The sequence below is a fragment of the Mesorhizobium neociceri genome (assembly GCF_013520985.1).
In the GTDB taxonomy this organism is placed as follows: Bacteria; Pseudomonadota; Alphaproteobacteria; order Rhizobiales; family Rhizobiaceae; genus Mesorhizobium; species Mesorhizobium neociceri.
The window spans coordinates 1-45,433 of the sequence record NZ_JACDTY010000035.1; the positions used below are offsets into that span (position 1 = coordinate 1).

The 45,433-nt window shown below is 60.0% G+C and carries 33 protein-coding genes, 1 tRNA gene and 3 pseudogenes; 19 read left to right on the forward strand and 18 right to left on the reverse strand.

Annotated features, from left to right (window positions below; all coding sequences use genetic code 11):
* On the reverse strand, window positions 1-1,459 hold a 1,459-nt coding region (locus H0241_RS33740), incomplete at its 3' end, for a calcium-binding protein (RefSeq protein ID WP_268926463.1).
* A 601-nt stretch (window positions 1,460-2,060) separates the two neighbouring features.
* Between H0241_RS33740 and H0241_RS33745 the strand changes: the two genes are divergently transcribed.
* Both H0241_RS33745 and H0241_RS33750 read left to right on the forward strand, forming a co-directional pair.
* Window positions 2,061-3,209 (forward strand): helix-turn-helix transcriptional regulator, encoded by a 1,149-nt coding sequence (locus H0241_RS33745; RefSeq protein ID WP_181062042.1) that lies wholly within the window; start codon window positions 2,061-2,063, stop codon window positions 3,207-3,209.
* A gap of 133 nt (window positions 3,210-3,342) precedes the next feature.
* Window positions 3,343-7,911, forward strand: coding sequence for an nSTAND1 domain-containing NTPase (locus tag H0241_RS33750; protein ID WP_235984611.1), 4,569 nt, complete (start codon window positions 3,343-3,345; stop codon window positions 7,909-7,911).
* 327 nt (window positions 7,912-8,238) lie between these two features.
* Here the strand turns inward: H0241_RS33750 and gloA2 are convergent, their stop codons facing one another.
* Complete coding sequence (gene gloA2 / locus H0241_RS33755; protein ID WP_235984612.1) at window positions 8,239-8,775, reverse strand: SMU1112c/YaeR family gloxylase I-like metalloprotein; 537 nt, start codon at window positions 8,773-8,775, stop codon at window positions 8,239-8,241.
* A gap of 39 nt (window positions 8,776-8,814) precedes the next feature.
* The gene (locus tag H0241_RS33760) at window positions 8,815-9,432 is read right to left on the reverse strand and encodes a tyrosine-type recombinase/integrase (RefSeq protein ID WP_181062044.1); all 618 of its coding nucleotides are present in this window, start codon (window positions 9,430-9,432) and stop codon (window positions 8,815-8,817) included.
* Window positions 9,433-9,651: 219 nt separating this feature from the next.
* Between H0241_RS33760 and H0241_RS33765 the strand changes: the two genes are divergently transcribed.
* The gene (locus H0241_RS33765; RefSeq protein ID WP_181062045.1) at window positions 9,652-11,376 is read left to right on the forward strand and encodes an adenylate/guanylate cyclase domain-containing protein; all 1,725 of its coding nucleotides are present in this window, start codon (window positions 9,652-9,654) and stop codon (window positions 11,374-11,376) included.
* Window positions 11,377-11,928: 552 nt separating this feature from the next.
* On the opposite strand, the gene H0241_RS33770 is transcribed toward H0241_RS33765, so the two are convergent.
* From H0241_RS33770 to H0241_RS33790, 5 genes and pseudogenes are all read right to left on the reverse strand, one after another.
* The gene (locus tag H0241_RS33770; RefSeq protein WP_181062046.1) at window positions 11,929-12,672 is read right to left on the reverse strand and encodes an ETC complex I subunit; all 744 of its coding nucleotides are present in this window, start codon (window positions 12,670-12,672) and stop codon (window positions 11,929-11,931) included.
* Between the two features lie 79 nt (window positions 12,673-12,751).
* A pseudogene (locus H0241_RS33775) lies at window positions 12,752-13,260 on the reverse strand (Hsp20/alpha crystallin family protein).
* Window positions 13,261-13,750: 490 nt separating this feature from the next.
* Window positions 13,751-14,029 (reverse strand): annotated as a pseudogene (locus H0241_RS33780) (hypothetical protein); the annotation flags it as partial.
* Window positions 14,030-14,070: 41 nt separating this feature from the next.
* On the reverse strand, window positions 14,071-14,889 hold the full coding sequence (locus H0241_RS33785; RefSeq protein WP_181062048.1) for an SDR family NAD(P)-dependent oxidoreductase: 819 nt from the start codon (window positions 14,887-14,889) through the stop codon (window positions 14,071-14,073).
* Between the two features lie 316 nt (window positions 14,890-15,205).
* A complete protein-coding gene (locus tag H0241_RS33790) occupies window positions 15,206-15,526 on the reverse strand; it encodes a LysR substrate-binding domain-containing protein (protein WP_181062049.1) in 321 nt (106 codons plus the stop codon).
* Window positions 15,527-15,636: 110 nt separating this feature from the next.
* Here H0241_RS33790 and H0241_RS33795 point away from each other — a divergent pair, with 110 nt between their 5' ends.
* The 6 genes from H0241_RS33795 (at window position 15,637) to H0241_RS33820 (ending at window position 21,945) form a co-directional block, all read left to right on the forward strand.
* Window positions 15,637-16,542: a LysR family transcriptional regulator gene (locus H0241_RS33795; RefSeq protein ID WP_181062050.1), complete on the forward strand. Its 906-nt coding sequence runs from the start codon at window positions 15,637-15,639 to the stop codon at window positions 16,540-16,542.
* Window positions 16,543-16,714: 172 nt separating this feature from the next.
* Window positions 16,715-17,740, forward strand: coding sequence for an L-glyceraldehyde 3-phosphate reductase (mgrA, locus tag H0241_RS33800; protein ID WP_181062051.1), 1,026 nt, complete (start codon window positions 16,715-16,717; stop codon window positions 17,738-17,740).
* A gap of 212 nt (window positions 17,741-17,952) precedes the next feature.
* Window positions 17,953-18,984 carry an aldo/keto reductase gene (locus H0241_RS33805; protein WP_181062052.1) on the forward strand — a complete coding sequence of 344 codons (1,032 nt, stop codon included), beginning with the start codon at window positions 17,953-17,955 and terminating at the stop codon, window positions 18,982-18,984.
* A 48-nt stretch (window positions 18,985-19,032) separates the two neighbouring features.
* Entirely contained in the window at window positions 19,033-19,938 is a 906-nt protein-coding gene (locus H0241_RS33810; protein WP_181062053.1) for an NAD-dependent epimerase/dehydratase family protein, read from the forward strand.
* A gap of 252 nt (window positions 19,939-20,190) precedes the next feature.
* Window positions 20,191-21,075, forward strand: coding sequence for an NAD(P)-dependent oxidoreductase (locus tag H0241_RS33815; RefSeq protein WP_181062054.1), 885 nt, complete (start codon window positions 20,191-20,193; stop codon window positions 21,073-21,075).
* A 318-nt stretch (window positions 21,076-21,393) separates the two neighbouring features.
* Window positions 21,394-21,945, forward strand: coding sequence for a cytochrome b (locus tag H0241_RS33820; protein WP_181062055.1), 552 nt, complete (start codon window positions 21,394-21,396; stop codon window positions 21,943-21,945).
* A 63-nt stretch (window positions 21,946-22,008) separates the two neighbouring features.
* Here the strand turns inward: H0241_RS33820 and H0241_RS33825 are convergent.
* Window positions 22,009-22,266: pseudogene (locus H0241_RS33825) on the reverse strand (MFS transporter); the annotation flags it as partial.
* Between the two features lie 835 nt (window positions 22,267-23,101).
* A complete protein-coding gene (locus tag H0241_RS33830; RefSeq protein WP_181062056.1) occupies window positions 23,102-23,620 on the reverse strand; it encodes a GNAT family N-acetyltransferase in 519 nt (172 codons plus the stop codon).
* Between the two features lie 456 nt (window positions 23,621-24,076).
* On the opposite strand from H0241_RS33830, the gene H0241_RS33835 reads away from it, so the two are divergent.
* Window positions 24,077-24,919: an MBL fold metallo-hydrolase gene (locus tag H0241_RS33835; RefSeq protein WP_181062057.1), complete on the forward strand. Its 843-nt coding sequence runs from the start codon at window positions 24,077-24,079 to the stop codon at window positions 24,917-24,919.
* A gap of 333 nt (window positions 24,920-25,252) precedes the next feature.
* Here H0241_RS33835 and H0241_RS33840 read toward each other — a convergent pair whose 3' ends face one another.
* Together H0241_RS33840 and H0241_RS33845 are read right to left on the reverse strand one after the other, a co-directional pair.
* The gene (locus tag H0241_RS33840; protein WP_181062058.1) at window positions 25,253-26,230 is read right to left on the reverse strand and encodes a carbon-nitrogen hydrolase family protein; all 978 of its coding nucleotides are present in this window, start codon (window positions 26,228-26,230) and stop codon (window positions 25,253-25,255) included.
* A gap of 12 nt (window positions 26,231-26,242) precedes the next feature.
* Entirely contained in the window at window positions 26,243-27,415 is a 1,173-nt protein-coding gene (locus H0241_RS33845) for an acyl-CoA dehydrogenase family protein (protein ID WP_181062059.1), read from the reverse strand.
* Between the two features lie 136 nt (window positions 27,416-27,551).
* Between H0241_RS33845 and H0241_RS33850 the strand changes: the two genes are divergently transcribed.
* Window positions 27,552-28,244 carry a winged helix-turn-helix transcriptional regulator gene (locus H0241_RS33850; RefSeq protein WP_181062060.1) on the forward strand — a complete coding sequence of 231 codons (693 nt, stop codon included), beginning with the start codon at window positions 27,552-27,554 and terminating at the stop codon, window positions 28,242-28,244.
* 249 nt (window positions 28,245-28,493) lie between these two features.
* Here H0241_RS33850 and H0241_RS36540 read toward each other — a convergent pair whose 3' ends face one another.
* Window positions 28,494-28,610: a zinc-binding dehydrogenase gene (locus tag H0241_RS36540; protein ID WP_181062061.1), complete on the reverse strand. Its 117-nt coding sequence runs from the start codon at window positions 28,608-28,610 to the stop codon at window positions 28,494-28,496.
* A gap of 23 nt (window positions 28,611-28,633) precedes the next feature.
* Between H0241_RS36540 and H0241_RS33860 the strand changes: the two genes are divergently transcribed.
* From H0241_RS33860 to H0241_RS33875, 4 genes are all read left to right on the forward strand, one after another.
* Window positions 28,634-28,912, forward strand: a complete 279-nt coding sequence (locus tag H0241_RS33860; protein ID WP_181062062.1) for a hypothetical protein — start codon at window positions 28,634-28,636, stop codon at window positions 28,910-28,912.
* 1,570 nt (window positions 28,913-30,482) lie between these two features.
* Window positions 30,483-31,358 carry a transglutaminase family protein gene (locus H0241_RS33865; RefSeq protein WP_181062063.1) on the forward strand — a complete coding sequence of 292 codons (876 nt, stop codon included), beginning with the start codon at window positions 30,483-30,485 and terminating at the stop codon, window positions 31,356-31,358.
* 70 nt (window positions 31,359-31,428) lie between these two features.
* Complete coding sequence (locus H0241_RS33870; RefSeq protein WP_181062064.1) at window positions 31,429-32,283, forward strand: transglutaminase-like domain-containing protein; 855 nt, start codon at window positions 31,429-31,431, stop codon at window positions 32,281-32,283.
* A gap of 601 nt (window positions 32,284-32,884) precedes the next feature.
* Window positions 32,885-35,533, forward strand: coding sequence for a bifunctional diguanylate cyclase/phosphodiesterase (locus H0241_RS33875; protein WP_181062073.1), 2,649 nt, complete (start codon window positions 32,885-32,887; stop codon window positions 35,531-35,533).
* Window positions 35,534-35,655: 122 nt separating this feature from the next.
* Here the strand turns inward: H0241_RS33875 and H0241_RS33880 are convergent, their stop codons facing one another.
* Window positions 35,656-37,440, reverse strand: coding sequence for a hypothetical protein (locus H0241_RS33880; RefSeq protein ID WP_181062065.1), 1,785 nt, complete (start codon window positions 37,438-37,440; stop codon window positions 35,656-35,658).
* Window positions 37,441-38,359: 919 nt separating this feature from the next.
* On the opposite strand from H0241_RS33880, the gene H0241_RS33885 reads away from it, so the two are divergent.
* A complete protein-coding gene (locus H0241_RS33885) occupies window positions 38,360-40,078 on the forward strand; it encodes an adenylate/guanylate cyclase domain-containing protein (RefSeq protein WP_181062066.1) in 1,719 nt (572 codons plus the stop codon).
* 238 nt (window positions 40,079-40,316) lie between these two features.
* Here H0241_RS33885 and H0241_RS33890 read toward each other — a convergent pair whose 3' ends face one another.
* On the reverse strand, window positions 40,317-40,679 hold the full coding sequence (locus H0241_RS33890; RefSeq protein ID WP_235984613.1) for a hypothetical protein: 363 nt from the start codon (window positions 40,677-40,679) through the stop codon (window positions 40,317-40,319).
* Window positions 40,680-40,906: 227 nt separating this feature from the next.
* Window positions 40,907-40,991 (reverse strand) — tRNA-Leu (locus tag H0241_RS33895).
* A gap of 387 nt (window positions 40,992-41,378) precedes the next feature.
* Between H0241_RS33895 and H0241_RS33900 the strand changes: the two genes are divergently transcribed.
* Entirely contained in the window at window positions 41,379-41,963 is a 585-nt protein-coding gene (locus H0241_RS33900) for a YqaA family protein (RefSeq protein ID WP_181062068.1), read from the forward strand.
* 92 nt (window positions 41,964-42,055) lie between these two features.
* Complete coding sequence (locus tag H0241_RS33905; RefSeq protein WP_181062069.1) at window positions 42,056-42,574, forward strand: disulfide bond formation protein B; 519 nt, start codon at window positions 42,056-42,058, stop codon at window positions 42,572-42,574.
* A gap of 403 nt (window positions 42,575-42,977) precedes the next feature.
* Here the strand turns inward: H0241_RS33905 and H0241_RS33910 are convergent, their stop codons facing one another.
* Complete coding sequence (locus H0241_RS33910; protein WP_008874122.1) at window positions 42,978-43,535, reverse strand: HNH endonuclease; 558 nt, start codon at window positions 43,533-43,535, stop codon at window positions 42,978-42,980.
* A gap of 128 nt (window positions 43,536-43,663) precedes the next feature.
* Window positions 43,664-44,305, reverse strand: coding sequence for a DNA-3-methyladenine glycosylase family protein (locus H0241_RS33915; RefSeq protein ID WP_181062070.1), 642 nt, complete (start codon window positions 44,303-44,305; stop codon window positions 43,664-43,666).
* Between the two features lie 74 nt (window positions 44,306-44,379).
* Here H0241_RS33915 and gluQRS point away from each other — a divergent pair, with 74 nt between their 5' ends.
* Window positions 44,380-45,255, forward strand: a complete 876-nt coding sequence (gene gluQRS / locus H0241_RS33920; protein ID WP_181062071.1) for a tRNA glutamyl-Q(34) synthetase GluQRS — start codon at window positions 44,380-44,382, stop codon at window positions 45,253-45,255.
* The last annotated feature ends 178 nt before the right edge of the window (window positions 45,256-45,433 follow it).

The following is a 45,433-nucleotide window of genomic DNA, read 5'->3' on the forward strand; positions in this document are numbered from 1 at the left end:
TGCCGCGCACCTTGTTGATGTTGACCAGCGTATCGGTGTCGCCGAATCCGTCGGTCGCGCTGTTCGCCGCTTGGCCTCCTTGCGCTTCATCCGAAAGGTTCACGGTGACGCCGCTGCTGCCGCCGTGGCCGGCATCTGAATTGTAGTAGACCCACGAATCGCCCGAACCGCCGACGATAGTGTCGTTACCGCCCATTCCCCGGAAGCCCTCATAACCTTCGCCAGAGTTCTTTCCTATGAGGGTGTCGTCCTGATCGTTGCCCCAAACATCCGAAATCGAGACCAGCGTGTCGACGTCGCCATAGGTGTCTGTGGCCGTTCCCTCGGCCAGGTTCACTGTAACGGCACCGCCACCTCCTTCGTCGATGTAGGCGGCGGCATCACCGTCTTGTCCGCCTCCGATCAGCAAATCGTTGCCGCTTCCGCCGATCAGCCAGTCGCTTCCACCGCCACCATCGAGTACGTCATCGCCGGCCCTCCCATCGAGAAGGTCGTCTCCGCCGTCGCCCCCGAGTTCGTTCTCTCCAGCATCGCCGGTAAGAATGTCGCCAAACATGGTGCCGCGAACGTCTTCAATACCTGTCAACGTGTCGGTGTCGCCGAATCCGTCGACAGCGCTGCCTGTGCCCAGATCGACGGTTACCCCCTGGTTGCCGCCGTACCGCGCGTCTTGGCTGTAATCCGCCATGTCGCGGCCGCCGCCGCCATCGATCAAATCGTCGCCAGCAATACCCCGGATTCTGTTGTCCCCGTCGTCGCCAGTGAGTGAATCGTCACCGAGGCTTCCTCGGATCCGCTCAATACCGATGAGTGTGTCGGTGGACGTGCCATCCCCATAGACCTCCACCGCCGTGCCGGCGGCCAGGTTCACAGTCACAGAGATGAGATTCTGGTCATTGGTATAGTGCGCTTCGTCGCTGCCGCCGCGTCCGTCGACGATGTCGTCGCCGCGGAAGGAACGGATAATGTTGTCTTCGTCATCGCCCAGAAGCGTGTCCGCGAGATCGGAGCCGGCGATGCCGGAAATGCTGGTCAGCGTATCGGCGTCACCGAAGGTGTCCGTCGCGGTCCCGGCAGCCAGATCGACGGCAACCCCCAGCAGGCCACCCTCACCAGCATACCAGACGTCGTCGAAATCGCCTTGGCCGTCAAAAGTGTCATTGCCTGCCCCGCCGTGGAACACGTCCGAACCATCGCCGCCGTGCATCGTGTCATCGCCGGCGCCGCCGTAAAGTTCGTCTTCGCCGTCGCCGCCCTCGATTGTGTCGCTGCCGTCGCCACCAGTCAGCGTGTCGTTGCCGCCAAGCCCAAGGATGGTGTCGTTGCCACCTTCCCCATTTATCTCGTCGTCACCGGTCTCGAGCGCCGGGTCCCCGCCATCGGGGCCGCCAGAGATGAAATCGTCGTCCGCCGTACCGTTGATGATATCGTTGCCATTCGTTCCGAACTTGTCGGCCATTTCACCCTCCTCAGAACGCAGTCAGAAATCGTTCATGGGAACCTACGCGTGCAACGACCGAAGCGCGCTTTGCCCAAAAAGGGCAGGATCGCTTCCGCTTCTCTTCAGTCCGGGTGAAGGCGATCCCAAGCCGCCTGAAGCCGGTGTACAGAGTGTGCTGACGCTGGAGATGCTCATCCCGATGCTCAGAACTGGCATTCGCCATTGTTGTCCGGCCAAATTGCCGTTTGAATCGGCATATTCCGGCTCTCAGCTGTGCTACGAAACCCCCATTTGGGTGGAGTCGGCCTAGTTCACAGTTGTTCTCGGCGATTGCAGGCGGGATCTTGAAACTTCGCAGCTAAGTCTTTGGCTGGATGTGGGACGCGTCGCGACCTTCAGCACCGCATCGAATCTCGCATTTAGACCAGCAAGCCAAAGTCTGCTGTTAAACGAACGGCGCTCTTTCCTTGCCGGATTCCCTCGTGGGTTTGTGCTCGGCTGAAAAAGTCCGGCTATACAACTTTCGTATATTAGAATATGCTCATCTAGGGGATTTGTACGTGCGGTTTTGGGGAGGCGTGCCCATGGGAAAGGGTCGCCCAGCGTTTGGGTCGGGAGAATGGATGGCGTCTATGATGAGAAACGTGTTGCCTCAATAAGTAGCACGGTTGCGGAAGCAATTGATGCCGCCGCGTTCGGGGTGGTTTCCTGGGATGAGGTGCCGCGCGCAATGGGGGAAGCATTTCCCGGATCGTTGTGCTCGCTGCTGAATCACAATGTTGCCGAGAACAAACTAAATTTTCAGGCCGTCCACAACATAGACCCCGAGTATCTGAAATCGTATGCAGATCACTATGCCCGGTTAAATCCGTGGATACCGTTGTGGCAGGCCGTCGAGAGCGGAACGGTTCTGGTCGCCGAAGAAGATTGCCCGGCGCGTTTGTTCGCTGATACCGAATTCTACAATGACTGGCTCCGTCCGCAGAAAGACATCGAGGCAGCAGTCGGCATAAAAATAGATGGCGGACCACGGGAAGTCATTCATCTCCCCATGCACTATCCGCTCTCCAAGGCCGGCTCTTACGACTTGGCTGCGGCTGAAGTTCTCAGGCGGATACGAAGCAATCTGCGAAGATCGATCGATCTTGGACATTTGCTTAGGAAGCGAACTGAGCATGCTATGGCGGGAGCCGCCTTGGTCGAACGCGCCTGCTGCGCGGCATTGGTGATAGACAGCGACAGACGTCTCCGCGATGCGAACCAGCAGGCTGTCGACATGCTTTCCACAGGTTCAGTGGCTGCAGTCCGCCACGGCGGCGTGTGCCTCTCCAATCCCCGCGCAGACCATCTTTTCCGCAACGGAATTGCCGCGCTCTCCAAAGGATTGCCCATGAATTTGGGCCAAATTCCTTTCTGTATCGATGGCCGCTGGCAAGTTTCGCTCGCGCCGCTTCCCGCATCGGCAGCTGTAAGCGGCATTCTGCCCCTTTTTCTCACCAGACCAATGGTTCTTGTCCTTATCCGCGATCTCGATGCTCGTCGCCGAGGCCCTGGGGACTTCTCGGCACTTGGCCTCCAGTACGGCCTGACCCGCTCCGAAATCATGTTTTGCGAGCGGTTGGCCAAAGGGGATTCCCTAGCGGAGACAGCCGGCATTCTCGGCATAAAACTTGAAACCGCTCGCGACCGGGTGAAATCGATATTCCACAAGACCGGAACGCATCGACAAGGCCAGCTTGTGGCGATGCTGAGCGTAGTCTTCATGTGAGACTGAATGTCAGAAAAGCCATTTGTTGACGGCCCGCGCACCAACGGTGCCTCTCTCCTCTTTTGGCGCCATTTCCATTAGGATGCTGCGAGATCGCCGGAAGGTAATGACCCAGGATCGCGTTCATCGCAGAATGGCTACCATCCTCGCTGCCGACGCAGTTGGCTACAGCCGACTGGCAAGCAGAGACGAGGAAGGGACGCTTGCGACCCTGCGGGCCCATCGTCAAATCATCGACCGGCTGATCGAGCAACATGAGGGGCGGGTATTCGGGAGCGCTGGAGACAGCGTCATCGCCGAGTTTGCGAGCCCAGTCCAAGCGGTTCGGTGCGCTACCGAAATCCAACTCGAAGTCGACAAACAGAATGCTGAGCTTTCCGAGGCGAGCCGGCTGCGCTTTCGCATAGGCATAAATCTCGGCGACGTCGTTGTAGAGGGCGACAATCTCATGGGCGACGGCGTGAACGTTGCTGCCCGTCTGGAAGCGCTGTCACAACCGGGTGGAATGATCATTTCGGAAGCGGTCTACGCACAGGCCCGTGACAGGCTCTCGCTGGAATTCGTCGATCTTGGCGAGCACAAGGTGAAGAACATCGCCCGGCCTGTACACGCTTATCGCGTGCCGCTCGTCTCGGAGGAGCAGGTCACGTCGCCCTTTCGAGGCCTCAAGCCCTTCGAGTTCGAAAACGCTGACCTTTTCTTCGGCCGAACCCACGCGATTGCCGACTGCATTGAGCGCCTTGAGCAGCAGGCTGCCAAAGGCAAGGCATTCCTGCTCATTTATGGCATGAGTGGCTCCGGCAAGTCCTCGCTCCTCCGAGCAGGGCTGCTGCCTTTCATCACTCGGCCGGGCGCAGTGGCAGGCATCGATTTTTGGCGCCGCTGTCTGGTTCGCCCGTCGGAGGGTCCTGATCCGGTCACATCACTGACTGCGGGGCTACTAGCCGAAGGCGCCTTCCCTGAGCTTGCGTGTGAACCGGCAGCGTTGGCTCAACTCTGTCGGAGTTCGCCTGATCGAGCTCTGGCGCTCATACGCCAGGCCCACGCCAAAGCTGCTGCCGCAGCGGGTTCGGTCCCTACTAAGCTGCGTCTGATAGTTGCCCTCGATCAGATGGAGGAGTTGTTCACGACGGAAAAGGACCCGCCGTCGCGCGAAGTGCTGGTGCGGCTCCTCGCGGCACTCGCTGGCAGTGGACTGGCTTGGGTGATTGCGACGATCCGATCGGATTTCTTTCACCGTTGCGGCGAAGTCCCCGGTTTCTCGGGGCTGAAGGATGGGCTCGGCAGCTACGAGCTCTTGCCGCCATCCGGCCCTGAGATCGCCGAGATTATCCGCGAGCCGGCCCGCGCAGCCGGGCTCCGCTTTGGCGAGAGTGCCGATCGAGGACGGCTCGACGATGTGTTGCAGGATGCGGCAGCAGCCGATCCCGGATCCTTGCCGCTTCTCGAATTTGTGCTCGACGCTCTGTACGAGGCGGGGCGAGAGCGCCGGGTCCTCACTTTTGCTGCGTATCGGGCCCTAGGCGGTCTCGAAGGGGCGATCGCGCGCCGTGCCGACGAAGTCGTCGACGCGCTCCCGCCGGACATCCAGGAGGAGCTGCCAGTCGTGTTGCGTGCCCTTACCACGGTGCGCCCGGGTGATGGAGCAGTTGCAGCACGTCCGGCCTTGCGCGCCCAAGTCACAGGCACACCTCAACGATTGGTTCTCATTGAGGCGTTGATTGCAGCTCGCCTGCTCGTCAGCGACGAGGATGCCGCAGGCCACGTCTTTACTCGCGTGGCGCACGAAGCCTTGTTGAGCCGGTGGCCGCGCGCTGGCGACATTGTCAACGCAAACCGGAGCTTCCTTGAGACACGGGCTCGGCTCATGGCTGACGCCCAACGATGGCATTCTGATAACAGGAATCAGGAACTTCTCTTGCCATACGGCAAGCGTCTCGCCGAAGGCGAGGAACTGCTGCTGTCGAGACGAGAAGAAGTTGACCACCAAGTCATCGAATACATCGAGGCGTCTTCGCGTGCCCAGAATGAGAGAGAGGAGAAGGACCGGCAGGCGGAGCGGGCACTGATTGAGGCCGCCGAAGCAGCAAAGCGCGAACGCCTAGAGCGCGAGGCCGAACGCCGCAGCCTTGCGGCCGCGGCGGCGAGCCGGCTCGCTCGACGCACGCGCTATGCCGCGATCGTGGCGACGGCGTTGGCTCTCTTGGCTGGCGTGGGCGCGTTCCTCGGGTTCAAAGGACAACAGGAAGCTACCCGGCAAGCGGAGTTGGCGGAACAGAGCGCGGACAAGGCGAGGTCGGCTGAAAAGGAAGCCCTCGCGGCGCGCGACCAGGCGCTCAGCAACCAGTCTCTTTCGCTTTCGTTCCTTTCGCAGCAAACCGCGGCGAGCGGCGATACGGAGACCGCGATCCTGTTGGCGGTAGAGGCGTTGCCGAAGAGTGGATCGGGGCCTGTGCGGCCGTATCTGTTTGAAGCAGAGGCCGCACTTTTCAACGCTCTGTTGGCGCACCGCCAGACAGCGGTCTTCAAACACGACGCCGGAGTGACGCAGGCAGCCTTCAATCGGACCGGCGATCGCATTGTCACTGCATCCTACGACAGGACCGCGCGCATTTGGGATGCCTCGAAAGGTACCGAGATTGCCGTCTTGAAGGGCCATGGGGGACCCGTGGAGAGAGCCGAATTTAGTCCGGACGGACGCTTGGTCATCACGGCCGCACGGGACGGCACCGCGAGGATCTGGGATGCTGATTCTGGTGCGCAGCGTGCTGTGCTTGAGCCAGTCGGCGATTTTCCAACGGCTATGTTCGATCCGAGCGGCGAGCGGGTGCTCACCGCCGGAGGAAACAGTCAGGCGTTACTCTGGGATGCCCGGACGGGAGTGAAACTTCTGAGTTTCGTAGCCAAAACCGGCCCCGCCACCAATGAGGTTGGAGGAGATGCGTTGGCCGACTTCAACCCGGATGGTCGCAGCTTTGCGACCTCGCGACATAGGAAGGTTTTCGTCTGGAATGCCGCGGATGGCGCTTTGATCCATGAATGGAACGTTGACAATACGCCATCCACGCTGACATTCAGCCCGGACGGAAGCCGACTGCTGTTAGGCTCGTGGATCGCACATCACAGTTCCCCCGCTCTTTGGGACGCAGGGAATGGAACCGAGATCGCCAGTCTGGCCGGCCACAAGAGCGACACCCAACTGCAGGGTGTCATCTTCAGTCACGACGGCCGCCGGATTGCAACAGTCTCGCTCGATGGCAGCGCGCGGATCTGGGACGGCAAGTCGGGGATCTTGCTTGACGTGCTCGGCCAAGAGACCCCGAACTTGAATCTGACTGACAGAGGTCACTATGACCCCGACAAGGAAATGAACAGCGCTTTCAGCCCCGACGATCGCCTCTTGGCCACCGCTTCCATCGACGGTCCGATACGCATCTGGGATGTCGGTCGAGCGTCGCTATTCACGACCATTACCGGCCATGATGCCTTGATCGAGCATCTTGAGTTCGATCCGGTCGACAGCAATATACTTCTCACGGCGTCGCACGATGGGACCGCCCGGCTCTGGGAAATGAACGGAATTCTGACGACCGATCTACGGCACGAGCATCCGCCAACCTTTGCGGTGTTCAGTCCTGACAGTGTGCATCTTCTGACTGGTGGCGGGGACGCCAAAGTTCACCTTTGGGATGTCACGACCGAACGCGAGATTGCCAAGTTCGACACAGGCGAGATCGTCCACGGTGCGACATACAGCCCCGACGGAACTCGGGTCGCAACTGTATCTCTCGCAGGCCGAGTTTTGGTCTGGGACGTGGCGAGCAAACGCCAGCTCGCGGAAATCAAATCGCCCATTGGGCTACGTCATATTCAGTTCAGCCCGGCGGGAGACCTTTTGGCGGCCGGTTCGGGCCGCGGTTTTGCCCGGTTGTGGGATGCGGCGAGTGGCGCCGAAGTCGCAACGATCGCTACGAGCGAGACGCTACCGCAGGTTGTTTTCAACCGAGATGGCAATCTCGTCTTTGCTGCGACCGGCAGCGCGGGACACTTGGTGAAACCCGACGGGACCGAACTGAAGAAACTGGTCGGGCATGAGCGTCCAATCACAGGGGCCGCATTCAGTCCGGATGGCCAACTGGTTGCCACAGCTTCGCTCGACCACACGGCGCGGATCTGGTCGGTCAAGGACGGAAGCACTGTCGCGATACTGAAAGGGCACAGCGATGAGCTGACGACAGTGTCCTTCAGCCAGGACGGGCTGTCCGCGCTGACAGCCTCACGCGACGGCACGGTGCGAATCTGGGGCGTTCCGGACGGAACGGAAAGAACAGTTCTCAGGGGGCACAGCGGCGGAGTGAATAGTGCGCAACTCAGTGCCAATGGCCTTTATGTCGTGACGGCCTCATTCGAGGATCGCACAGTCCGTCTCTGGGCAGTTCAATCGGGGCGCCAGATGGCGGTACTTTTCAGTCCGGACGAGGAGAACAAGCGGCCAGCACTGACGCGGGCGGCCTTTAATTCGGATGGAACCAGGGTCGTGATCGTGTCCTTTAAGCGAGATCCTCGAGTCATTCGCGTTTCTCCGACACCCCAGGAACTCATCGATTTCGCGAAGCAAACCGTTCCACGCGAACTGACCGCGTGCGAACGGCGTCGCTTCTTCCTTCCCGTCGAAGGCAACGTTAGCGATTGTCCAAGCTGATGTCGCCCAACGCTCATGGCTGGTAGCGTTACCTCGACGGCCGCGCTCTGGCCCATCGCCGTAGTCTCAAAGGCGCGTATTGGATCTCATAGCGATCATCATTGAGCCGTTCGCAGCCGACTGCATTTGGCGTAGCCGCGACCTCGAGAATGGTCGCCACCAATGTCTGCTATCAGGCAGTGGCAACAGTCGCCGCAATGTCGGATATTAGGCGCAGAGCGGTCTGCCTCTTCGCCCGTGGCAAGGAGCCCGGTGACGCACCGGAGTCGGCGGATTTATCTGCCGACTGCCGTTCCCACCTCCGTGGTCGCGAAAGCGAACCGTTCCTTATGGGGCTTCGTAGAGTTCCAACGGCAATCCATCTGGGTCGCTGAAAAAGGTAAACCGTTGGTCTGTATATGGGTCGATCCGGATCGGCTCAACGGCGACGCCGGCGGCTTCCAGGCGCATAATTACGGGATCAAGATTCGTCACGGCAAATGCCAGATGTCTCAGGCCTGTCGCCTCTGGATGGGACGGCCGCATCGCTGGTGCAGGCAAGGAGAACAATTCCAGCTGGACCGAGCCGATCCGCAGATCCGCCTTCCATGACTGCCGCTCTTCCCGATAGACCTCCCGGATCAGATCGAGACCGAGGAGTTCGACGTAGAACCGTCGCGACCGCTCGTAGTCAGTGCAGATGAGCGCGACGTGGTGAATGGCGTTCAGCATGCCACGAACTTTAGCCAAGCTGGGATTTAAGGCCAAGGTCACCATCGGGTATGCGGCATGATGTTGCCGCCAGAGCGCAAACAAGTCCGTATTTCGGCTGGCCTCGCGATAGGCGCCCAAACCCAGCCCCATAATTGGGCGGTAGCGTTTCAAAAATGGTGGCCTCTCGGCGGACAAGAGAGGCCACCATGTTCATGTCTCAGTTCCCTCGGCTAGCGTGAGCTCGTCCTCGACTTCCACACCGAGATATCGAACCGTATTCTCGATCTTGGTGTGGCCAAGCAGGATCTGAACCGCCCCGAGGTTGCCTGTTGCCTTGTAGATGATTGATGCCTTGGTTCGTCGGAGCGAATGTGTGCCGTATTCTTCACGCCGCAGACCGATCGCCGAAACCCATTCGTCAACCAGTCGGGCGTACTGCCTCGTACTCATTGGGACCGAACGATCAATCCTGCTTGGGAAGGCATAGTCGTCGATAGTTCCACCACGCCGCTCAAGCCATGCGAGCAAACTGGCACGGGCGTCAGTCATAAGCTCAAACTGAACAGGCCGACCTGTTTTTTGCTGCACAACCATTGCACGCGTGCGTATTTCGGGACCGACGGCCAACGTGCCGAGATCGCGACCACGCAGTTTGCTGTCGATTGCGAGATCGAAGAGGGCGCGATCACGTAGCCGAGCTTCGCGATCCAAGAAAAAGCGGATGGCCCATACCTGTCTCGGTTTCAGTGCTCGTTTCGCTCCGACCTTCCTTCCTGCGTTCCAAGCGCATTGCTCATGCGCTCCTGGATCGTACTGTGAAAGTCCCATGACGTTTCTCCTTCGGCCACCACGGCCGGAAGGAAAAACAGATTCATTGCGGGTTTGCTGGCGGTTTGTGAGCGCAAAGCGGCGGTGGTCTCCATGCTCAATGTCCCGAAAGGGTAGGAGACCATCATTCCACCTAGGTAGCCGTTCTCGTTGCTGGCCACGATGGACTCCTCCGTGCGGCGCAAATACCATCGGTCCAACCAATGAGGCGATCACTTAATGGCTGATGAATGCGCCAAGCGCCGTCTTGCCGCCATCGCTGTGGCCGACGTGGTAGGCTACAGCCGAATGATGGAGGCGGATGAGGCGGGTACGCTGGCGGCACTGAAGGAGCGGCGCAAGGCGATCCTGGAGCCGATCGTTCGCGATCGCGGCGGGCGGATCGTCAAGCTTATGGGCGACGGCGTGCTGATGGAGTTCACCAGCGCGGTGAACGCGGTCGAGGCTGCAGTCGAACTACAGGCCAAAATGGCGGAGGCCAACCAATCCGTCACCGAGCACCGCCGCATATTGCTGCGTATCGGCATCAATCTGGGCGACGTGATCGGTGAGGGCTCGGACATCTATGGCGACGGTGTGAACGTTGCGGCTCGCCTCGAAGCCTTGGCAGAGCCAGGCGGGGTCTGCGTCTCGGCTAAGGTTCATGAGGAATTGCGAGGCAAAGGCAACGCTGCCTTCGAGGACATGGGCGAGGTGGCGCTCAAGAATATCGTCAGACCGGTGCGGGTTTACCGTGTGGAAACGAGTACTGGTCGAGTGGGCGGGCGGGCCGCAACGACGTCTGCTGCCAGGCCCTCCATTGCCGTTTTGCCATTCGACAATCTGAGCGGCGATCCCAGTCAACAATACCTTTCGGACGGCATCACGGAGGACATCACCACCGAGTTGTCGCGGTTCAGAAATCTTACCGTCGCGGCGCGTCACGCTTCGTTCCATCTTGCCAGGATGGGCATCAACCCAATGCAGGCCGCTCGCGATCTGGGCGCGAACTACGTCATCGAAGGTAGTGTGCGGAAGGCGGGCGAGCGGATTCGCATTACTGCACAGTTGATCGACGCAAGGACAGGCAACCACGTCTGGGCGGAGCGGTATGATCGCGAATGCCACGACATTTTTGCTGTGCAGGACGAAGTCGTGGCAGCAATCGTGACGACGCTCGAGGGGCGAATGGTGGCCGCTGCTGCTCTTCAGGTGCGCAGGCGGCCAACGTCGAGCTGGACGGCCTATGACTTTTTCCTGCAGGGCCGGGAGCTGGCCGACGCCAACATGGAGAAGGAGGCCGTTCCGCTTTTTTCCCGCGCGACGGCGATCGATCCCGATTTTGCGCACGCTCACGCCTGGCTGGCGATCGCTCTCCTCGGCCGCTACTGGTTCGACACAGATCCACGAACGCTGCACGAAGCGTCACTTGCCGCACAAAGAGCCATGGAGTTGGACAGCAACGATCCGACGGTCCACCACGCCAACGGCATGGTCATGGTGTGGCTCCGCGAATACGAACGGGCCGGCGTCCATTTCGACCGCGCCGTCGCTCTCAATCCGGCCGATGCGCAAATTCGCGCGGACCGAGCGAATTGGTTGCGATACGCCGGCCGGCCGGAGGAGGCTCTGGCTTCAATCGACGACGCGCTGAAGAGAACCCCGTTTCCACCGCACTGGTTCTGGGTAATTCGCGCCAAAATTTTGTTGGAACTGAGGAGATATGGCGAAGTCGTAGCGGCCTTGGACAACATGCCAAAAAAGGATCACCCCGCTTGGCTCACACTGGCGGCCGCCCATGACCATCTCGGCCATGCCGCTCTCGCTGCGCATGCGCTGGCGAAAGCTCGCGAACTTAGACCCAGCATCTCATCGCGGGAACTGATCGCTGTGAATCCTTATGCTCACCGAGATGCGCTCAAACCTCTGCTCGATGGCCTGCGCAACGCCGGATTGCCGGAGTAAGTAGGCCGCCAATGGGACATTGAAAATTTACACCACGCGGCGAGTTCACCGGAACGCATGCGGATGGCTTCGCGGTCGCAAACGATAGTTCGTCCCTTGAGGTTGCGGAACACCGCGCCTCTTGCCCCCGCCGTAGGCTACGCGCGGAGTGGCAGACGAATGCGGCGTTTCGCGTTCGTATCGTGAATGCCCAAAGATGGCGCAACTGCGGCATCCAGAGTGGTCAACTGCAATGTCTGCTTCCGAGCGGAGGCAAAGTTCGCCTCTATGGCCGACATGCTGCGCAAAGCAGCCGGTCGCTAAGCGGAACCCGGGCGTCCCTTGAGTGCTCCCCTGCCTCCGGTGAGAAACTGCCCGGTTCCCAGTTTTGTTCTGGAGTGGTGGAAAATTGGCGCGGCAGACACGGAGGCGGCGCTTTATCTCAACCTTTCCTGTCGCACCCTGGAGAAGCTTCGCTCCCCGGGGGCGAGCCTGCCTATGGAAAAGTCGGCGGGACCGTCCTCTATCGGATGGATGAATCGACGGAGAACGGTGCTTCCATGAGCTTCTGTCTCAAGCAGCGTGTCGCGTGCCGATGGCGTCCGGCACTGTCGTGACGACGAGCTCCTCGCCTGATTTTTCCTCAAGTGCGAGGAGCGCCAATTCCACTTCGTGGAGGCGCGAAGGCCGTTCGCCCTCCGGCATCCCCTCTGCGGTCGCCAGATCCCAGAGATATTCATCCCAGGCCCAGCGCTTCAGAGTATCGCTCTTGTTCTGGAGCGTGAGGGCCGGATCGGCGACGACGTCGGCAGGCGAGTGGAAAACGGAAGCCGGATCGACGAGCGCGCGTTCGAGATCGATCAGCGCCGATGGTCCGCCGCGCCCATACTGCGTCTGGAGCCAGGCCAGAGAAAGATAGGCGGACAGAACATCCTGGAAGGCCTGATCGTTGGCGCTCCGCGGTTCGGCGCGTTCTTGTTTCTCGGACAGTCTGTCGACGACATAAGCGAGTCCTTGCCGTTCGGCATAGGCGATCGCTGCCTCAAGCGTCGGGAAATTCAGCTCGACCTGGGTCAACGTGTCGTCGCCGCCGGTCCAACCCATCAGCGGTTCGATAAAGGGCGGCGTGCGGCGTTCGAAGGCGAGACGCCAGCCCTTTGTCCGAGCCCGTCCGGAGGTCATGACCGACCGGCTCGGCCGAAAAATGCGCGCCACGGCGTCCGGCGGAAAAATGGATTGGCCAAAGGTCAATGCAGGCCGGCGATTGCCGTTTGCGGCTGCCGGCAGGTTGTTGTCGGTGGTAGTGATGGTCTCCATGGCTCACCCGGTTGGCGAAGGATGGCGCCGGGCGCGCCGCTCTGAACGCGCCCGGCAACCTGAAGGTTCTTTAGGTCTCTCAACTTTTGCCGTTGACGAGGATGCGCTTGGCCTTGGCCTGCGCTTTCGCGCTCTTCGGCAGCGTCACGGTGAGCACGCCGTTCTTGAAGGCGGCGTTCACCTTATCCTCCTCGATTTCATAGCCGAGGGGAATGCGGCGCTCGAAGCGAGCCGTAGAAGCGCTCCGAGAACTGGCGCTCCTTGTCCTCGGTCTCTGATTTCTTCTCGCCGCGCAGCGTCAGTACGCCCTCGTCGAGCAGAACTTCGATGTCCTTCTCCTCGAGCCCCGGCACCTCGGCGATGACGCGCAGTTCATTGTCAGTCTCCGAAATCTCCACGTTCGGCCAATTTGCCGACCAGGACAGGCGGCCGAAAGGGCGTCGGCGCCTCGAATTCATTGAAGACGTCATCGAACAGCCGGTTCACCTGACGATGAAGTGCGAGAAACGGGTTCTGTTCGGCATCCCGGAATACTCTCGGGGCCCGATTGCTGCTGCGGCCCCAAGGAATGAGATCACGTACGCTCATGATATTTTCTCCTCTTTCTCCATTGAGCAACAAGGATACCAAGAGGCGCCGAAGTGCCGGCACCCCCTGGACTTGCCGGTCCCGCAACGGGCGATCGGCGGCAAAATATCTAGATTCGATTTTCGGCGTTTCAAGAGGAATGCGATCCAGTCAGCTCCCAATCACCTTTGCTTAGGGGAGCGACTGCCCGAACGTCGCGACTCAGATAATCTGCTCTCGGTGGGAATCCCAATCCCCGCCTGGCCGGCGCCTCTCAGGCAACAGCGCTCCCAACTACCGGCGCCGGCCATCTTCGGTTCGCAGGGATGCGCCGATGCGGGCGTTAGTTACCTCTGTAAAGCCAAGCAGGAAACGGGTGGCGGCCCTATCGACCAACGGTCAGAATCCCGCATATGCCAATGGGAGAATGACCGATGTTTGGATTGTTAGGATTCCATGAGATAGCTGCAAGACGTGGAGATGGTCTGCGTCCAGAGTTTTTCGGCCTGCTTCACGAGAAGTCTCTTCGTGAAAGTCTAACTCTCATCTCCGGGGGGATTGCGGAAGTTAGCCAGCAGTCGCCGCGCGTCATCGGCCTCTCGGCTTCCTTCGCTTCGATAAGCGCCACGATATCGCCAATCTCCCAAAGCTTGCCGGTCACGCCAGCACCCATCGCCGGAGTCATGCGCAACGTCGCATGGATGCGGGCAAAATAGTGCATGAAGTGCAACGTGACCGCGTTGGCGTGAGCCTCAACCTTCTTGGAAAAGCCGTTTGTCAGGCGCGTGAAGGCTTCAGATGTGCGATCTTCGGGTCGGTTCGAGACCTGCTTCACGGAGTGTCGCCCACCATGCCGGAGAACAGCACTGAGCCGCGCTGCTCGAGAAGCGACAGCGAGGTGTAATCCAGGATCGATAGGCCCCCGTCGGCGACCAAGGTTTGTCCCGTGATAAACGAAGCCTCATCGCTCGCCAGGAACGCGACGGCCGCAGCAATTTCTGCCGGCGTGCCCATCCGGCCGAACGCGCTTGGCGGCACCGTCCAGTCGCCGGCACCAGACGCTGGCGCCGCTACATCGGTTTCGGTGGCAATCCAGCCCGGGCTGACGCAGTTCGCCCTGATCCGATGTGGAACCCCCTCGACTGCCAGCGATCGCGTGAGCGCTTCGACGGCCGCCTTGGCGACGCAGTACAGGCCCCAGTTGCCGTGCAACGTGGCCGTGGACGATATGTTGACAATCGCACCTCCGCCGAAATCCCGCAGCAACGGCAAGGCGTAAGAGGATACAAAGTAGGTGGAATCCAGGTTGGCGCCGCGCATCTTGTCCCATCTTGCTCCCGGGCGATCGCCGAGTTCAATCCCGCTCCGGCGCGAACCGGCGCCGGCATTGTTGACAACAACTGCCAGCCGCCCCCATTGGCCGGTCTGGCCGATCAGGTCCTCGACTTGATGTTCCTCCGACAGATCGCAGTGGAAAAAGCGGGCTTCACCTTCGATCGCCTTTGCTTCCGCTTCAACGGCGCGGCCCTTTTCGCGATCGCGGCCTGCGAACGCCACCCTGGCTCCCTCTTTCAGGAAATAGTGGACGATCCCACGGCCTATCCCTGAATTCCCGCCGGTCACGAGAACGTCTTTGCCTTTAAAGCGCATGGTACCTCCCTGAAGACGATGCAGATGCGCGCATTGCGGCATCTCTGATCCATTCCGCTGAGAAACGGTGGACCGAAGCAGGGATATGCTTCGCTATTCAATTCAGCGTCAGTGCCACAGCGGGTCGAGGATTGGACATGAGCAGGAGCGAGTTCTCCCTGGCAGCGGGATGTGCCATATCCGGCAGTTTTTTGAAGCCATGGGGGCCTCTATTGGTTGAAAACTGTTGTCAGGTCTCCTTGTGTTCGCCAAGAGTTCCAGAAAGGCCCTCGGCGCGTGATCTGGAAGCCAATGACTTGGGCCATCACCGCGTAGCCTACGACAGCAGAGTTCTGTTTGTGCGTGCTGAACGTGCAGGCCGTGCTTCGGCGATGGCTTCCGGAACAAGGGCTATCGCCGGATCGCGGGCAACCAGTTCCAGGAGCGTTTCAAGGTCGCTGACCTCGAAGACTGTGCGACGCTCGATACCAATCTCCAAAAAGGCGCGGCCGACGAGTTTCCGCGTCCCCCAATCCGACCGAAATCGACGAATGGTTCGTCTTTCAACGCGGAGAGCACCACGGCCGGCCATAGCATGATTCAGCGCCCTCGTGAGCTCGACACATCTGGCGGTGGCGGGGTTATTTTTCTGTGGCATGGTGGATCAATCGTGAGGATTTAGATGTCGTCTGCCTAATGCCATATCGGTGAGTTTTTATCTCTGCACCAACGCCCAGGCTATGGGCGATCTAGATATTGGGAGTTCTTATGTCGCTCAGTCGCGCTGAAGTGTACGACCTTTCGATATTCCTGCTCATCGTACAGTATCGCAGTTTTAGAAAGGCTGCGGACAATCTCGGCGTAACCGCATCAGCACTCAGCCACCGAGTGAAAGCGCTTGAAGAGCGACTTGGTGTAAGGCTGCTAAACCGTACAAGCCGAAGTGTTGCTCCAACAGTGGCAGGAAGCGCGCTGGCCGAAAAAGTGAGTGCTGGCCTCGATCTTATCAATTCCGGCCTGGAAGAACTGCACGGGCACCACGAAGGGACCGCCGGTAGTGTGCGGTTGAATGTACTGCGCGATGCTTCGACTTTACTCCTGCGCCCGGCATTGCCGATCTTCCTGCAGCGCTTCCCAAACATCGAATTGGAGATTGCGGTCGACGATCACTTCGTCGACGTTACAGCGGAAGGCTTCGACGCTGGTCTCAGATATGGTGGAACGATACCGGAGGACATGATCGCCATTCCATTGACGCCACCGCTTAAATGGGTGGTCGTCGGTGCACCGGCTTACTTCGAGCGCCACGGTCGGCCGGAATTGCCTGACGATCTTCATTCCCATCAATGTATCCGCATCCGCACAGGGCGAGGGCAGATTTACAAATGGGAATTCGAGCAGGGCGACGATCGGCGCGAGATCGACGTTCCTGGCTCACTCATCTCAAGTGAGTCTGCTTTCGCCATCAATGCTGCGATCGACGGTATTGGTCTGTTTTATTGCCTGGAAAAGCTCGCTAGTCCTCACCTTGCAGCAGGGCGGCTGGAAGTCGCACTGCCGCAATGGTCTTCAATCGGCCCGCCATTGTCCATGTACTATTCGAGTCGCCGGCAACTGCCCCTCGGGATCAGTGCCCTCATTCAGGTGATACGCGATATCAATCCGCTGAAATGAACTTTGCGGAGGTCGGCCATGGGTGACTATCAAATGGCCATCGATGAGCGCAGATCACTGATCTGATTACCTCTCACCCATTGATTCATTGATCGACGATGTTATTCAATCTCTCGAATGCTGTGCGGCCGATCGGCCGAAATGGCGCATGCAATGCAGATACGAGGCTTGAATGTACGTTGCAGATGCGAAGAGATACGATGCGATTGCCTACCGCCGCTGTGGTCGGTCGGGGCTGAAGCTCCCGCCGATTTCGTTGGGCCTGTGGCAGAACTTCGGTGGTCAAGATGTCTTCGAGACCGGCCGCTCGGTGATCCGGCGTGCCTTCGACAAGGGAGTCACTCATTTCGACCTGGCGAACAATTATGGCCCGCCTTACGGGTCGGCGGAAGAGAATTTCGGACAGGTCCTCAAAAAGGACTTTTCGAGCCACCGCGACGAGATGATCATCTCCTCGAAAGCCGGTTGGGATATGTGGCCGGGTCCTTATGGGTCGGGTGGATCCCGCAAGCACCTGCTTGCATCACTCGAACAGAGCCTGAAGCGAATGGGTGTCGAATATGTCGATATCTTCTATTCCCACCGCCCGACATTGGATGTTCCGCTCGAGGAAACCATCGCCGCGCTCGTGCAGATGGTGCGGCAAGGCAAGGCGCTCTACGTCGGGATTTCATCTTATGGGCCAGATCGGACTCGGGAAGCCGAGCGCGCCCTGCGCGTGGAAGGAATTCCCCTGCTTATCCACCAACCCTCCTACTCCATGCTGAACCGCTGGATTGAGGATGGATTGCTCGATACGCTGGGAGAACTTGGTGCCGGCTGTATCGCATTTTCGCCGTTGGCTCAGGGCTTGTTGACATCAAAGTATCTGAATGGCGTCCCGGACGGCGCGCGTGCAGCGCGTGGCGGCTCGTTCGACACAAAGTTGCTGAGTGATGCAAACATAGAGCGAGTCCGCGGATTGAACGCGATCGCAAGCGACCGTGGGCAGACACTTGCCCAGATGGCGATCGCGTGGACCTTGAGAGATTCGCGCATAACGAGCGCGCTGGTAGGCGCGCGCAACGTGGCCCAACTCGATGATTCCCTCGGCGCTTTAGGGAATCTCGAATTCAATACCGAGGAACTCCACAAAATCGACAGGTACGCAACCGAGGGCGGGATCGACCTCTGGCGAGCTCAATCAAAGGCAGCCTGAACGGTCGGATGGTGCGCATTGTGCGATGATGACGACATTGCACAAACAACATTGGCAATACCGGATCTTTGCCGCAAAGCAGTTCGCATCACCGGCGCATCAATTGGCACTGCGCTCGCAGTGATACCTGGGCAGCCACCAATGGCAAGAAGGCGATTGCATCGGGCCCGCAACGCAACAGGCCCGATCGAGATCCCTGAAGGAGCAAGAACATGGACTATCGAAAGCTCGGCAATAGCGGCGCCGTCGTCTCGGCCTATTGCCTCGGCACCATGACTTTTGGACACGAGTCCGACGAAGCTACATCGTTCGCGCTTATGGATGATTATGTCGAGGCCGGCGGCAATTTCATCGATACGGCCGACGTCTACAGCGCCGGCGTATCAGAGGAAATCATCGGCCGCTGGCTCAAGAGCAAGCCAGGAATCGCCAAGAAGCTGGTGATCGCCACCAAGGGTCGTTTCCCCATGGGCGCAGGACCGAATGATCTCGGGCTGTCGCGCAAGCATCTTGGGGCAGCGCTCGATGCCTCGCTCAAGCGCCTGGGCGTCGAGCAGGTTGATCTTTACCAGATGCACGCCTGGGATGCGCTGACGCCGCTGGAGGAGACGCTGCGCTTTCTCGATGACTCGATCCGCAACGGCAAGATCGCCTATTACGGGCTCTCCAACTTCCTGGGTTGGCACCTGACCAAGGCGGCGTGGCTGGCCAAAGCCAATGGCTACACGCAACCCGTGACGCTGCAACCACAATACAGCCTGCTGGTCCGCGACATCGAACATGAGCTTGTGCCGGCCGCGCTCGACGCCGGTATAGGCCTGCTGCCGTGGTCGCCGCTGGGCGGCGGATGGCTCTCAGGCAAATACAAGCGCGACCAGATGCCGGCGGGCGCCACGCGCCTTGGCGAAAATCCCAAACGCGGCATGGAAGCCTTCGCCGCTCGCAATGCCAAGCCGATCACCTGGAACGTGATTGGGGCGGTGGAAGATACCGCAAAAGCGCTTGGGGCAAGCATGGCGCAGGTCGCGCTGGCATGGGTCGCCGCACAGCCAGCGGTCACGTCGGTTATTCTCGGGGCCCGGACACGAGAGCAACTGGCCGACAATCTCGGTGCGGCCAAGCTGACGCTGACGGACGAAACCATTGCCGAACTCAACGCGGCGAGCAAACCGGAAATGTCGGAATATCCCTATGGAACGGGCGGCATAAGCCAACGCCACCGCAAGATCGAGGGTGGCCGCTGACTTTGGCGGCACGCGAACCGCATCGATAAACATCAAAGGAGGCTCAGCATGTCCGCATCCGATACCCCAGGTAAGCGCATCATCTTCACCGGCGGCACCGGCAAGGCCGGCCGGCATGCTATTCCCTACTTGCTGGAGCGCGGCCACGAGGTGCTCAACCTCGATCTGGTACCGTTCGCCCATCCCGGTGTCAGGACGTTGATCACCGACCTCACCGACAGCGGGCAGGCCTTCAACGCGCTGTCGATGCATTTCGACAGCAGCGGGCTCACCACCGGCAAGGGGCCTGCACCGGTGGATGCTGTCGTGCATTTTGCCGCCATCCCCGCCCTGTTGTTGCGCCCCGACAACGTCACCTTCCAGGCCAATGTCGCTTCGACCTACAATGTCATCGAGGCGGCGACAAAGCTCGGCATCCGCAAGATCATCATCGCGTCCAGTGAGACGACCTATGGCGTCTGCTTCGCCGAAGGCGACAAGGACTTCCACCAGTTTCCCCTGGAGGAGGATTACGATGTCGACCCGATGGACAGCTACGGCCTGTCCAAGGTGGTGAACGAGAAAACGGCGCGCGCCTTCGCCATGCGCTTCGGCACGGACATGTATGCGCTTCGCATCGGCAATGTGATCGAGCCGCATGAATACGACCGGTTCCCGAGTTTCGTCGCCGATCCGTTGTCGCGCAAGCGCAATGCCTGGAGCTATATCGACGCACGCGACCTGGGTCAGATCGTCGATCTTTGCGTCCGTAGGGACGGGCTCGGTTTCCAGGTCTTCAACGCCGTTAACGACACGATCACCGCCAATGAGCCGACCGAGGCCTTCTTGAGGCGCTGGTGCCCTGACGCGCCGGTCGCCCGCCCGATGGGCGAATTCGAAGCGCCGCTGTCCAACCGCAAGGCGCGCGAGGTACTCGGATTCCGCGAGGAGCATAACTGGCGGAAATATGTCTGACGTGGCGCTGGCGTCCTGCGGGAGTACCGGCCGTTCGCTCCGCTCGTCTTGGGGGCAAAACGGCACCCGAGAACTCAAAGCACAGCCGTCGCGACGAAGAAATGGAGTAGGATCGTCAGCGCATGCTGGATGATCCCTGCGATCGGGCCAGAGTCCGAGGCAGCATCGACCCCCGCCCGCAGCCGCTTCAGAGCGCTTTTCCAAGACGGAGCGAACTGGATCTGGGCAAGGTCACAGACAAAGGAGACCCTTATGAATGTTGGTTTCATTGGACTCGGGCGCATGGGGGTTGGAATGGCAGCCAACCTTTTGAAGGCCGGGCATGACGTTACCGTCTACAACCGGACGCCCGGCAAGGACGAGGAGATCGTCCAGATGGGCGCCCGGCCTGCCGCCGAGGTTGCGGAAGCCTGCGATGGCGAGATCGTCGTGACGATGCTGGCAGACGACCACGCGGTCGAAAGCGTGGTGTATGGCGACCAACGCGTGCTGGCGAGCCTGGCCAAAGGCGCGATCCATGTCTCGTCCAGTACGATTAGTGTTGCCTTGGCGGAGCGGCTCACAGCTGATCACGCCGCAGCCGGCCAACGCTTCGTCGCTGCTCCCGTGTTCGGTCGGCCTGAGGCTGCGGCGGATGGAAAGCTCTTCGTCGTTGCCGCCGGCGAGTCGGAGGCGGTCACGACAGCAACTCCGTTCTTCGACGCCGTGGGGCAGAAGACTTTCGTTGTCTCCGAGACGCCCAAGGCCGCCAATCTCGTGAAACTCAGCGGCAATTTCCTGATCGCTTCGGTTATCGAATCCCTCGGCGAGGCGATTGCGCTTGTGAGCAAGGGCGGCGTCGATCGACACCAGTATCTCGATTTGCTCACCTCGACGTTGTTTGGCGCTCCTGTCTATAAGACCTATGGCGGGCTGATCGTCGATCGAAAATTCGAGCCGGCAGGCTTCGCGGCACCACTCGGCCAGAAGGACATCCGGCTGGTGCTCGCGGCGGCTGAAGAGTTGCGCGTACCGCTTCCCATCGCCAGCCTTCTGCGTGACCGTTTCCTAAGCCTGCTCGCCCATGGCGGCGACAATCTCGACTGGTCGGCGCTCGGTTCGCTTGCAGCAAGAGATGCTGGGGAGGCCGCAAACTAAGGACCTGCGATCCCCCACCAGCAAAGGCAGACCAGGAGGTGGCCCACTGTCCAAGGATACCGCACATTTCATTCAAAAGGATCGCATCCCGGGGGGCGCTCTTGGACGGTCACAGCTTTCTTGGATAATGCCTGCGCGCCGCTTAACGCTCTCGACGTGGCCAATCGACGATCGCTGAGCACGCTCTTCCCTGTTCGGACCGCTCCCGTCGGCTCCCGTATCGTAAACCTCGTTGTGCTTGGATGAACAATTGCTGCACAGGCATATTAAAGCCAGCTTCGGAGAAAATACACTCCGACACCGTTTCGGAGCCCTTTCATGTCGCTATCTGGTACAAGAATTCGCTACGGCAGCCTCGCCCAGGCTTCTCACTGGCTTACCGCGCTGCTCGTACTTGTCGCCTTCCTGGTCTCGCAAGGCGGTCCTCCAACGCGCGTCTATGCGCCGTCCAACGCTGCCACCTTGCAGCTTCATGAATCGCTCGGTTTCACCGTTCTCGTGCTGCTGGTCATACGCTTGGCGTGGCGTTTTTTCGACCGTATTCCGGAGTCGCCGCCAATGCCTCTCTGGATGGATGTCGCGGCGAAGATAACGCATTGGGCGCTCTACGCGCTGCTGTTCGCGGTCCCTGCGACGGCGATACTCGGCGCATGGTTTGGCGGCCACCCGGTCACGGTATACGGCCTCGGCGCCCTTGGTCCGTTCTTTGGCGCCTGGCGCCTGGGCGCATCCCTTGCCGAGATCCATGGCACGCTCGGCGATGTCCTCATGTGGCTCGCGGGTCTGCACGCCGCCGCGGCCATCTTTCACCATGTCTTCCTACACGATCGCGTGCTGAAGCAGATGCTGCCTGGCCTGCCCAACTCGTAAATGGATCCGGTTGCAGAGCGGCATAAATTGGACAATTCGTTGCCACTTGACCTGGGTTGATTGCTACTGTCGATCTTGGCGTTCTTCGGGCGGACGAACCTTGCGGAACATTGCAAGCAGAAGGATGTCGTAGACAATTTTCAAGGCGCCCGCGATGAGCGGCGGCCACCCGAAACCGGAGATAGCGAGCAGTGAGCCGGCAAGGATCGGACTGGCGGCTGCCGCGAGGCTTCGCGGGACTGCGGTGACACTTGCTGCTGCCGCCCGCTCCCCAGATGTCACCACCGGCATGACGTTGGAGGTGCGGGTCGGTACATCCAAGCCAGGCCTCCAAACCGGGAAAGAAACACTAGGCAGACCTCGTCCCGAACCGGCTGATCTGACGGGCACCTCGTCGATGCCGCGCTGAAGCTGTTGGCCTAGTGGTCCAATCTTGTCCGAGGGGCATGTGAAAGATGAGCATTCGGAATCCGTGGTTGCTCGGGACGTCAGGGCACTGAGAAAAAGCGATCATGCCCATCGCTCAATACACGCCTCAGTTAACGGCCCCAGCTCTCCAAGAGCGCCTCACAAATATTTGATATATATGGAAATTCTGATCTAAGTGTTTTGATCCACAACGATCCCGCTCGACACCCTACGACCATCGTGGATCACGGTTGGTCACGCTTCGATCCAATTTCCCCTGAAATCATAGATTTGCGAGTTTGCCCAACCGTCGTGCGACGGGTGATAGATTGCAAATATGGCCAGTGACCTGCCAGGGGCATTGTCATCGCAAGACATGCGCCCTTCCCTGCCCCACAACGCAGCGTCGATTTCGCGTCACTGCACCCTTTCAGAAACGGCCCCATTGGCCCGCGATCGGGATGACTGAAATGGGGCCGGGAGCCGACTGACAGCTTCAGGCTGCGGATATTCAAGAGCGGACATGCAAGTCCGCGAAGGTGTCGTCGCGACCTGCCCCATTGTAGACGCTCAACGAACTCGCTTGAGCGACGATCACCAGCTTCGGCTGTAACAGTTTTCGCATAGCAAGCCTTGCTAGGTGCTCTTTGCCAGCGGGCCATCGTGAAAGCGCTCACCATGAAATAAACTCGGCATGATCGTCCTCCGCCGCTGCATCTGGCGAGGACGGATCGAGAAGGCGATGGAGCTACCCCGCCAGAGGGGCCTCCATAAAGATGAGATGGTTGCGCAGTTCAGGAGATGCTTCGTAGTAGGGCGCGATCTCCTGGAATCCGAGAGAGCGGTAGAGGCTAAGCGCCTCATCGTGGTTGCGGCCGGTATCAAGCCGCATGGCGGTGTAGCCCCGCTCAGCGGCCACGCGCACGATGGTCTCGGCGAGGCGGCGGCCCAGCCCTAAGCCTCGGCCCTCAGAGCTGATGAACATGCGCTTCATCTCGCATGTGTGTTCGTTGATCCGCTGCATCATCACACAGCCGACCACCTTTCCGTTCAGGCGGGCAACAAGGATCTCGCCATCCGGGGCCGAGTGTATCTTCGGCAGGTTGTCCAGGAGTACGGCCCATTCTTCTGGCGTGTAGTAGCGGTCGACGAACCAAGCATTCTCGCCATAGTGTGACCTGCACCAGTCGATGAAGCCGTTGCACAAGGCTCGAATGGCAGGGAAGTCGCCAGGTCCGGCTGGGCCGATCTCCGCGTTCTGTTCCACCTCTGCGCCCCACTCACGAATTCTACATCGGCAAAGCGGGCACTCCTCCCGAGTTCCATGGACGTCGAAAAGATGGCCGCGGTCGAGTCGAGCTCAAGCAATCGCCCGCTGGAAATTCGGAAGCTTTCTGCCCAATGGCTCTAACGAACTTGGTGGCTTCTGCTCAAGCTATAATAATCTGTAGTCGAAAAAGGTCTTCTTGACAATTTGCCGGCGCCTTCACTGAAAAGGGGGCTCGCCCTGTTCTGTTTCATTCCGTGACAATTGGTACGCGCTACCCTCACTGCCAAATCCCGATAGGTAGGCCGATCGTAGGCGCGGCCACATCGCTAGCGCCTCCTTCTCCGATAGGCAGAAATGCTGACGCCGGTCGGTGGCAGATGTTATCTTTTGCGATCCGTCCCCGATCGACGAAGGATCGCATCATTGGATAATTGGAGAATTGGGAATATCGGAGTGACCAGAATTCTGGAGATGTGCGACCCTCTGCGGACGCCATCGGAATGGTTCCCCGACTGCACCGACGAAGCACTCGAGCCGCACCTTCATTGGCTCATGCCTCGATCGATATCGCCGGCAACCGGCCGAATTATTCTTCCCATCCAGAGTTTCCTGGTTCGTACCGGACGTCACACCATTCTGGTCGACGGTTGCGTCGGCAACGACAAGACGATCGCAGACTTCCCGCACTGGCATCGCCGAAATGACGGCACCTTTTTGGCGCGTCTGGCGAATGTAGGCGTTGCTCCCGAGCAGATCGACTACGTGCTGTGCACCCATCTTCATGTCGACCATTGCGGCTGGAACACAAGATTGGTGGACGGGCGCTGGATACCGACATTCCCCAACGCCCGCTACATCATGGCGCGACGCGAGTACGAGGCTGCGCAGGCGGCCTCCTGCGATGCCACACGGACCTACGGGGACAACGTACTGCCAATCGTCGAGGCTGGTCGGGCTGTGCTTGTCGATATGGACCATGAACTCGATGACGAAGTTTGGCTGGAGCCGACGCCGGGCCACACCATGGGACACGTAGCCATCGGAATGAAATCGCTTGGCGTAGGGGCAGTGTTTTCCGGCGATCTCATGCATTGGCCGATGCAGTGCATTTACCCCGACTGGAACTTTCGGAACGACAAGGACCCTGACCAGGCACGTCGGACGCGGTGGGCATTCCTGGAGGCTTGTTCGGAAAATGGCCGCATCGTCATGACCTCGCATTTTCCTTTGCCGTCGGTGGGAACTATCTCGCGACGCCACTCATCATTCTGGTTTGATGAGTATCGGCCGCCGTAATCGCCGACGACGCCGACCACGTACCGTCGCATCCACAACTGTTGCAGCCGGTCCTGGTACGACGTTGGCTCCCTCGCGATAAACAACGGAGAGGGCGGCGAAAGGTGATCGATCTCGGCGATATCGCGCTTCAGATTGGAATGTCTGCTTTCAGGCGGTGGAAGGCCCTATCTCGACGACAGGCATTAGGCGCGTAGCCGATAGGCAGCTGTTGGGCCGGAAGCGGAATGGCAGCTTCTGGCTTCGCAGCGAAGATTGCAGACATTCAACCTGCTGAAAGGTCGTGGACTGGCCCGATGCTGACCTTCCACAGCATTAGAGGAAGATCAGCTATCAGGGCATATGAGGGCGTCCAAGCTCAAGATCGTGCGTGCCATCATCGAAATGTACAGCAAGCCTCGGCTTTCGATCGACCTCCAGCCTGAAGATGTCTGGGCGGCCATAGTGTCCGGCCACGTCGAGCGATCTTCGTGCGGCGCGCGCGGCGTCTACGTCTAGGTCGGCATAGAGAATTCCTTTCACCCGATGCAGCGGGCCAGCAGCAACGCCGCCGAATGGGTTCACCACTACGGCGTCGCCCGGATTGATCCATTCGTCCTCGGCAAAGAGCTTGCTGCGATCAGGAAAATCTTCCGGGATATCGATGGCCTCCAGGGCTGTTGCGGTGCTCAATACCCAGCAGCCACCTTCGCGAGCGATATGCTTCATGGTTGCAAGCCAAGTCTCGCCGCTGTCCCAGGTGGGTGCAACATAGATGTCGATGTTCTGGGCATAAAGCGCGAAGCGGGCGAGCGGCATGTAGCTCTCCCAACAGATCAGCGAGCCGACGCGGCCGATCGGTGTTTCGACGACGCGAAGGCCGCTGGCGTCGCCGAAGCCCCATACCATCCGCTCGGGATTGGTCGGCATCAACTTGCGATGGCGGTTGAGGATCGAGCCGTCAGACCCAATCGTCACGACCGTATTATAGAGGGTCGATCCGCTGCACTGGGAGTCGATCTCGTTCAGTCCCATAACGACGATCATCCCGTACTGCGCCGCCGCTTCCCGTAGCCGGTCGAGGCCTCCGGCGGAGACGTCCACAGCGTTGCGGCGGAGCTTTGCATGAAGGGAATTGGCAAGCGTCATGTCACCGCCCGGGCGCAGCCGCCATATCCAGGTCGGGTAACCGGGCAGATAGGCTTCGGGAAAAACGATGAGCTTCGCCCCCTCTGCCGCGGCCTCGGCGATTGATGCGATTGCGCGCTCGTAAGTCGCTTCGAGGTCGAGCAGCGCCGGCGGCTTCTGCGAGATCGCTATCCTGGTGTCCATCACATAGACTCCCTAGAAGATCGTGGCGACGGGGTGCGCCAGCGCCATCGCGCCCGCATACTGAGCCTGCGGCCCAGTCTGGAGCGGATGGAAGCGGGCGCCCTGAATGTCTCGAAAGCAACGCTCCAGCCCATTCCGTCTGTAGAAACCCAAGCCGCCACCCAGTTCCAGCGCGAGTTCGACGGTCCGTATCGCATGATCGGCGACGAGAGAACGGCCGATCATCACTTCATTGACGGTGTCTGCCGAAGGGGCATTCAGGTCGACCGTTTCCAGCATCCAGCGGTGAGCGAGGCGCGCGGCGCGGAGCGAGGTCTCCATTCGACCTGCGAGGTCGAGACTGTGGGGTGTCGGTGCCTTGCGCATCGCCAGGTCGACCGCAAGGTCGCGCGCACGCTCTGCAACACCGAGATAGACGGCGTAGATCAGGGGGAATGCGATCGTGGCGATTATCTGAAACACCGGGTGCCACTCTCCGGCACTGCGCGAAAATGCAACACCCGCTTCGGGTATGAACAGGTTGTCGATGACCACGTCATTCGAACCGGTACCGCGCATTCCCAGCACCTTCCACGTTTGCTCAACGCGCACTTCCGGGGCCTTCATAGGGGCGGCGAAGTGGATCACCGTGTTAGTTCCTTCCACCACGGCACCGGTCATCAGCAGATCTCCGGCCTCGGCGCCGGAGGTGAAGCCCTTGCGCGCGGATATTCGATAGCCGCCATCAACCTTGGTCGCCCTGCCGGAACCGCCGATCCAGTCGGAGCCGCCGCTCGAGAGCAAGATCAGTCGCTCAGCGGCGACCCGTCTCAGAAGAGGTTCTACCGCTGCGATCTTCTGGTGGCGCCAGCGCCAAACCGGAATGGCGACCTGATGGGTATGCATCGAAAAGGCAAGAGCGGTGGATCCGCACGCTTGGGCGAGCATGCGCAACATGTTGGCAAGTTCCGGTATTTCGGCGCCTTTGCCGCCCAACTCGCGGGGGACGCCAGCCTCAACCAGACCGGCCTCCTTCAGGAGAACGTAATTCTCGGCCACGAAACGATCGTTCTCGTCAAATTCGGCAGTGCGTGCGGCGAGCTTGGGCGCAAGGCCTTGCGTTATGGCGACGACGTCGCTGGCCTCGTTGACCGTGTCGACCGTAGGTGAACCTGCCGAGGTGCTTAGTGTTGCGTTCAGTGACATGAGATCCTCCCTCTATAGGAGGCTGAAGGATCGTCGGTAATGGCCGGACGTTCTAGTTCAGTATCTGTACTGCCCGCTATTTCCGAAAGCCTCGATGTGCAATAACATCCCGAACGGCCGAGTTGCGAGGTGGCCAATGGAAGAGCGCGGAAGTTACGGCCAGTTCTGTCCCGTATCGATGGCATCAGAAATCCTGTGCAGTCGCTGGACCACGCTGGTGGTGCGCGAGCTTCTTTGCGGCAGCACCCGCTTCAGCGACTTGCGGCGCGGGCTGCCCAAGATGTCCCCCGCCCTGCTCTCCAAGCGCCTCAAGGAACTGCGGGCCGCCGGCGTCGTAGTCACCTTGCCGAGGGCCAACGGCTCCGTCGAATATCGGCTGTCCGAGGCCGGGGAGGACCTACGGCCCTTGATCATGGGGCTTGGCAAATGGGCGCAGCGCTGGATGGAGTCCCGGCTTTCGCTGAAGAATCTCGACCCGTCCCTACTCATGTGGGATATGCGTCGTAGCCTCAATGTGAATCTGCTGCCCGAGCGGAGGTGTATGATACAGTTTCTGTATTCCGAGCTTCCACCCTCCCAAAAAAGCTGGTGGCTCGTGACCGAAGGAGGCACGGTCGACCTCTGCAATTTCGATCCCGGCCACGAACTTGATCTTCTCGTAACGAGTTCGCTGCGCTCCATGACCGCAATTTGGATGGGGCTGACGACGATCAAGCAGGAAGCCGCCAACGGCCAGTTGCAGATCGAAGGCGACCCGGCGCTCGCGCAATCAATGCAGCAATGGCTTGGACTGAGCGCATTCGTCCACGAGCCTCGGCGGGTGCAGTAGAGATTGGCCAAAGGGGCGCTTTCAGCCAATTCCGGAAGTTCCCGAGCCGCGGCGATTGTCGCTTCTGGGCCGATTCCGGACCGGCGGCTTTAGAGATCAATATGTCGAAGCGGACATTTACGCCGGTATAGAGTCGTGGCGGCTCTCGGAACAACGCGGACCCTGTATTCTGCGAGCCTCGTCAAACGCGGGCATCGAGTATTCGGATCAGTCCGCGCAGGAGTTGAACGGATTCGGCTGCCATGTCGATCACCCCGCCAAGACGACTTTGCCAAACGGCCGATCCTCGATCAGATGGCGCAAGGCTTCGCCCGCCTCGCTGAGGGAATAGACCCGCTCGACAATTGGCTTGATTGACCCGCCCACGATCAGGGGGATGATGTCGCGCCATGCAAATCCGTCACATCGATCGTGGTTTTGCGTCCCGCAGAATACCCCAGCGTGATCAGGACACCGCCGGGAGCAAGGCTGCTCAACCCCTCACTCGTCAGAGCGCCACCGATGCTCTCGATAGCGATATCGACACCCTTCCGGCCGTTAACGACGATCTAGGCCGGGTCACGATACAGGCGCTCGGCCGCGTCACGGTCGACGCTGAGACGGTCCATTTGATAAGGAAGTTCCGCCGGTCGAAACGCACGACGCCCCTGCGTGACAAGGTGGAATGACTATCGGCCCAGCACGTTCCGGCTATCGATTTGGGTGATCCTTCGTCATAACGTTGAAAAGCACAAGGCACGCCACCAGCGACACACATACGCCTATCAAATCGTCTCCTGTCAGGCCGGAAAGACAGACGAAATCAAACGCCAGCATGGCCATTGCTCTACCCTATGATATGGATTCGGAAATTCCACCAAGGTAGAACCGTTAGAGAACACTAATGTTCCGCTCTAAGGCGCGCGGCTGACAGCCCAGGCATGGCGATCTCCGTTGAAGGGGTCGTCGCAACGGAGGATAATCATCGGTTCGGCGGTAGCTTTTAGAACGGCCCCCACGCCAGCGCCGAGTCCGGCGGACAGAGCGAAGGCGAGCAGCGGCATCATGCGGCGGCGTCCGGATTGCCGCCCGCATATGGGCGATTGGCCAAAATCCCGCCGGCATATTGCCCTGAGCAGCGAAGTCCAATTTCGGCACAACCCCGCTTTTTGACGCTTTCCTCGCCAACTTCGGCCTTCAAAGTGCGGCGGCGTTCGCTATTCGCAGAGTTGGACACTGCTCGTTCCCGCGCACCGAAGCTTGATGAAGGTCGGCTTGGCCAAAAGCCGACACCCGGCTGGTCCGTTCGCGGGACATTGTGGCTGATCAACCGGCGGGCCACCGTACGAAATTAACCAATCTTGTCAGCTGGGAACATCGTTCAATGATCGACGTTATTTGCGTCAGTCACCGGAGTGTTTTCGCCCCGACCTCCTCCGGTCTGGTATAAGGCCCACCTCTTTGCCTGGTGGCAGCCCAGAGGGTTTTCCGTATGCTTGATCAGCATACCCTTAGAGCCTGCCTAAGCCCTCACGATATGGCAATTTGTCAGCGGGTATTCGATCAGATTTGCGCGGACGAACACCTCGACCCTTTAAGCCGTGATGCTGAAATACTAGCGTCGATGGTTGTGGGGACTTTTCGAAATGCACACACAAAGGAATGCGAACTGCTGGAGGCAGTCAGGTCTCGTCGTCCTTCAAAATTACAGCCCGCGTGCGCCATTGAGTGAGGCGGATCAATCGGGGTGCAGCGCGCGAGAGGCGCCCGAATCCGATCAAAATCCTCCGCCATGCTCAGGATCGGCGAAAAGCCTGCAGGCAAGCAACGGAGGTGCACTCTCTTGACGGCAAAAATTCCAGGCCCATATCGTAGTCGCGCGGCGCGGTTTTGGCTCACGCCAATCTCAAACTCAGTCCAAGCAGGACAACAAAAGAGCCCTCCTCGACCTCGACCGAGACATCGTCCAGCACGCTGACCGCACCGTAGGACTTCGACACCGACCTTATCGACAAATACGCCATCGGATCTAACCCTTCACACTGCCGGGTGTAATACTGCGTACGGTGCGCATTGGACCTGCTTGTCCAGACTGATTACGATCCCGAGTTTCTTTGTCATTATCCCGCTGGATTCATCCGGGACCGACCCTTGCCACCGCTGCCGGCAGGATCGCTTGGAGAGGAAACGGTTCGTGCCGGTTCCGATTAGGCGCTAGGTTGCTGCGGACTTGCCAGCGAGATTTGTTGACGGACGCAGATGCCGATTTTTTCAGTCAAGCACAGCACCAGCTATCGCTATAACCAGCCGGTGAAGTTTGGCGAGCACCGGCTGATGTTCCGACCGCGCGACAGTTTCGATCAGCGGCTTCTCGATCACGCCCTATTCGTGGCCCCCGAGCCGAGCGGGGTTCGATGGATCCATGACGTTTTTGGAAACTGCGTTGCCGTGATCGAATTCGAGGGCTCGGCCAATGAACTCCATTTCGCGACAGACATTCGGCTCGATCACACGCCGCAGCATGCGCCTGATTTCCGCATTGATGATGCCGCGCTGAACTATCCATTCTCTTACGATCCCGACGAGGCGGCCGATCTCGCGCAAACCATGGAGCGACATCATGCCGATGACGCCGACGAGATCGGCAAATGGGCACGGCAGTTCTTGAGTGCCGCAGGGCAAACCGAGACCGGCAAATTGCTGATGACGCTCTGCTACGCTATCCATGAAAGCTTCGTGTATTCGCGTCGGGTTGAAACCGGGACGCAGCCACCTGTGGTGACGCTGCATCTGCGCAAAGGCACGTGCCGGGACTTTGCGCTTTTCATGATGGAGGCGGTGCGGTCGCTCGGCTTTGCTGCCCGGTTTGTGACCGGTTATGTCTATGTGCCGAGCCGCGACAATGCTGATGTGCGCGGCGGAGGATCGACGCATGCTTGGTGCCAGGTCTATTTGCCAGGCGCCGGTTGGGTCGAGTTCGATCCTACCAATGGGATTGTCGGTAACCGGGATCTGATAAGGGTGGCCGTGGCCAGGCATCCCCAGCAAGCCATACCTCTTTCGGGAAGCTACTCTGGCAGCGCCTCAAGTTTTGTTGGCATGAGTGTTGAGGTGAAAGTAGCGAAGGAAAATTAGATCGGTCTGATGTTCTCCGGAACTGTTTGGGCAATTTGGAGTTTGCCTACAACAAGGCATTGGGGCATCGATGCGGATCCGCGCAGGTTTCAACCTCACCTACGAATGTCCGCAGCAGACACCAATGTTGCTCGCCCTTGAAATCCATCCGTCACGCCGCGTCGATCTGTTAACAGAACAGGTCATAGGCTTTGATCGACCGATCGAAGCCCGGGGTTACATTGATGCTTTTGGCAACGCGTGCACAAGAATAGAAGCGCCTGCGGGGCAGACGACGATATCTACAAGTTTCGAGATTTACGATACCGGAAAGTCCGATGTCGTCATGCCGGAAGCCATCCAGCACGACATCAAGGAGCTGCCCGATGAGGTTCTGAGGTTTCTCTTGGGCAGCCGCTATTGCGACACCGATCGGCTCGGCGACTTCGCTTGGGCGAATTTTGGCGACACCCCACCCGGCTGGGCGCGCGTGCAGGCAATCTCCAATTTCGTGCACAATCACATCGTTTTCAGCTACCAAGCCGCGGATCCGCTGCGGACCGCTTACGGCGCTCTCGCCGATCGAACCGGCGTCTGTCGCGACTTTGCGCATCTAGCAATCTCGCTGTGCCGCTGCATGAACATCCCGGCGCGATATTGCACCGGCTATCTCGGCGACATTGGCGTGCCTCCGGTGGCGGATCCCATGGATTTCAGCGCGTGGTTCGAAGCATATCTAAGCGGTCATTGGTTCACGTTTGATGCTCGGCATAACCGCCCTCGAATAGGTAGGATCCTGATGGCGACGGGTTGCGACGCGACCGATGTTGCCCTCTCAACCAGTTTCGGTTCATCGAGACTTGCTGGCTTCAAAGTTGTCACGGAAGAAATCCCAGCGGAGCACTTGTTAGCGATCCCTATCGGAGATCCGGTGTCTTCACCTTGATCTGATCGTTGTGGCCACAAGTGCGTGCCGCAGGATATCGCTAGGGCACGGCACCCGCCGCGTAGAGATGCAAGCGCCGAAGACCGCCAGGAACCGGCCTGGCGAGTGCCATTCCTGCTTCGCGTGGCTACTGCGGCACCTGCGTCGAAGGGACGGCATGTCGACCGTTAATGCCGGAGCTTGACGCAATGCGTAGCAGGCTGCTTACAGCCCTGGATACGCACGTCACGACCTGTTGCTGCCGACTCCCACGGCGCCAGTACGACGTCGACGAAGCCAATCCGCGAACAGGGGACCCCCCTGCTCGTAAGCGGTGGCTGGCGGACCTGCCAACAACACTTTACGACTGAACATGGTCCACGCTAGCTGTAGCGGACACGGCGCGACCTAACCCCTTCATTGAAGCCGTCCGGCGCCGCTCCAGCAAAAATAGCCAGCCGGAAGAAAGCCTGACTTATTGGCCATCCCCAGTACTCGTCTGATCTGTAAAGAGGTGCCTTGCTAAATTTTGAGTAGAGGCACCAAGATTCAGTTAAGTTCGCTCTGATATGCTGGGCCAATCGGAAGCTAGGCCGACCGAGATTCCACCTTGCCATTTGCAATGCAGCAGCGCTTCCGCACCTTGATGACCTGGACCAGCCTTCCGGCATTGATCGCCCTCGTCGTGCTGTTGATCGCTGGATTTTTTGCCGACCATCAAAACAGCACCGTTGCCGAGCAGGTATTGCGTGTTGACGTTGCGAAGGAGATGAACCTCATCCGCGCCAATCTCGAGGGCAACGTCAATGGAGATCTTCAGCAGGCGCGCGGCCTGATCGCGACGATCGTAACCGAACCAAATATGAGTCAAGCCCGCTTTGCCAAGCTGGCGGAGAGCATCTTTCGCGAGAAGACACACCTCAGAAACATTGGCGCCGCCCCCGGCCTGGTCATTTCGTTGATGTATCCGCTGGAAGGCAATGAAAAGGCCGTTGGACTGGACCTTCACAAGGATGAAAAGCAGGGTGAAGCGGTTCTTCGGGCGCGCGATACCAAACAACTGGTGTTGGCCGGACCGGTAGAACTCAAACAAGGGGGTCAGGCATTCATCGGGCGATTCCCTGTCTTCCTTGACGGTGACCGCCCTACCGAGACGTTCTGGGGCATAGTGGCTGCGGTAATCGACATTCAGAAGCTGTACGCGGACAGCGGTCTTTTAGACAAGAAACTGCCGATCGAGATCGCCCTGACGGGCAAGGATGCTCTCGGCGAAAGAGGCGCGCGATTTTATGGTCCTGCGCACGTGATCGAAAGCAATCCCGTTACGGCGGAGGTGCGGCTGCCGACAGGATCATGGCAGATTGCCGCTATTCCCAAGGGTGGTTGGAATGCGACGCCCCGCAACTCCTGGATTTTGCGACTGGCAATGCTCATCGGCGGCGCTCTGGTCGTGGTTCCCATCGTCATTGCAGGGCGGCTTCTCGATCAACGACGCAAGCACTACGCCGATCTGCGCCGCAGCGAGCGACGGCTTGCACAGCTTTCGGAGAGGCTGGAGCTTGCGCTTGACGCCTCGCAAATTGGCGTCTGGGAACAGGATCTCGACTCGGACATGATATACTGGGATGACCGCCTGAACGAAATCTATGGAAAACCGGCAGATGGCGAACCGAGGTCCTTCGAAGAGTGGTCAAGATCGATCCACGCTGACGATCTTGAGCAGGCCAAGCTGGATTTCACGCAAGGAATCGCGACCGGCCTATACTCGTCGGAATATCGCGTCGTGCTTCCCAATGGCGTTGTTCGGCATCTTCGCGCGCGTGCCAAAAGCTACAGGGATGAAACCAAGCACAAAATGGTCGGAGCGGAATGGGACGTGACGGCGGATGTGGCCCTGACGCGGGAATTGGAGCAAGCAAAAGACCTCGCCGAAACGAGGAATGCTGAGCTCGAGGCGGCGACGGCGCGCAATGAGCATGCAGCGCTTCACGATACGCTGACCGGCCTTCCAAATCGCCGCTACCTCGACATTATGCTCGACAGTCACCCCGCCGCAGGTTCAACCGCCGACGGCGGCGCCGCGCTTCTGCATCTTGATCTCGATCGTTTCAAACAGATCAATGACACACTCGGCCACGCTGTCGGGGACGCCGTGCTGATCCATACCGCAAAGGTGCTGATATCGACTGTCCGGTCAGCAGATTTCGTTGCCCGAGTGGGAGGCGATGAGTTTGTCGTAGTCTGCAGCGGCGATATCTCAGCTGACCAACTCAGCCAACTGGCCGATGGCATTCTACAGAGATTGCGACAGCCGGTGCCCTATAAAGACCACCAATGCCGTATCGGTGTCAGCATCGGCATCGCGGTCGATGCGGACGGGGCCGTCGACGGCCCGCGCCTGATGGTCAACGCGGACATAGCGCTCTACCGGGCAAAGAGCCGCGGACGCAATCGATATGAGTTCTTCACCCAAGATCTCCAGTCTGAGATCGTTCGGACCAAACGGGTCGCCGATGAGATCCTTGCAGGCCTGGAACGTAACGAATTCGTTCCCCACTACCAGCTGCAATTCGACGCGAAAACACTGGAGGTTGCGGGCGTTGAGGCGCTCGCGCGCTGGAACCATCCGACCGACGGTCTTCAGACGCCGGCCGGGTTCCTGAAGATTGCGGAGGAGTTGGATGTCGTTGCGATTATTGACCGGCTGATACTCGAGCAAACCCTTCACGACTTTGATCAGTGGCAGAGAGCGGGGCTGCTGGTGCCCCGCGCTTCGGTGAACGTCTCTGCTAGGCGGCTGCAGGACGAGGAACTGATCAACAGCCTGACGTCGCTTTCAATAAAACCAGGAACTCTTTCGTTCGAGCTTCTAGAGTCAATTTTTCTCGACGACAATGATGAGCTTATGGTCTGGAACGTCAACCAGATCAAGGAACTCGGTATCGACATCGAAATTGACGATTTTGGCACCGGCCACGCGTCGATTGTCAGCGTGATGAAACTTCAGCCACGACGGCTGAAAATTGCACGCCAGCTAATTGGTCCAATTGCCGAGTCAGCCCAACAGCGAGAGGTCGTACAATCGATCGTACAGATTGGCAGGTCCCTGGGGGTGGAAGTCGTCGCCGAAGGTGTCGAAACGATGCAGCAGGCCAAGATCCTTAAGGATTTGGGCTGCGACATCTTGCAAGGCTATGCGCTGAGCCGGCCGATGAGCGCACACGGCATCATGGATTTCCTAGGCAGCCGTCGAAGGCGCACCGCGTCATGACATCGACGCATGCCGGCGACAAGCACGTCGCATCCGACGCGCCGCGCTAGCCCGAACGTCAGTCGACTCTAGGAAGGAGTCCGGGCGGCCGACCGCATCGGTCCCGTCCGGGATGAGGTTTGTCAGAGCCGTTCGAGCGTCAGCATGCCCGGATCGCCCTTCCAGGCCTTGGAAAGTTCGTCCGCGGCCTTGGTTTCGGCGGCAGTATCGCCTTGCGCCTTCGCCGCCTGCTGCAGCCCGAACAGCGCCCAGGCACTGCTGCGTGCGCGGTGGAGCGCCGCCACAAACTCCTTCGCCGCGGCCGCCGGCTGCCCGTTCTTGAGGAGGGCGGCGCCCAGGGACTGCCTCACAGGATAGTACCAGTACGGAGGCTCCATATAGGGGATTGTGTCCTCCGTTTCGGCCGCCTTCTTCCAGAAGGCTATCGAGCCGCCGACGTCATTCTCGGCCTGCGCGGCGCGGGCGCGTACGACATCTTCGGCCACTTGCAGGACCGACAACGCCGGTATCCCCCAGGCGTCGTGCACCGACCAGTCGGTTTCCTGAGCAATCTTGTGGATGGCATCTGCCTCTGCTCGGGCGCCCGAGGGGTCCTTCTTCTCGGCCAGGGCGACGCCGCGCGCATAGTGCCACATCGACGTGATGTAAGGCGGCGCGCCGGCCGGCTCGGCCTTAGCCAGGATCGCATCCGGCTCGGCATATTGCGCCCAGGCGAAATACGGAGCTGCCTTCACCGGCTGCACGATCGGAATGGCCGTCGCTACTTCGTTGGTCAGAAACTTGTCCAGCTTGTCTGCCTCTGCAAGCACCGTCTTCGAGTCACCGAGGAGCTGGGCCGAAACCAATACGAAGTGCACGTTGTGGGAATAGTAGCCAAGCGGGTAGACACCGACAGCGCCGGTTTCGGCGAGATAGGTCTCGTCCACTTTCGAGGCAGCTTCGTTGGACTTCAGCGAATCCGTGTAGCGGCCGACGCGGTAGTAGATATGGCTCGGCATATGGACGATGTGTCCGGCCCCCGGCATCAGCGCTGCCAGCCGATCCGCGTAGCGCTCGGCGCGCTCCGGACGATCCGAGGCCTCTACAAGATGAATGTAGAGGTGCATCGCCATTGCGTCATCAGGCTTCTTGGCGAGAACGCCTGCCAGCCGCCTCTGGACGTCGGCGGTGCGGCCCTTGGGTTCCTTGCCGCCCGGCTGCCAATAGTCCCAGGGCTGCGTGTCCATGCCGGCCTCTGCGGCCAGCACGGCGAGTTCGAGATCATCAGGATATTTGTCGGAAAGCGCCGCAGTTGCATCGGCGAAGGCGGCGTTCAGGGTGTTTCGATCGGCATTGGTATCTTCGGAATACCGCGTGGCGACCGCCTCGATCAGTTCCCGCTCCTTCTCGGGGACACGGGATGAAAGCGCCTGCGCCTTTCGAAGAGCAACGATCGCCGGTGCATTGGCGGCGGGATCCATCGGCACGTTGATGTTCGGCCCCAGGATCAGCGCCTCGCCGAGGAAGCACATCGCACAGTCGGGGTCGAGGCTTTGTGCCTTGCGGAAGGCGCGTCGCGCCTCCGCGTGATTGAAGTTGGTGGCAAGCCGCAGCCCCTGATCAAAGTATTTTTGGGCATCGGCGCTCTTTGTATTGATCGGATAGCTCAAGGAGCCCAGGTCGTCCCACAAGGGCGGCTGGGCCTCCTCGTAGGCCTTCATGTCTTCCGGGGCCAATGATTGGCCGACGGCGGCCAGGACGACGCAGTGTGTGATGTCGACTTCCCCCGGCAACGGTACTCTTGGCGCCGCCGCAAGCTGCGACTGCAACGGACTGTCCGCGGCGTAAGCGATGGCAGCGCCTGTGCCGAAACTCATCAAGGCAATGGCGGCCCATCCTGCACTTGGCAGGCAAGCACGCAGTTTCATCTGAACCTCCTGGCGTTCGGTACGGTCGCCAACCTCCGATCAGCCTTGTCTCTTCCAATTATCGATTGGATGCGGGCGTTGATGATCCGCCTCTGGCCGCCGTTTGGTAACATATTTCCTGTTGCTAATGTAGCCGCTGATAAGATGTCTTTTACCTCGTCGTGCCCGAAGACGTTAATCCGCAGACCAGAGACTGCGCGACCAACCTATCCGATCCGCCAAAGGCCTTTAGCCGTTGCACCATTGCCGCGATTTTGAGCGGACTGCAAGGGTCGCAAGCTTGGCGCACATTGGCCCTCTGTTGGCGAACAAGTGAGCGTCCCACTTGGGTCAAAGCCGACAGGTGAACGGCTGGCGGCCAACACGGCGAAACCCGCCCGTTAAGCGCGCCAAGCGGCATTGTCCATTTCCATCCGGATGACCGCAAGGGGCCGGAGGCGGACTGGCAGCTTATGGCGTCCGCGAAGCGAATAGCGGAGGTCAAACCGATAGGGCTAAGGTCCTGGATTGACCCTGGCCGTCTGAAAACGCGGTCCGCTCGCTTGAGGGATAGAATGTCCTTTTACGACCTCGCCATGTCGCAGAATTAGGCAACCGCACAACAAGGTTCTAATGGCTGTAGCAAGAAATTCTATGCAGCTCTCACGCGAATGCCGTTCCACCCGACCAAGACCAATTCCGGTCATTGCCTCGTTCCACCTGAAGGTCGCGAAAAGGGTACGAACCCGGACTTCACACAAAACGCGCATCGTCTCAGCGCTTAAGGGTTTGGCGATCTCCTCGAGGCGTTCGCAGGGCGCGTTTCCCGATGCAGCCGACTTCGCAATGCGCTACACTCCCAGACCCCCTCGGCCGTGACGGCACTGGCTGGTGGGGTGATGTTACGGACGATTGGTCGCTCCCTGAAGGAGTTTCGCCCATGAAGCGCAAAATGGCCGCCCTGATGGTCGGCGATATCGTCGGCTATTCCGGGATGATGGAGCGCGCCGAGGAGCAAACGGCGGATCGTTTGGCGAGTTGCCAGGCCCTCATTTCGGAAAAGGTCGAACTGCTCGACGGCCGGGTTTTCAAGACGACGGGTGACGGGGCACTCGCCGAGTTTCCGAGCGCCGTGAGCGCCGTGCGAAGTGCATTCGAGATCCGCAGTGCGCTTGCCGGTGCGCAAGAGCCGCACACCGAACCTTTCAGGATGCGGTTCGGTCTCCATATCGCGGATGTCGTGGTGCAGGGCGATGATCTGGTCGGAGATGGCGTCAACCTCGCGGCGCGCATACAGGCGGCAGCCGAACCAGACTCGATCTATGTGAGCGGTGCGCTCTTCGATCATGTACGCCGCAATTCTGCGTTCATATTCGACGATATCGGCGAGCGGGCATTTAAGAACATCACGGAACTCGTGCACCTCTATCGGGTCCGTGGGGAGATCGGAGCGCATCGGCTGCAGTCGGCGCCGACGCAACTGCTGATCACGAAGGAACGGCGGCCGTCATCGGTTGCGGTGCTTCCCTTCCGCGTTTCAGGCGAGAACGAGGACCAACGCTATCTCGCCGAAGGACTCACCGAAGAGCTGATTGTCGAACTGGGGCGATTTCGGCGTCTTTCGGTCAGCTCGCGGAGTGCGACCTTCTCGATTGCCGACTCCCACCCCGATCCGCTGAAGGTCGGTGAGGTTCTTGGCGTTCGATATGTGCTCGAAGGACAGGTGCGGAAGATCGGCGAGCGGGTCTCGATCAGCCTCACGCTGTCGGAAACCGACCAGGGGACGGTGGTTTGGAGCGACAAAATCCAGCGATCGTTTGAGGAAATCCTTGCCCTGGTTGACGAGACCGCCGCGAGGATCGCGGCAACCGTGTCCGGACGGATGGAGGAAGCGGCCATGGTGGCGGCACGGCGAAAGCTGCCCGAAAACATGACCGCCTTCGACTGCCTTCTGCGCGGGCTTGATCATCATCGCCTCGGCGGCGTCACCGACGACAATGCACGCCAGTCCGTCGGCTGGCTTACAAAGGCGATCGACGCCGACCCAAACTACTCAGCCGCCTATGCCTGGAGGGTCTGCGCAGCGTCATGGTTGCCGGACTTCGACTACGAGCAAGGTCGAAGGGACATTCACCGCGCGCTCGAGCTTGATCCCTGCGATGCAGAGGCAAACCGGATTATGGGCGTGTTCGAACTCATGAATGGCAACTTCGACGAGGCCTTGGCACACGGCCGCAAGGCGATGGAGCTGAATCCGACGGATGCCTACATCAAGGCAAGATGCGCGGCTATGTATAATTTCGCGGGCGAAGGAGAGCATTCATTGTCTCTGCTCGATGAAGCCGAAATACTCGACCCATTCCTTCCTGTGTGGTGCGTCGAGGAACGGGGCGTGGCCTTCTATGCGCTGGGCCGCTATGCCGAGGCTATTGAATCCCTTGGTAGGCTCACGTTTCAGACCACTCGATCGCGCCTCTATCGGGCGGCTGCGCTGGTGGCCCTCAATCGAGCCGACGAAGCCAGTCGACTGGTCAGGGAAGCTGTCGGTGGCAAGCCAGATCTCACGGCCTCCGCCTTCACCAGTCGCGAGTATTACCGCGATCCCGAGAAGTCTACGGAGCTTGGCCGCTTGCTAAGGGAAGCAGGTTTGCCGCCATAAGGTCGCTGGCGAGCGTCTACCGCTAACGACAACCCGTTCGACACACACTGTCGAAGTCTGCGACTCGACTCCCGTCGTTTGCGATCGAAACCGCGAATGGCGGGTTCGATCGCGCAACCTCGACCTACCGCTTCGCCGTCGGCGATGTCTGCATTTAGGCAGTGGCAAAGGCGCCCTCAAGGGCCGACATGCGGCGCTTACCGGACACCAGCAGCTTACCTTCTGCGCTCCGGTCGCCTCATTCGTTCCACGTTGTCGATCGGAGAACGGCCTGCATATGCTCTGCGAGGTCGAGCTCACCGCGCGCCTCAATCTCTAAAAGATATCGGGCCTTGGCCAGGCGATCCCTTTTCCCAACCGCAGCGTAGCCGCAGATGGCGAGCAGCGCCCTCTCCTCCTCGCGGCTGGCTCTGTCGGAGCCGCTGCTGCCACCGCCTACGTCATGCAGGGCTTTATCGAACGCACCATAAGCCGTCTTGTGCGCCTCAATCAGCGCTCGCAGATTATTCGACGGCTCTTGGTCTCGGCCCGGCGACTCTGCACCGAGCGCCGTTGCCGCAACCGTCGAGGCGACGACTGCGCTGCCGGAGTGGAAGAGCAAGACGCGGCGATCGATCCTAGACGTGGCAAACTCTCCCATTTGCTGTGATGGCGATCAGACCAGTGACGTAAACCATTGGACCGTAACACGACGGGTTGCGCATTCGTGTCAGGATGGACCCTGGTAGCCGACGCAGAGCTTGCCGGCTGGCAAAATGAAGCACCACCGCCCCAAGCGACCTGAGAGAATGAAATGATCGCCGTTCTCAAAGTTCGTTGGCCGATAGTTGGTGCGGGTGGTCGGGCTCGAACCGACACTCCTTTCGGAACTGGATTTTGAATCCAGCGCGTCTACCAGTTTCACCACACCCGCAAAGCACTAGTTCATTGATCTCTCAACGCTCCCATGCTGCACCTAGGCAAAAGCCGAAAGAGCGAGAATTGAGAAGCGGCATACTCCTAACCTATTGAAACACGTCGATATTGCGCCACGTGCGGGTGGTAGACGCGACCTGATTTTGAGTCGAGCGCGTCTACCAATTCCGCCATAGGGGCTCAGGCCCGAGGGCCTGGATGGGCGCGGACTATACGGTTGGAGGCCTGTTCGTCAACTGGCCAAATGCGCCGGCGTACTCGGCTTGCGGCAAAAGCCCGCCTTTCGGTTTCGTGAAGCTCCTGCCATTGTGCGGCGCGGAAAATCTTTCTAGACAGGCCCGCATCAAAGCGCGTTGCGTCTGGGCGACATGCATTAGGAGAGCCGATGCTTCGCGGACTTTACGACTGGACCTTGTCGCTGGCGGCCCGCAAATCCGCCGAATGGTGGCTGGCCTTCATCGCCTTCGTCGAAAGCTCGGTGTTTTTCATACCTGCCGACGTCTTGTACCTGCCCATGGCGTTGGCGCGGCCCGAACGCGCCTATCGCTACGCGCTCACCGCCACCGTTGCGTCCGTGCTGGGCGGCATTGCCGGCTGGCTCATCGGTTACTATGCCTACGACACGATAGCACGGCCGATGCTGGAGCACTTCGGCGGCCTCGACACGTTCGAGAAGTGGCAGTCGTCCGGCACCGGGCTGATGCTGGTGCTGCTCGTCACATCCGGCGCTGCTCATCTGCCGCCGATGAAGGTGGTCACCATTCTGGCCGGGGCACTTCACGTCAATCTTGTTGTCTTCATCGTCTCGGCCATCCTGGCGCGCGGCGCTCGTTTCCTGCTTCTTGCCTGGCTGCTGCGCCGCTATGGCGAGGAGATCAAGGAATTCATCGAGAAGCGTTTGGGATTGATCGTCGGCGCCGGCGCCGCCGCCCTGATTTTGCTCTATATCGTCGTCAAATACGCGTTCTAGTCCATGTCGCCCAAAAGTGCGCAGCGGTTTTGGGACAACGACATGGACAAACAGAGACTAGGCGGACGGGCAATTCAACGGATCACAACACCATGACAGCGACCATGAATGCCGATACCGGACGCCAGCGGACGCGCACTGCTTTGTTTCTCGCCGTCGCCATGGCCGCCACGGTGGGCTCCGCACTCGCCTTCCAGCACATTGGCGGCTACATCCCTTGCCATCTCTGCCTGGAGCAGCGCACGCCCTATTATATCGGCGCGCCGCTGATGGTTTTGGCGGTGATCGCCTCGATGCTCAACACGCCCGCATGGCTGACGCGTGGCCTGCTTGCCATCGGCGGCCTGCTGATGCTCTACGGCCTCTATCTCGGTGTCTACCACTCGGGCGTCGAATGGGCCTGGTGGCAGGGCCCGGCCGACTGCACGGCCGGCGCCGGCCCGGTCGACACCGGCGGCAAGGGCGTGCTCGACGCGCTCGACAAATTCGTGCCGCCGTCCTGCGACAAGGCGGCTTTGCGCATCCTCGGTCTGTCGCTGGCCGGCTGGAACGCAATCGCCAGCTTCATCCTCGCCGCCGTCGCCTTCCGTAGTGCGCTTTCGCGCGATTGATCAAATTTGATTAAGCCCCACGGCGCAGGGTTCGAGCAAAATTCGACAGGTGAGTCGCATGGCGCCGCTTTCGACGTCCGAGCCAGATCGACCCCCACTCCGTCTCGGCTTCGCCGAGCCACCTCTCCCCCGATCGACGGGGTAGAGGAAGGCGCGAGCCTATTGCAGCCAGCGCTCGTCCAACAGGCTCCCTTCCTCTCCCTCCGGAGGGGGGAGAGGTGGCGCTGCGAAGCAGCGACGGAGTGGGGAAGCCGGTCCTTAACGCGAAGCCGCTGATAAGTGAGCGCGGCCCAGCTGCTCCGATATCGAGGTGCGTCAGATTATCATGGACTGGTAGGCGTGTGAGCACCGGAAGCGCAGAAAGCTGCGTCAGGCGACCAGCCTCCCGAATTCTCGAACGATCTCAGGGTTCCAGCTCGACATCCCAGTACAGATAATCCATCCAGCTTTCATGCAGATGGTTGGGCGGGAACAGCCGGCCATTGTTGTGCAGGTCGTGCACTGTCGGCTGATAGGGCTTTTGCAGCGGCCACATCTTGGCGTGCGCCGGCATCATGCCGCCCTTCCTGAGATTGCAGGGCGAGCAGGCGGCAACGACGTTCTCCCATGTCGTCGCCCCGCCGCGATGGCGCGGGATGACATGGTCGAAGGTCAGGTCCTCGGGCGTGCCGCAATACTGGCACTGGAAGCGGTCGCGCAGGAAGACGTTGAAACGGGTGAACGCCGGGTGTCTCGACGGCTTCACATAGGCCTTCAGGCTGACGACGCTGGGCAGCTTCATCGAGAAGGTCGGCGAAGACACCGCATGCTCGTATTCGGCGACAATGTTGACCCGGTCGAGGAACACTGCCTTGATGGCGTCCTGCCAGGACCAGAGCGACAAAGGGTAATAGCTGAGCGGACGGTAATCCGCATTCAGCACCAGCGCAGGAAGCCCATCCGGAGATACGGCAACCGTCACCTTGTTGACCTCCTCGTTCTAGAACCGATCGGCGCGGATACTGTAAGCCCGACATGACAGGGATGTGAAGCGGATTGTCGCTCGCCAAAAGCGGCAAAAATGCAGGATTTTCATGCTTTTTTGCGGTTTCAGGCCGGCGGCGCGGCGTCCCTGCCCCTGGTTTCGCGATAATAGGACCAGAAAAGCCGCGATGCGACACCTCGCCACGGGCTCCATGATTCGGCCAGAGCGATGAGTGTTTTCTCCGGCGGACGCGGCTCGATGCCCAGCGCATGGCCGACCGCGCTCTGCAGCGCGACGTCGCGCGCGGGGAAAATATCGGGGTGGCCGGCGGCAAACAGAAGGTAGACTTCCGCCGTCCACGGACCGATGCCCGGCACGGCAGTCATCGCCGCGATCGCCTCCTCCGCGTCGAGCGAACAGAGGTGATGCAGGTCGAGCCCGTCAACCACGGCCTGGGCAATGGCGATCAGGCCGCGCTGCTTCGGCCGCGACAGCCCGGCCTCGCGAAACATGTCTTCGCCGGCGGCAAGGATGGCCGGCGGCGTCAACGGATCGACCAGTTTCACCAGCTGGCCGAAAATGGCATCGGCGCTCGCGCGGGAGACCTGTTGCGAGACGATGATCGAGGCCAGGCTTCGGAACCCCGGTTCGGAGAGCCGCAGCGGCACCTCGCCGGCCATGCCGCGCACCTTTTCCAGCCGCGGATCGATTACGCAAAGCGCGTCGAGCCCTTGCGCAATGTCGTCAAGCGTGGCGATGCGTTGCATGCTTTCTTGTTCCTGAACCGGCCGCACGGTAGCAATTGGCAAAACCGCTGCACAACCCGATTGCCGCTTGTGAGATGACGCTCCTGACATTCCGCTTCGCGCCGAGCCCGAATGGCGAACTGCATCTCGGCCATGCCTATTCGGCGCTGCTCAACCAGCAGCTGGCGCGCGCCGCCGGCGGCCGCCTGCTGTTGCGCATCGAAAACATCGACACGACGCGCTGCACGCCGGAATTCGAGGCCGGCATTTTTCGCGATCTCGAATGGCTGGGGCTCGAATGGGAACGACCGGTGCGGCGTCAGGCCGGACATTTCGCCGACTATCAGGCAGTGCTCGACCGGCTGATCCGCGAAGAGCTGGTTTACCCCGCTTTCATGAGCCGTGGCGAGATCAGGGCCTTCATCGCCGACAGCGAAAAGCGTGGCCGCGGCTGGCCGCGCGACCCCGACGGCGTGCCGCTCTATCCCGCCGCCGACAAGGCGCTGCCGATCAGCGAACGCAACCGCCGGATCGCCGACAATGCGCCCTTCGCCTGGCGCCTCGACGTCGAAGCGGCACGGTCGCGCATCGGCACGGATTTGTCCTGGCGTGAATTCACCGACGAGACGCTGTCGGCGACGCGTCACGTCGAGGCGCGTCCGCAGGACTGGGGCGACGTCATCCTGGCGCGCCGCGACATCCCGACCAGCTATCACCTGGCCGTCGTCGTCGACGACGCCCTGCAAGGCGTCAGCCATGTCGTGCGCGGCCGCGACCTCTATTCCGCGACCGGCATCCAGCGCCTGCTGCAAGAGCTGCTCGGTCTAGGCCAGCCGGACTATTTCCACCACCGTCTCGTGCTTGGACCGGATGGGCGCAAGCTGTCGAAGAGTTTTGGCGATACCGGCCTTGCCGCACTCAGGCAGGCAGGCGCGTCACCGGAGGATGTCAGGCGGCTCGTCGGGCTCTAGCTGTTCCGGTGTGTTGAGATTGAGGTCAGGCCGTGCCGAGAACGGTTGATACCGAGAACCGGAGCGGAGCGTACTTAAGTCCGTGTTGGGGTGGACGGCCCCCGACGGCATCGCAATGTGCCAGAATGAGGTCGTTGCAAATCTCAAACAAGGGAGACCGTCCGTGGATAAACTTATT

What these genes read in the sequence shown, in the direction of transcription:
- H0241_RS33900 (WP_181062068.1), top strand. Translation starts at nt 41,379, where the DNA reads ATGCTTCGCGGACTTTACGACTGGACCTTGTCGCTGGCGGCCCGCAAA.
- H0241_RS33745 (WP_181062042.1), top strand. Translation starts at nt 2,061, where the DNA reads ATGGATGGCGTCTATGATGAGAAACGTGTTGCCTCAATAAGTAGCACG.
- H0241_RS33880 (WP_181062065.1), bottom strand. Translation starts at nt 37,440, where the DNA reads ATGAAACTGCGTGCTTGCCTGCCAAGTGCAGGATGGGCCGCCATTGCC.
- H0241_RS33770 (WP_181062046.1), bottom strand. Translation starts at nt 12,672, where the DNA reads ATGGAGACCATCACTACCACCGACAACAACCTGCCGGCAGCCGCAAAC.
- mgrA (WP_181062051.1), top strand. Translation starts at nt 16,715, where the DNA reads ATGTACGTTGCAGATGCGAAGAGATACGATGCGATTGCCTACCGCCGC.
- H0241_RS33840 (WP_181062058.1), bottom strand. Translation starts at nt 26,230, where the DNA reads ATGGACACCAGGATAGCGATCTCGCAGAAGCCGCCGGCGCTGCTCGAC.
- H0241_RS33795 (WP_181062050.1), top strand. Translation starts at nt 15,637, where the DNA reads ATGTCGCTCAGTCGCGCTGAAGTGTACGACCTTTCGATATTCCTGCTC.
- H0241_RS33765 (WP_181062045.1), top strand. Translation starts at nt 9,652, where the DNA reads ATGGCTGATGAATGCGCCAAGCGCCGTCTTGCCGCCATCGCTGTGGCC.
- H0241_RS33865 (WP_181062063.1), top strand. Translation starts at nt 30,483, where the DNA reads ATGCCGATTTTTTCAGTCAAGCACAGCACCAGCTATCGCTATAACCAG.
- H0241_RS33820 (WP_181062055.1), top strand. Translation starts at nt 21,394, where the DNA reads ATGTCGCTATCTGGTACAAGAATTCGCTACGGCAGCCTCGCCCAGGCT.
- H0241_RS33870 (WP_181062064.1), top strand. Translation starts at nt 31,429, where the DNA reads ATGCGGATCCGCGCAGGTTTCAACCTCACCTACGAATGTCCGCAGCAG.
- H0241_RS33915 (WP_181062070.1), bottom strand. Translation starts at nt 44,305, where the DNA reads ATGCAACGCATCGCCACGCTTGACGACATTGCGCAAGGGCTCGACGCG.
- H0241_RS33815 (WP_181062054.1), top strand. Translation starts at nt 20,191, where the DNA reads ATGAATGTTGGTTTCATTGGACTCGGGCGCATGGGGGTTGGAATGGCA.
- H0241_RS33905 (WP_181062069.1), top strand. Translation starts at nt 42,056, where the DNA reads ATGACAGCGACCATGAATGCCGATACCGGACGCCAGCGGACGCGCACT.
- H0241_RS33805 (WP_181062052.1), top strand. Translation starts at nt 17,953, where the DNA reads ATGGACTATCGAAAGCTCGGCAATAGCGGCGCCGTCGTCTCGGCCTAT.
- H0241_RS33810 (WP_181062053.1), top strand. Translation starts at nt 19,033, where the DNA reads ATGTCCGCATCCGATACCCCAGGTAAGCGCATCATCTTCACCGGCGGC.
- H0241_RS33860 (WP_181062062.1), top strand. Translation starts at nt 28,634, where the DNA reads ATGCAAATCCGTCACATCGATCGTGGTTTTGCGTCCCGCAGAATACCC.
- gluQRS (WP_181062071.1), top strand. Translation starts at nt 44,380, where the DNA reads ATGACGCTCCTGACATTCCGCTTCGCGCCGAGCCCGAATGGCGAACTG.
- H0241_RS33845 (WP_181062059.1), bottom strand. Translation starts at nt 27,415, where the DNA reads ATGTCACTGAACGCAACACTAAGCACCTCGGCAGGTTCACCTACGGTC.
- H0241_RS33750 (WP_235984611.1), top strand. Translation starts at nt 3,343, where the DNA reads ATGGCTACCATCCTCGCTGCCGACGCAGTTGGCTACAGCCGACTGGCA.
- H0241_RS33850 (WP_181062060.1), top strand. Translation starts at nt 27,552, where the DNA reads ATGGAAGAGCGCGGAAGTTACGGCCAGTTCTGTCCCGTATCGATGGCA.
- H0241_RS33785 (WP_181062048.1), bottom strand. Translation starts at nt 14,889, where the DNA reads ATGCGCTTTAAAGGCAAAGACGTTCTCGTGACCGGCGGGAATTCAGGG.
- H0241_RS33885 (WP_181062066.1), top strand. Translation starts at nt 38,360, where the DNA reads ATGAAGCGCAAAATGGCCGCCCTGATGGTCGGCGATATCGTCGGCTAT.
- H0241_RS33760 (WP_181062044.1), bottom strand. Translation starts at nt 9,432, where the DNA reads ATGGGACTTTCACAGTACGATCCAGGAGCGCATGAGCAATGCGCTTGG.
- H0241_RS33790 (WP_181062049.1), bottom strand. Translation starts at nt 15,526, where the DNA reads ATGCCACAGAAAAATAACCCCGCCACCGCCAGATGTGTCGAGCTCACG.
- H0241_RS33875 (WP_181062073.1), top strand. Translation starts at nt 32,885, where the DNA reads ATGCAGCAGCGCTTCCGCACCTTGATGACCTGGACCAGCCTTCCGGCA.